At 41.8% G+C, this 54,346-nt stretch carries 56 protein-coding genes, 1 tRNA gene and 3 pseudogenes; 33 read left to right on the top strand and 27 right to left on the bottom strand.

The genetic code is table 11. From position 1 onward, the window contains the following. A partial coding sequence (locus AACQ83_RS16595; RefSeq protein WP_370446037.1) for a transposase occupies positions 1-184 on the top strand: 184 nt, incomplete at its 5' end. A gap of 1,090 nt (positions 185-1,274) precedes the next feature. Here AACQ83_RS16595 and nqrM read toward each other — a convergent pair. The 8 genes from nqrM to AACQ83_RS16635 all read right to left on the bottom strand — a co-directional run bounded on the left by nqrM (position 1,275) and on the right by AACQ83_RS16635 (position 8,593). Continuing rightward, positions 1,275-1,502, bottom strand: coding sequence for a (Na+)-NQR maturation NqrM (nqrM, locus tag AACQ83_RS16600; RefSeq protein ID WP_112878719.1), 228 nt, complete (start codon positions 1,500-1,502; stop codon positions 1,275-1,277). A gap of 13 nt (positions 1,503-1,515) precedes the next feature. Continuing rightward, complete coding sequence (locus AACQ83_RS16605; RefSeq protein ID WP_112878720.1) at positions 1,516-2,544, bottom strand: FAD:protein FMN transferase; 1,029 nt, start codon at positions 2,542-2,544, stop codon at positions 1,516-1,518. A gap of 203 nt (positions 2,545-2,747) precedes the next feature. Beyond that, positions 2,748-3,974 (bottom strand): NADH:ubiquinone reductase (Na(+)-transporting) subunit F, encoded by a 1,227-nt coding sequence (nqrF, locus tag AACQ83_RS16610; RefSeq protein WP_112878721.1) that lies wholly within the window; start codon positions 3,972-3,974, stop codon positions 2,748-2,750. Between the two features lie 15 nt (positions 3,975-3,989). Then, positions 3,990-4,586 carry an NADH:ubiquinone reductase (Na(+)-transporting) subunit E gene (gene nqrE, locus AACQ83_RS16615; protein ID WP_112878722.1) on the bottom strand — a complete coding sequence of 199 codons (597 nt, stop codon included), beginning with the start codon at positions 4,584-4,586 and terminating at the stop codon, positions 3,990-3,992. An 8-nt stretch (positions 4,587-4,594) separates the two neighbouring features. After that, on the bottom strand, positions 4,595-5,224 hold the full coding sequence (locus AACQ83_RS16620; RefSeq protein ID WP_112878723.1) for an NADH:ubiquinone reductase (Na(+)-transporting) subunit D: 630 nt from the start codon (positions 5,222-5,224) through the stop codon (positions 4,595-4,597). Beyond that, on the bottom strand, positions 5,217-6,014 hold the full coding sequence (locus tag AACQ83_RS16625) for a Na(+)-translocating NADH-quinone reductase subunit C (protein ID WP_112878724.1): 798 nt from the start codon (positions 6,012-6,014) through the stop codon (positions 5,217-5,219). Before AACQ83_RS16625 ends, AACQ83_RS16620 begins: the two co-directional genes overlap by 8 nt. Next, positions 6,007-7,245: an NADH:ubiquinone reductase (Na(+)-transporting) subunit B gene (locus tag AACQ83_RS16630; RefSeq protein ID WP_112878725.1), complete on the bottom strand. Its 1,239-nt coding sequence runs from the start codon at positions 7,243-7,245 to the stop codon at positions 6,007-6,009. The genes AACQ83_RS16625 and AACQ83_RS16630 overlap by 8 nt, the downstream gene beginning before the upstream one ends. 4 nt (positions 7,246-7,249) lie before the next feature. Beyond that, complete coding sequence (locus AACQ83_RS16635; RefSeq protein WP_112878726.1) at positions 7,250-8,593, bottom strand: Na(+)-translocating NADH-quinone reductase subunit A; 1,344 nt, start codon at positions 8,591-8,593, stop codon at positions 7,250-7,252. A gap of 419 nt (positions 8,594-9,012) precedes the next feature. Here AACQ83_RS16635 and AACQ83_RS16640 point away from each other — a divergent pair, with 419 nt between their 5' ends. Continuing rightward, complete coding sequence (locus AACQ83_RS16640) at positions 9,013-9,747, top strand: L,D-transpeptidase family protein (protein WP_112878727.1); 735 nt, start codon at positions 9,013-9,015, stop codon at positions 9,745-9,747. Here the strand turns inward: AACQ83_RS16640 and AACQ83_RS16645 are convergent. Both AACQ83_RS16645 and lpcA read right to left on the bottom strand, forming a co-directional pair. Further along, the gene (locus AACQ83_RS16645) at positions 9,718-10,485 is read right to left on the bottom strand and encodes a class II glutamine amidotransferase (protein ID WP_112878728.1); all 768 of its coding nucleotides are present in this window, start codon (positions 10,483-10,485) and stop codon (positions 9,718-9,720) included. The two genes, AACQ83_RS16640 and AACQ83_RS16645, sit on opposite strands and share 30 nt — an antisense overlap. A 24-nt stretch (positions 10,486-10,509) precedes the next feature. Beyond that, positions 10,510-11,091 carry a D-sedoheptulose 7-phosphate isomerase gene (gene lpcA / locus AACQ83_RS16650; RefSeq protein WP_112878729.1) on the bottom strand — a complete coding sequence of 194 codons (582 nt, stop codon included), beginning with the start codon at positions 11,089-11,091 and terminating at the stop codon, positions 10,510-10,512. A gap of 259 nt (positions 11,092-11,350) precedes the next feature. Between lpcA and fadE the strand changes: the two genes are divergently transcribed. From fadE to AACQ83_RS16665, 3 genes are all read left to right on the top strand, one after another. After that, on the top strand, positions 11,351-13,786 hold the full coding sequence (fadE, locus tag AACQ83_RS16655; RefSeq protein ID WP_112878730.1) for an acyl-CoA dehydrogenase FadE: 2,436 nt from the start codon (positions 11,351-11,353) through the stop codon (positions 13,784-13,786). Between the two features lie 347 nt (positions 13,787-14,133). Further along, positions 14,134-15,030 (top strand): LysR family transcriptional regulator, encoded by an 897-nt coding sequence (locus AACQ83_RS16660; RefSeq protein ID WP_112878731.1) that lies wholly within the window; start codon positions 14,134-14,136, stop codon positions 15,028-15,030. Between the two features lie 227 nt (positions 15,031-15,257). Continuing rightward, the gene (locus AACQ83_RS16665) at positions 15,258-15,995 is read left to right on the top strand and encodes a hypothetical protein (RefSeq protein ID WP_192881039.1); all 738 of its coding nucleotides are present in this window, start codon (positions 15,258-15,260) and stop codon (positions 15,993-15,995) included. A 797-nt stretch (positions 15,996-16,792) separates the two neighbouring features. Here the strand turns inward: AACQ83_RS16665 and AACQ83_RS16670 are convergent. Then, positions 16,793-17,545, bottom strand: coding sequence for a hypothetical protein (locus tag AACQ83_RS16670; RefSeq protein ID WP_112878732.1), 753 nt, complete (start codon positions 17,543-17,545; stop codon positions 16,793-16,795). A 73-nt stretch (positions 17,546-17,618) separates the two neighbouring features. Then, positions 17,619-19,231, bottom strand: a pseudogene (locus AACQ83_RS16675) (IS1634 family transposase). A 118-nt stretch (positions 19,232-19,349) separates the two neighbouring features. Here AACQ83_RS16675 and AACQ83_RS16680 point away from each other — a divergent pair. From AACQ83_RS16680 to AACQ83_RS16695, 4 genes are all read left to right on the top strand, one after another. Beyond that, a complete protein-coding gene (locus tag AACQ83_RS16680) occupies positions 19,350-19,697 on the top strand; it encodes a cupin domain-containing protein (protein WP_112878733.1) in 348 nt (115 codons plus the stop codon). A gap of 434 nt (positions 19,698-20,131) precedes the next feature. Further along, on the top strand, positions 20,132-21,013 hold the full coding sequence (locus tag AACQ83_RS16685) for an NAD(P)-dependent oxidoreductase (RefSeq protein ID WP_158537789.1): 882 nt from the start codon (positions 20,132-20,134) through the stop codon (positions 21,011-21,013). Position 21,014: 1 nt separating this feature from the next. Further along, a complete protein-coding gene (locus tag AACQ83_RS16690; protein ID WP_112878735.1) occupies positions 21,015-22,151 on the top strand; it encodes a homocitrate synthase/isopropylmalate synthase family protein in 1,137 nt (378 codons plus the stop codon). A 3-nt stretch (positions 22,152-22,154) separates the two neighbouring features. Then, positions 22,155-22,730, top strand: coding sequence for a cupin domain-containing protein (locus AACQ83_RS16695; protein ID WP_112878736.1), 576 nt, complete (start codon positions 22,155-22,157; stop codon positions 22,728-22,730). 75 nt (positions 22,731-22,805) lie between these two features. Here the strand turns inward: AACQ83_RS16695 and AACQ83_RS16700 are convergent. From AACQ83_RS16700 to lysA, 3 genes and pseudogenes are all read right to left on the bottom strand, one after another. After that, a pseudogene (locus AACQ83_RS16700) lies at positions 22,806-23,580 on the bottom strand (IS982 family transposase). A 116-nt stretch (positions 23,581-23,696) separates the two neighbouring features. Then, positions 23,697-23,897 (bottom strand): annotated as a pseudogene (locus tag AACQ83_RS24690) (hypothetical protein); the annotation flags it as partial. Next, positions 23,806-25,143 carry a diaminopimelate decarboxylase gene (gene lysA, locus AACQ83_RS16705; RefSeq protein ID WP_112878737.1) on the bottom strand — a complete coding sequence of 446 codons (1,338 nt, stop codon included), beginning with the start codon at positions 25,141-25,143 and terminating at the stop codon, positions 23,806-23,808. The gene lysA and the pseudogene AACQ83_RS24690, both read right to left, overlap by 92 nt. Before the next feature lie 124 nt (positions 25,144-25,267). Here lysA and AACQ83_RS16710 point away from each other — a divergent pair, with 124 nt between their 5' ends. Further along, a complete protein-coding gene (locus tag AACQ83_RS16710) occupies positions 25,268-26,203 on the top strand; it encodes a LysR family transcriptional regulator (RefSeq protein ID WP_112878738.1) in 936 nt (311 codons plus the stop codon). Here the strand turns inward: AACQ83_RS16710 and AACQ83_RS16715 are convergent. Then, complete coding sequence (locus AACQ83_RS16715; protein ID WP_112878739.1) at positions 26,186-27,100, bottom strand: LysR family transcriptional regulator; 915 nt, start codon at positions 27,098-27,100, stop codon at positions 26,186-26,188. The genes AACQ83_RS16710 and AACQ83_RS16715 overlap by 18 nt on opposite strands. A 106-nt stretch (positions 27,101-27,206) precedes the next feature. Between AACQ83_RS16715 and AACQ83_RS16720 the strand changes: the two genes are divergently transcribed. Together AACQ83_RS16720 and AACQ83_RS16725 are read left to right on the top strand one after the other, a co-directional pair. Next, positions 27,207-28,091: an MBL fold metallo-hydrolase gene (locus tag AACQ83_RS16720; protein ID WP_112878740.1), complete on the top strand. Its 885-nt coding sequence runs from the start codon at positions 27,207-27,209 to the stop codon at positions 28,089-28,091. A gap of 31 nt (positions 28,092-28,122) precedes the next feature. Further along, a complete protein-coding gene (locus AACQ83_RS16725; protein WP_112878741.1) occupies positions 28,123-28,764 on the top strand; it encodes a DsbA family protein in 642 nt (213 codons plus the stop codon). Between the two features lie 52 nt (positions 28,765-28,816). Here the strand turns inward: AACQ83_RS16725 and AACQ83_RS16730 are convergent, their stop codons facing one another. Further along, complete coding sequence (locus tag AACQ83_RS16730) at positions 28,817-29,473, bottom strand: prepilin peptidase (RefSeq protein ID WP_112878742.1); 657 nt, start codon at positions 29,471-29,473, stop codon at positions 28,817-28,819. 292 nt (positions 29,474-29,765) lie between these two features. Between AACQ83_RS16730 and rsmE the strand changes: the two genes are divergently transcribed. From rsmE to ruvX, 4 genes are all read left to right on the top strand, one after another. Further along, positions 29,766-30,497: a 16S rRNA (uracil(1498)-N(3))-methyltransferase gene (gene rsmE, locus AACQ83_RS16735; protein WP_011145512.1), complete on the top strand. Its 732-nt coding sequence runs from the start codon at positions 29,766-29,768 to the stop codon at positions 30,495-30,497. Positions 30,498-30,506: 9 nt separating this feature from the next. Next, positions 30,507-31,457, top strand: a complete 951-nt coding sequence (gene gshB, locus AACQ83_RS16740) for a glutathione synthase (protein ID WP_112878743.1) — start codon at positions 30,507-30,509, stop codon at positions 31,455-31,457. Positions 31,458-31,566: 109 nt separating this feature from the next. Beyond that, positions 31,567-32,130, top strand: a complete 564-nt coding sequence (locus AACQ83_RS16745; RefSeq protein WP_112878744.1) for a YqgE/AlgH family protein — start codon at positions 31,567-31,569, stop codon at positions 32,128-32,130. Beyond that, positions 32,131-32,550: a Holliday junction resolvase RuvX gene (gene ruvX / locus AACQ83_RS16750; RefSeq protein WP_112878745.1), complete on the top strand. Its 420-nt coding sequence runs from the start codon at positions 32,131-32,133 to the stop codon at positions 32,548-32,550. A 61-nt stretch (positions 32,551-32,611) separates the two neighbouring features. Here the strand turns inward: ruvX and AACQ83_RS16755 are convergent, their stop codons facing one another. Beyond that, complete coding sequence (locus AACQ83_RS16755) at positions 32,612-33,649, bottom strand: type IV pilus twitching motility protein PilT (protein ID WP_112878746.1); 1,038 nt, start codon at positions 33,647-33,649, stop codon at positions 32,612-32,614. A gap of 21 nt (positions 33,650-33,670) precedes the next feature. Here AACQ83_RS16755 and AACQ83_RS16760 point away from each other — a divergent pair, with 21 nt between their 5' ends. The 6 genes from AACQ83_RS16760 to AACQ83_RS16785 all read left to right on the top strand — a co-directional run bounded on the left by AACQ83_RS16760 (position 33,671) and on the right by AACQ83_RS16785 (position 38,771). After that, positions 33,671-34,366 carry a YggS family pyridoxal phosphate-dependent enzyme gene (locus AACQ83_RS16760; protein ID WP_112878747.1) on the top strand — a complete coding sequence of 232 codons (696 nt, stop codon included), beginning with the start codon at positions 33,671-33,673 and terminating at the stop codon, positions 34,364-34,366. A 25-nt stretch (positions 34,367-34,391) separates the two neighbouring features. After that, on the top strand, positions 34,392-35,213 hold the full coding sequence (gene proC, locus AACQ83_RS16765) for a pyrroline-5-carboxylate reductase (RefSeq protein ID WP_112878748.1): 822 nt from the start codon (positions 34,392-34,394) through the stop codon (positions 35,211-35,213). A gap of 18 nt (positions 35,214-35,231) precedes the next feature. Next, positions 35,232-35,780: a YggT family protein gene (locus AACQ83_RS16770; protein WP_112878749.1), complete on the top strand. Its 549-nt coding sequence runs from the start codon at positions 35,232-35,234 to the stop codon at positions 35,778-35,780. A 26-nt stretch (positions 35,781-35,806) separates the two neighbouring features. After that, positions 35,807-36,400: an XTP/dITP diphosphatase gene (locus AACQ83_RS16775; RefSeq protein ID WP_112878750.1), complete on the top strand. Its 594-nt coding sequence runs from the start codon at positions 35,807-35,809 to the stop codon at positions 36,398-36,400. Next, positions 36,393-37,523: a radical SAM family heme chaperone HemW gene (gene hemW / locus AACQ83_RS16780; RefSeq protein WP_112878751.1), complete on the top strand. Its 1,131-nt coding sequence runs from the start codon at positions 36,393-36,395 to the stop codon at positions 37,521-37,523. The genes AACQ83_RS16775 and hemW overlap by 8 nt, the downstream gene beginning before the upstream one ends. A gap of 585 nt (positions 37,524-38,108) precedes the next feature. Further along, on the top strand, positions 38,109-38,771 hold the full coding sequence (locus AACQ83_RS16785) for a hypothetical protein (protein ID WP_112878752.1): 663 nt from the start codon (positions 38,109-38,111) through the stop codon (positions 38,769-38,771). 691 nt (positions 38,772-39,462) lie between these two features. Here AACQ83_RS16785 and AACQ83_RS16790 read toward each other — a convergent pair. The 5 genes from AACQ83_RS16790 to trmB form a co-directional block, all read right to left on the bottom strand. Further along, positions 39,463-40,413 (bottom strand): siderophore ABC transporter substrate-binding protein, encoded by a 951-nt coding sequence (locus AACQ83_RS16790; protein WP_112878753.1) that lies wholly within the window; start codon positions 40,411-40,413, stop codon positions 39,463-39,465. A gap of 117 nt (positions 40,414-40,530) precedes the next feature. Then, positions 40,531-41,253: a YggN family protein gene (locus AACQ83_RS16795; protein WP_112878754.1), complete on the bottom strand. Its 723-nt coding sequence runs from the start codon at positions 41,251-41,253 to the stop codon at positions 40,531-40,533. Positions 41,254-41,281: 28 nt separating this feature from the next. After that, positions 41,282-42,208, bottom strand: coding sequence for a glutaminase B (gene glsB / locus AACQ83_RS16800; protein ID WP_112878755.1), 927 nt, complete (start codon positions 42,206-42,208; stop codon positions 41,282-41,284). 209 nt (positions 42,209-42,417) lie between these two features. Beyond that, positions 42,418-42,744 carry a YggL family protein gene (locus AACQ83_RS16805; RefSeq protein ID WP_112878757.1) on the bottom strand — a complete coding sequence of 109 codons (327 nt, stop codon included), beginning with the start codon at positions 42,742-42,744 and terminating at the stop codon, positions 42,418-42,420. Next, positions 42,744-43,463, bottom strand: a complete 720-nt coding sequence (gene trmB / locus AACQ83_RS16810; RefSeq protein WP_112878758.1) for a tRNA (guanosine(46)-N7)-methyltransferase TrmB — start codon at positions 43,461-43,463, stop codon at positions 42,744-42,746. The genes AACQ83_RS16805 and trmB overlap by 1 nt, the downstream gene beginning before the upstream one ends. A 241-nt stretch (positions 43,464-43,704) precedes the next feature. Between trmB and mutY the strand changes: the two genes are divergently transcribed. The 4 genes from mutY (at position 43,705) to AACQ83_RS16830 (ending at position 46,421) form a co-directional block, all read left to right on the top strand. Continuing rightward, positions 43,705-44,745, top strand: a complete 1,041-nt coding sequence (gene mutY / locus AACQ83_RS16815) for an A/G-specific adenine glycosylase (protein ID WP_112878760.1) — start codon at positions 43,705-43,707, stop codon at positions 44,743-44,745. Positions 44,746-44,775: 30 nt separating this feature from the next. After that, a complete protein-coding gene (locus AACQ83_RS16820) occupies positions 44,776-45,048 on the top strand; it encodes an oxidative damage protection protein (RefSeq protein ID WP_112878761.1) in 273 nt (90 codons plus the stop codon). Between the two features lie 63 nt (positions 45,049-45,111). Beyond that, positions 45,112-46,185, top strand: a complete 1,074-nt coding sequence (mltC, locus tag AACQ83_RS16825; RefSeq protein ID WP_112878762.1) for a membrane-bound lytic murein transglycosylase MltC — start codon at positions 45,112-45,114, stop codon at positions 46,183-46,185. Positions 46,186-46,345: 160 nt separating this feature from the next. Further along, a tRNA-Phe gene (locus AACQ83_RS16830) sits at positions 46,346-46,421 on the top strand. A gap of 386 nt (positions 46,422-46,807) precedes the next feature. On the opposite strand, the gene AACQ83_RS16835 is transcribed toward AACQ83_RS16830, so the two are convergent. The 4 genes from AACQ83_RS16835 to AACQ83_RS16855 form a co-directional block, all read right to left on the bottom strand. Further along, the gene (locus AACQ83_RS16835) at positions 46,808-47,809 is read right to left on the bottom strand and encodes a tyrosine-type recombinase/integrase (RefSeq protein ID WP_112878763.1); all 1,002 of its coding nucleotides are present in this window, start codon (positions 47,807-47,809) and stop codon (positions 46,808-46,810) included. A 78-nt stretch (positions 47,810-47,887) separates the two neighbouring features. After that, positions 47,888-48,910: a helicase/relaxase domain-containing protein gene (locus tag AACQ83_RS16840; RefSeq protein WP_240000839.1), complete on the bottom strand. Its 1,023-nt coding sequence runs from the start codon at positions 48,908-48,910 to the stop codon at positions 47,888-47,890. An 88-nt stretch (positions 48,911-48,998) separates the two neighbouring features. Continuing rightward, a complete protein-coding gene (locus AACQ83_RS16850; protein ID WP_240000840.1) occupies positions 48,999-49,394 on the bottom strand; it encodes a TraI domain-containing protein in 396 nt (131 codons plus the stop codon). 174 nt (positions 49,395-49,568) lie between these two features. Further along, positions 49,569-49,814 (bottom strand): hypothetical protein, encoded by a 246-nt coding sequence (locus AACQ83_RS16855; RefSeq protein ID WP_113048458.1) that lies wholly within the window; start codon positions 49,812-49,814, stop codon positions 49,569-49,571. A gap of 3 nt (positions 49,815-49,817) precedes the next feature. On the opposite strand from AACQ83_RS16855, the gene AACQ83_RS16860 reads away from it, so the two are divergent. The 7 genes from AACQ83_RS16860 (at position 49,818) to AACQ83_RS16890 (ending at position 54,262) form a co-directional block, all read left to right on the top strand. Continuing rightward, positions 49,818-50,840 (top strand): IS3 family transposase, encoded by a 1,023-nt coding sequence (locus AACQ83_RS16860; RefSeq protein ID WP_112878764.1) that lies wholly within the window; start codon positions 49,818-49,820, stop codon positions 50,838-50,840. 192 nt (positions 50,841-51,032) lie between these two features. Continuing rightward, positions 51,033-51,698: a toxin C-terminal domain-containing protein gene (locus tag AACQ83_RS16865; protein ID WP_275658145.1), complete on the top strand. Its 666-nt coding sequence runs from the start codon at positions 51,033-51,035 to the stop codon at positions 51,696-51,698. Positions 51,699-51,701: 3 nt separating this feature from the next. Beyond that, positions 51,702-52,157, top strand: coding sequence for a hypothetical protein (locus AACQ83_RS16870; protein ID WP_112878766.1), 456 nt, complete (start codon positions 51,702-51,704; stop codon positions 52,155-52,157). A 345-nt stretch (positions 52,158-52,502) separates the two neighbouring features. Then, entirely contained in the window at positions 52,503-52,736 is a 234-nt protein-coding gene (locus AACQ83_RS16875) for an IS3 family transposase (protein WP_146748308.1), read from the top strand. Between the two features lie 94 nt (positions 52,737-52,830). Next, complete coding sequence (locus AACQ83_RS24695) at positions 52,831-52,962, top strand: hypothetical protein (protein ID WP_370446069.1); 132 nt, start codon at positions 52,831-52,833, stop codon at positions 52,960-52,962. A gap of 337 nt (positions 52,963-53,299) precedes the next feature. Continuing rightward, positions 53,300-53,626: a transposase domain-containing protein gene (locus AACQ83_RS16885; protein WP_112878768.1), complete on the top strand. Its 327-nt coding sequence runs from the start codon at positions 53,300-53,302 to the stop codon at positions 53,624-53,626. A 9-nt stretch (positions 53,627-53,635) separates the two neighbouring features. Further along, a complete protein-coding gene (locus AACQ83_RS16890; RefSeq protein WP_158537790.1) occupies positions 53,636-54,262 on the top strand; it encodes an IS4 family transposase in 627 nt (208 codons plus the stop codon). Positions 54,263-54,346: the final 84 nt, after the last annotated feature.

Here is a 54,346-nt window from a genome sequence, read left to right on the forward strand (position 1 = left end):
CAATGAGAATATCAATGGGTTAATCAGACAATACTTTCCAAAGGAAACCGATTTTAATGAAATCTCTGATCAGGAAATAAATTTTGTGGTAAACCGATTAAATAATCGCCCCCGAAAAACACGGGGTGGGAAAACACCGAATGAATTATTTAAGGGAATACGAACATGTTTACTTCCAGATTAACGATGTTGCACTTATTATGTGAATCTACCAATTAAAGTTTTATATAAAAGACCAATTTAAATCAATAAATGCACTTTTCAGATAAAGGGTAAATCGCATTTAATCGAAAGCTATTAAACATTAAAAGAGAATTAAAAAGAAAACAGCGAGAAAAAGAATATAATCTAAATAAGTTCATATTAAAGTGTTTTCCCGTCGTTATTTTACGAAGAAAACTATGAAAAAAATAGTAAAACGGTTAATTTGGCAAGATTTAAACCCTAAAAAAAGAGAGATTATCTTAAAAGAACATAAACGGGTATCTTTATATCATTAGACTATTTACTCATTGATTTATACCCGTCATCTTTCAAGTTGCCTCTTTGTTGGCTGCACTCGCTCACCCCGGTCACATAGTTACCTATGCTCCCGGGGATTCTCTCCCTTGCCGTCGCGATCCATCTTGAAATCCATAGGGTATATATAGACCATTGTTATGGAATATACCCGAACTATAACAATTGTCCCAAGGAATATATACGCTTGCCGATGCAGACCCAATTCCTCCGGTTAATGTAATACCTGCCGATAATACCCCAACTGCTAATAATTTCTTAAACATAAAAGTTTATCCTTTAATATTTTAATCCTGTTAATATTAGGGTTTTATTTTATTAAATGGAAAATTATTTTTAAAAAAATATAAAGCCATATGTAATAATGCATGCTAAATCATCATTAACCTATATTACAATTTTAAAATCTTTTTATATTTTTCATTTTAAATTGGAAGTTTAATTTCTTATTTAAAAAAATCCTCGCACAATGTAAATGGCCTCCTGTCGATTAAATAACTTTAAAAGGTACAATTAAATAATCTGAATTTCATATTTATATGAATTCAGGTTGCTCACTTTATTTTAAAACCTATATTAATGGAGTGTGTATTTAAAAAACCCTTCACAGTAAACCGTTTAATGTGAAGGGGATTTTATCAAACTAACATCTCTGTTTTTTATTTTCTTTATCTCAAACTACGTGAAATCTCTCTAAAAGTTCGCTTTGCTCTCAATGAGTATTGAGGAAGGAGTATTACGCAGATTTGTTAAACTCAGATAATTCGATGTTTCTCTAATTGAATCTGCCGCGCAGCTTCACGCGCCATACGTCTCTTACGAGCATCACAAGGTTCCGGGCAGTCACATATTTTCTCTACGCCAATACTGCTTAAACCACCACAGCTCCCTTGTATGCTTTTACGTTTAATCATATAGCCTAACGACATTCCCGCAAAAGCCAGCAGGAAAAAGACGAAGGCTGCAATAAATACTTTCAGCATTTTCTTCCCCTTCTCATTGATTTTTCTGTAAGTATGGCTCAAAGGCTTTATTGTAACGCTCTTCAAAACCATTTTTCGTTTTTATGATCATAAAAACCGGGATACTCAGATTTTCTGCAACTTCCATCCCTTTTTCCGGCCCTAAAACATTCAGTCCAGTAGAAAGGCCATCAGCACTCATACAAGCTGGAGCAATCACTGTAATAGAAACTAAATTATGAGAAATAGGGTTCCCCGTTTTTGGATCAATCGTATGTGAATAACGCACACCATCTTGTTCAAAGTAATTACGGTAATCACCAGAAGTCGCTATCGACATATTCCCAGGCATTATCACTTCCTGAGCATTTTGTGCCATGCCAGTGTCAGATGGCTTTTCAATCGCAATCCGCCACGGCAGATCTTTACCATTATGGCCTGATGTACGGACTTCACCGCCAATATCAACCATATAATCCTTGATATTCTGCGATTCCAGATATTCGGCAACAACATCTACGCCATAACCTTTAGCAATAGATGATAAATCGATATATAGCTCTGGAACAGTTTTAATCAGGTTATTACCTTCTACCACCAGTTTATCAATCCCAGTCCATTCACGGCGTTTTTCCAGTTCACTTGCAGAAGGTGCTTTCGTCACGTGCCCCTCAGGACCAAACCCCCATAAATTAACCAATGGGCCAACCGTCACATCCAAAGCGCCATCCGTCAATTTATTAATGTAGATCGCTTCTTTAACCACTTTGGCTGTCGCAGGCGATACCGGGAATGGCCGATCAATTTGACGGCTTTGATTAAAACGACTCAATTCAGAATCAGGGCGATATGTCGACATCTGGTCGTTAACCTCCTCCAGCAAACGATCAATCTCTTTTTGCAGAGCTTCTGACGAAGGCGCCGACGAACCCGTAACAAATTTAATGGAATAGTAAGTCCCCATTGTTTGCCCATGAATATTTTTCTGCTCCAGACCATCGCATGCCGCCAGCAGCAATACTGCAAATATTAACGCTATCCAGCTACTTATCTTTTTACGCACAGTTAATTACTCTTTCTGAATTGTTAGCGCCCACAAAGTTGTGGGCGCCAGTCATTAAAATCAAACTATACCCGTTATCTTTCAAACTGCCTCTTTGTTGGCTGCGCTCACTCACCCCGGTCACATAGTTTTCTATGCTCCCGGGGATTCGCTCCCTTGCCGTCGCGATGCATCTAAAATCCATAGGGTATATTTATGGCCTATCAGCCACCGAAATCATCCAACATGATGTTTTCATCCTCGACACCAAGATCTTTCAACATTTTGATCACCGCGGCATTCATAACCGGAGGCCCACACATATAGAACTCACAATCTTCTGGAGCCGGATGATCCTTCAAATAATTCTCATACAGAACATTATGGATAAAGCCTGTGTGACCATCCCAGTTATCTTCTGGCAGTGCATCAGATAGAGCTACATTCCAGGTAAAGTTTTCATTTTCAGCCGCTAGCTGATCGAAATCCTCTGTATAGAACATTTCACGTTTAGAACGAGCACCATACCAGAAGCTAATCTTACGTTTGGAATTCAATCGATTAAGCTGATCAAAGATATGAGAACGCATTGGCGCCATACCTGCGCCACCACCGATGAAGATCATTTCCGCATCAGTATCTTTTGCGAAAAATTCACCGAACGGACCAGAAATAGTCACTTTATCACCGGGTTTTAGTGACCAAATATAAGAAGACATAATTCCCGGAGGCGCTTCCGAATTTTTTGGCGGCGGCGTCGCAATACGAACGTTAAGCATGATAATTCCGTGTTCTTCTGGATAGTTTGCCATTGAGTAAGCACGAACTGTTGGCTCTTTCACCTCAGAAACAAAACGGAACAAATTAAATTTATCCCAGTCCTCACGGTATTCTTTCGGCACATCATAATCCTCGTAACGAGCAATATGTGGCTGCGCTTCAATCTGGATATAACCACCTGCACGGAAAGGCACAACTTCCCCATCAGGGATCTTCAATTTTAGCTCTTTAATGAAAGTTGCTTTGTTATCGTTGGAGATAACTTCACATTCCCATTTCTTAACACCGAATATCTCTTCCGGTAACTTAATTTTCAGGTCCTGTTTTACATTGACCTGACAAGCCAGACGACAACCCTCTTTCGCTTCACGTTTACTAATGTGAGAAAGTTCTGTTGGCAGAATGTCGCCACCGCCATCTTTAATCTTTACGCGACACTGACCACAAGAGCCACCACCACCACAAGCAGAAGAGACAAAAATCCCCTGGCTTGACAACATATTTAGCAATTTATCACCGGCAGGAGCGGTAAAGCTCTTTTCCGGATCACCATTAACTTCAACCCTAATATTCCCAGTGTTAACTAACTTTGATTTTGCAAACAAAATCAGCGCCGTCAGTACCAACACAATTAGGGTAAACATCACTACGCCTAAAATTATTATATCCATGAACGCTTCTCGCCCTTATAACTGCACACCAGAGAAGGACATAAAACCCAATGCCATCAAACCCGTAGTGACAAAGGTGATCCCCAATCCTTTCAGCCCTGCCGGAACATCAGCATATTTCATTTTTTCACGGATAGAAGCTAGCAGAACAATCGCCAACATCCAGCCTATACCTGAGCCAAAACCATATACAACGGATTCCGAAAAACTATAATCACGCTGTGCCATGAAAGAGACACCACCAAAAATTGCACAGTTAACGGTAATCAGTGGTAAAAAAATGCCGAGCGCGTTATAGAGTGAAGGGAAATAACGATCAAGGATCATTTCAAGAATCTGCACTAATGCAGCAATCACGCCAATAAATGTAATAAAGTTCAGGAAGCTGAGATCAACCCCTTCAACCAATGCACCGTCACGCAATACCAAGTTATACACCAGGTTATTAGCAGGAACAGAGATCCCTAAAACCACCGTGACGGCAATACCCAGACCAAACGCCGTTGTGACGTTTTTCGATACGGCCAAAAAAGTGCACATACCGAGGAAGAAAGCCAACGCCATATTCTCAATAAAGACGGCGCGGACAAACAGGCTTATAAAATGTTCCATGTTGTCAGTTACTCCTTCTCAACCTGCGCCGGTTTTAACGTCCTCAGACCCCAAATCAGCATACCAATAATGAAAAACGCGCTAGGGGCTAACAGGAACAGACCATTAGGCTGATACCAGCCGCCATTCTGTACCGATTCCATCACGGTAATTCCGAACAGCTTGCCGGAACCAAACAACTCACGCAGAAAACCAACCATTACCAGAATAACACCGTAACCCAGACCATTACCGATACCATCCATAAAGCTCTCGATGGGTGGAGATTTCATCGCATAGGCTTCCGCACGTCCCATCACGATACAGTTAGTAATGATAAGGCCAACAAATACAGACAACTGCTTGGAAATTTCATAAGCATAAGCCTGCAAAATCTGATCTACCACGATAACCAATGATGCAATAATCGCCATCTGGACAATGATTCGCACACTGCCGGGGATGTAATGACGGATCAACGAGATAAAAAAGCTGGAAAAGGCAGTAACCAATGTTACCGCTATTGTCATTACCAACGCCGTTTCCAGCTTGGTTGTTACCGCCAGCGCTGAGCAAATCCCCAGAACCTGCAATGCAATTGGGTTATTATCCAAGAGTGGCCCAAGCAGGACTCGTTTTATTTCTTTACTATCAGCCATCTTTCAACGCTCCTTCGCGTACTTTTTTCAGGAACGGACCAAAACCGTTATCCCCTAACCAGAAATTAAACATATTCTGGACACCGGCAGAGGTCAGAGTCGCACCAGACAAGCCATCAACACCATAAGAGTCATCGGCAGCAGCCCCGCCACGAACAATTTTGATCGCCGGATTGCCTTCATCGTTATACAGTTTTTTACCTATCCACTTTTTACGCCATTGTGGGTTATCCACTTCTCCCCCCAACCCCGGTGTTTCGCCGTGCGAATAATAAGTGATACCACGAGCCGTTTTGCCGTCCACATCAACGGAGATAAAAGCATACATGACAGACCACAGGCCAGAACCATAAATAGGCAGAACGATTTCGCGAGTTTTACCCTGTTCATTTTTCACCAGATAGACCTCGGCCATATTGGCGCGACGGCGAATTTTCGCCAGATCCTTTTCAGGCGGTAATGCAATACTGGTATCATCACTGCGCAACGCATCGTTCAGGTTAAACTTGCCCTGACTGCTTTCAAGCGTTGCCGTCTCCAGATTCAATAACTCGGTTTTAATCCGACTTTTGAACGTTTCTTTAACTTCATCGGCACTCATCTGAGGCTTGAATAACCCCGCAACATCGAGGATATTACGCTGTTTATCCAGCAATTTCTGTTCCTGTTGCTGAGATTTCAGCCCTACCGCAGAACCTGCTACCACAATTGAGCAAACGAGACATAGCACAAAAACAACGATAAATGTTCTGCCGACGCTGTCATTATTTTTGGGTTTATCATTAGCCACGGGCTTTTCTCCGCTTAATATTGGCTTGCACTACCAGATAATCAAACAATGGCGCAAACAGGTTTGCGAACAGAATCGCCAGCATCATACCTTCTGGATATGCCGGGTTAACAACCCTGATCAGAACACACATCACACCAATCAGAATGCCGTACCACCATTTACCTTTATCGGTAAATGAAGCCGATACTGGATCTGTTGCCATAAAGATCATACCAAAAGCAAAACCCCCCAGAACCATATGCCAATACCACGGCATAGCAAACAACGGATTAGTATCTGAACCGATAGCATTAAATAGGTAGGAAGTTGCAACCATACCCAACATCACCCCGGCGACAATCCGCCATGAAGCAATACGGGTAAACAGGATAATTGCACCACCGATGAAAATCATTAGAGTAGACACTTCACCGATAGAGCCAGGAATATTACCAATGAAAGCATCCATCCAGGTAACAGGCTGACCGGTAACGGTATTCACTAATCCCTGACTACCACCAGCCGCCCATTGAGATAACGGGGTCGCCCCAGAGAAACCATCAGCCGCAGTCCATACCAAATCACCTGAAATCTGTGCAGGATAAGCAAAGAATAGAAAAGCACGGCCAGCCAGTGCCGGATTCAGGAAATTACGGCCTGTCCCACCAAAAACCTCTTTCGCAATGACAACACCAAATGTAATACCTAGCGCAGCCTGCCACAAAGGAATAGTAGGTGGAACAATCAACGCAAACAAAATAGAAGTAACAAAAAAACCTTCATTAATTTCATGTTTACGGATAATGGCAAACAGTACTTCCCAGAAGCCGCCAACCACAAATACAACGATATAAATAGGTAAAAAGTAAGTTGCGCCAAGCAACATTTCGCTACACCAGCTAGCGCCTGGCGTCAGTGATGCACCGAAAAACTGAGCAACACGATAGTGCCAATCAGATGCCAGAATTTGCTGTAATTCTGCGCCACTATATAAATGATACAACGCAGGGATCGCCTGCTGACCAACGTTATACATTCCCCAGAACATTGCCGGGAATACGGCCAGCCATACCATGATCATCATACGCTTTAGATCGATGGCATCACGGATATGAGCACGGCCAGAAGTTACGGTACCTGGTGTATAGAAAACCGTTGTTACCGCTTCATACAACGGATAGTATTTTTCTAATTTGCCCCCGGGCTCAAAGTGGTGCTCAATTTTTTCAAAATAGTTTTTCAGGCCCATGAAATCATCCTTCCTGCTCAATCTTAGTCAGCACTTCACGCAGTACCGGACCATATTCATACTTGCCAGGACAGACATAGGTACAAAGCGCTAAGTCTTCCTCATCTAACTCCAGACAACCCAGTGCCTGAGCACTATCGGTATCACCCGCCAGCAGATCCCGCAGTAAATGTGTTGCCATGATATCCAAAGGCATAACACGCTCATAGTTACCGATTGGTACCATAGAACGTTCACCGCCATTCATTGTCGTTGAAAAAGCAAAGCGCTTATTTTTCAGGAAATGACCAATGGTGGTGCGGGTGATGGAAAATTTATCGATACCCGGCATTATCCAACCAAATAGCTCTTTTTCGCGACCTTCACGCAAAACGGAAACCAAAGTGTGGAAACGACCAAGATAGTGATGAACCTCATCTGACTGTGTACCGCACAATACGGAACCTGAAATAATACGGTTTTCACCCTCTTTAAGCTGCTCCTGAGTTAACTCAAGCAGATCAGCTCCTAAGCAAGTACGTATAAGACGTGGTTTTTCAACCTGTGGACCGGCCAGTGCAATGACACGATCAGTATAAAGTGTGCCGGTAGTGAATAATTTACCGATAGCAATCACATCCTGGTATCCCAGGTGCCATACCGTTTTAGTCGCACTGACGGGTTCAATAAAGTGAATGTGAGTTCCAGCTAATCCCGCAGGGTGCGGACCTGAGAACTGATTATAAGTGATTTGTGCATTATTACCGACACTCGGCAAGCTTCCTGCACTATGGCAAACATGGACTTTACCTTCGGTCAGTCTAGTCAGCACATTCAGACCATCAACAAAAGCCTCTTCATCGGTAGCAATAATAACCTGTGGATTTGCAGCCAGAGGCTGAGTATCCATCGCGGTTACAAAAATTGCTTTTGGCGAGGAGCCGGGAGCAGGATTTCGACTGTAAGGACGGGTACGCAGTGCAGTCCATAACCCAGAATCAATCAGATTCTTTTCCACTTGTTCTCGGGATAACTGAGAAAGTTGGGAACGATCATAACGGTCAAAATTAACCTGTTCGTCTCCCGTTATCTCAATCACAATTGACTGCAAAATACGTTGTTCACCACGATTAATCGCCACAACCTGCCCACAGGCTGGGCTGGTGAAAACCACACCTGGATTCTTTTTATCTTCAAAAAGAATCTGGCCCTTCTTAACATGCTCACCTTCCTTCACCAACATAGAAGGACGCATTCCAACATACTCTTCACCCAACAGTGCTACATGGCGAATCGTCGGACCGTCTTCTATTACTTGAGCAGGCGCTCCTGCAATCGGGAGGTCGAGTCCTTTTTTAATTTTAATCATAAGATTTGCACAAGTTTATCAATTAAATCATATGCTACAGATTACCTGGTGGTAATATAGCCACTCTATAAAAAACCCCTTAAGTCACGAATCGTGCCCAGGTTATAGTTCTCCGATAATTGTTACTATTTTTTGTTAATCTCCAGGCGGCAATTTTAACATCTCCCTTCTTAGACTGTCTGACTAATCAAGTGATTTAGTTCAAGCAAACAGGAATAATTTTGGCACTGAATGATTAACCGATCGCAAAAAACGAATGATTATATCACCTTTACCGACAACTGATTGTATTTTAACCTAACAATCACTTTGTAGTGATAAAGTTACCGTCATCATTTTCTATTCACAAAGTCGATGACTCATGGCAATCTTAAGCTAAATTTTTAGTTAGTCCGCTACATCACTATTACGGTAGTCACATGAAAAAAACTGCGGCTTTTCCTGCAATAATATTGTTGTTATTTAGTTCATTCACTCCTGTCTATGCTCAGGATACTTTAGTGCAATTGAAGCAAAATTTCCCTGTGCAGCCTGGCTCTCCTGTCTTTATCCAAATATTCAAAGAAGAGCGGATATTGGAGCTTTATACTAAAAATAGTCATGGAAGCTACCAACTGTCTAAAAGCTACCCCATCTGTAATTACTCTGGCGGCCTTGGTCCCAAAACCACAGAAGGCGACCTGAAAAGCCCGGAAGGTTTCTATCGTGTAAAACCCCATCAACTCAATCCAAATAGTCGATATTACCGATCTATTAATCTCGGTTTTCCAAATGAATACGATAAATTCAGAGGCTATTCCGGCAACTATTTAATGATCCACGGAGAGTGTAAATCTGTCGGTTGTTACGCTATGACTAATGGTTACATAGATGAAATCTACGATTATGTAGAAAGTGCATTATTGCGCGGGCAGTATGAAATTAATATCAGTATTTATCCATTCAGAATGACACCGCAGAATATGTTACGCCACCGTTCATCCTCCTATTACATGTTTTGGCTACAATTACAGCCAGCCTATGAGTATTTTGTAAAAAATCACCGGCCAGCAACGATTAGCGTCATTAACGGCCAATATGTGGTTAATGCTACACCTGAAAAATCGCCACTTTTGCAGCATCAATCACAATATGCGTTCACCAAGATGAAATAGTGCATAGCGACCCGGCTCAATACGATTCCAAGCTTCATTACCCGTTAAAGGTTGAGTAACAATAACAGAAACAACATCATCCGGCTGTGTATGTTGTTGAAAATCAATTTCAATATCCTGATCCAGAAGTTTTGCTTTTCCAAACGGTGCCCGACGGGTAATCCAATAAAGGTTGGTTGAACAATATGCCATCACAAAACGCCCATCCGACAGCAACATATTGAATACGCCTTTTTTGCTGAGTTCATCTGCGAGTGAGGCAATAAAACGAAAAACCTTAGGCCAGTTCGAGGGAGTTCTTGGGTATTTTTGTGAAAGTCGCTGTAAAATCCAGCAAAAAGCATGTTCACTATCCGTTTGTCCAACGGGACGATACTGACCAGTTTCAAGCTGCCGATAGCCCCGAAGTTGCCCATTATGGGCATAAGTCCAGTTGCGTCCCCACATCTCACGAATGAAAGGATGAGTATTTTCCAACGCAACATTACCGCGGTTTGCCTGCCGGATATGAGAAACCACCACTCTAGATTTAATCGGGTACTCTTGTACAAAGCGGGCAACGGGCGAATTGTAACCTGGTTGATGATCTTTAAATGTGCGACAGCCCCGCCCCTCATAAAATGTGATCCCCCAACCATCTTTATGGGGCCCAGTATGACCACCTCGTTGAATCAAGCCACCTAAACTAAAGCAGATATCTGTTGGCACATTTGCACTCATGCCAAGTAACTCACACATTGCCCACCTCTGTAGCCTGTAAAATCAGGCTTTAACCATCTCTTTTTCGATAAGTTGAATCAGGATATGAATAACTTTGATATGAATTTCCTGAATACGATCTGCATAACCAAAATGCGGGACACGAATTTCCACATCAGCGGTTCCTACCATTTTACCGCCATCCTTGCCTGTCAGCGTAATGACTTTCATGCCCTTTAAGCGGGCAGCTTCAACTGCTTTAATAATATTACCGGAATTACCGGAAGTAGAAATACCCAGTAACACATCCCCCTCTTTCCCAACCGCTTCCACATAACGAGAAAAAACAAATTCATACCCGAAATCATTACTGACGCAGGAAAGATGGCTGACATCAGAAATCGCAATCGCTGGATAGCCAGGGCGATTTTCGCGGTAACGGCCTGTCAATTCTTCAGCAAAATGCATCGCATCACAATGCGAACCCCCATTACCGCAGGACAGTACCTTGCCACCCGCTTTAAATGAATCAGCCAGCAATACTGCTGCTTTTTGAATTGCTTCAATATTTGCATCGTCACTTAAAAACTTTGCCAGCGTATCCGCGGCTTCGTTCAATTCACTACGGATCAGGTCTTGATACATAGGCTCCTCACTTCGGTCAGGTAATCTTCAATGTTGTGTCGGATGGCAGTTTACCGGATCAAGAGAATTGAAAGAAGACAACATCACGTTTCTGGAGAATTAATCCGCTCCCGATCACCATGAGTTTGTGAGCTACATTGTAATTAAGATGTAAAGATATTGCTAAAAGCAATTTCCTGGTCTAAAAAGAGAAGAACATCACAACAGGTCCGACCTCTGATGACTTACCTGACCCTGAGATTAACCAGGAGCTTTTATTATGACCACATTGAGTATTGTTCTATTCTTAGTATTGATTGGGATACTTTGCTATCACAAAGTCAATCTCAGTCTTAGCAGCCTACTGCTCCTTGTCTATACCGTCTTGATGGGCGCTATTGATGCATGGAGCTACTGGATGTTGTTACCAATGGCCATTATTCTGTTCCCACTGAATTTTGCGCCAATGCGCCACTCCTTACTTACTGTTCCGGCCTTAAAAGCCTTCCGTAAGGTGATGCCAAGTCTATCTCGCACAGAAAAAGAAGCTCTTGATGCAGGTACTACCTGGTGGGAAGGCGAACTGTTCCGCGGTAAACCCGACTGGAAAAAATTACATGACTATCCAAAGCCTCAGTTAACCGCTGAAGAACAAGCATTTCTGGACGGCCCGGTAGAAGAAGCTTGCCGTATGACTAATGATTTCCAGATAAGCCATGAACTGGCTGATTTACCACCTGAGTTATGGCATTACCTGAAAGAACACCGCTTCTTTGCCATGATCATTAAAAAAGAGTATGGCGGTCTGGAGTTCTCAGCCTATGCTCAAGCACGAGTACTGCAAAAATTAGCAGGTACATCCGGCATTCTAGCAATTACCGTAGGTGTACCTAACTCTCTCGGCCCTGGTGAATTATTACAGCATTATGGCACCGAAGAGCAGAAGAACCACTATCTACCTAGGCTTGCCCGTGGTGAAGAGATCCCATGTTTCGCACTGACCAGCCCGGAAGCTGGCTCTGATGCCGGATCAATCCCAGATACAGGCGTAGTCTGTATGGGAGAATGGCAAGGTGAACAAATTCTCGGTATGCGCCTGACCTGGAACAAACGTTATATCACACTTGCCCCTATCGCTACCGTACTCGGTCTGGCTTTCAAACTGTCTGACCCTGACCATTTATTGGGTGATACAGAAGAATTGGGCATTACCTGTGCATTGATCCCGACCAATGTACCGGGAGTAGAAATTGGTCATCGCCATTTCCCATTAAATATTCCATTCCAGAATGGTCCAACTCGCGGTAAAGATATCTTTGTTCCGATCGACTACATTATTGGTGGGCCAAAAATGGCCGGACAAGGCTGGCGGATGCTGGTTGAGTGTCTGTCTGTTGGCCGCGGTATCACTCTGCCATCAAATGCAACCGGCGGTTTGAAAAGTGTTGCGATGGCGATTGGCGCATACTCTTATATCCGCCGCCAATTCAAAATGCCAATTGGTAAAATGGAAGGGATTGAAGAACCACTAGCACGCATTGCCGGTAACGCCTATTTGATGGATGCCGCTTCAACGCTTGCAACAACCGGTATCATGCTAGGTGAAAAACCCTCTGTGTTATCCGCTATCGTCAAATATCACTGTACTCACCGAGGCCAAAAATCTGTTATTGATGCAATGGATATTGCCGGTGGTAAAGGGATTTGCCTTGGTCCATCCAACTTCCTTGCTCGCGCTTATCAAGGCGCACCTATCGCCATTACCGTTGAAGGCGCCAATATTCTGACCCGAAACATGATTATCTACGGTCAGGGAGCTATCCGCTGCCATCCTTATGTTCTTGATGAAATGGCTGCGGCTGAAAATAACCGTGTTAAAGACTTTGATAAAGCACTGTTTAGCCACCTTGGTCACGTTGCCAGTAACATGTTACGCAGCTTCTGGCTTGGCTTAACCAATGGCCGCACCAGCAGCACACCAGTCAATGATGCAACACGCCGTTACTATCAACAATTAAACCGCCTGAGCGCCAACCTTGCGCTATTATCAGATGTGGCAATGGGGGTATTAGGTGGTAGCCTGAAACGCCGTGAACGTGTCTCCGCCCGGCTTGGGGATGTTCTGAGTCAAACCTATCTGGCTTCCGCGACGTTGAAACGCTATGAAGATGAAGGTCGTCAAAAAGAAGATTTGCCACTAGTTCAGTGGGCAGTTCAAGATAGTTTGTATCAGGCAGAACAAGCAATAGATAATTTACTGAGTAACTTCCCTAATCGTCTGGTCGCCGGCCTGATGCGTGTTATCGTCTTCCCTCTAGGGCGTGTACATTCAGCACCATCTGACCGTCTGGATCACAAACTGGCCCAGATCTTACAACAACCGTCTGCTACCCGTGATCGCATTGGCCGCGGTCAATATCTGACACCAAGCGAGCACAATCCTCACGGATTACTGGAAGAAGCTCTGCACGACATTATTGCCGCAGAACCGATCCATGCCCGCTTGAGTCGCGAAGCAGGTAAACGCCTCGGCTTTACTCGCCTTGATAAACTGGCAGAACGCGCACTCGCGGAACGTAAGATCACGCCAGACGAAGCCGAAATTCTGAAACGTGCTGAAGCAAGCCGCCTGCGTTCTATTAATGTCGATGAGTTTGAACCAGAAGCGCTGGCTGTTCCTGTTCAGGACAAAAAACCAAAAACGAAAGCGGCCTGATACTGACAACTAAAGAATGGATGTCATTACGGGACGATACCTTAGGGTATCGTCCCAAGTTGCCAAGGTAGGATTTCGCTTTGCGCAAAAAAATAGACGCAGTCAAAAATATCCGATATTTCCTTTGAAAGAGTAGATGAAATTTACTCTCTACAGCACCCTACTCACGATACAGACGACAATCCGCTTGTAATGTCACACCAGCACATCCTTCAACATAGCTTTGTCGAGGCTCAGATCGGCAACCAACTGATTCAGTTGCAATAACTGAACAAATGGTTAAACATAATTTTTTATCGTAGTTTATTGATACACTAGATAGTTAAACTCATTCAACAGTGGTGCTTATGGACAAGTTAAGAGCAATCAGCGTCTTCCGGCGTGTTGTAGAACTAGGCAGTTTCAAAGCCGCCGCCCAAGATCTGGGCTTATCCAAGGCAGCTGTCAGTAAAAACATCAATCAGCTTGAAGAGTATCTCAAAAGCCCCCTGATTAACCGAACGACCAGAAACATGCACATAACCGCAAACGGCAGGAATTACTATCATCAGGTGTGCAACATCCTGGATGAGCTTGAGAATGCTGACTTATCGGTTATAGAAACGTCTCACACTCTGACAGGCTCGATAAAAGTCAGTATTCCAATGTCTATGGGGCTAAAGGCATTAAATCCACTGATATGCCAGTTTATGCATACTCACCCTAGTATTTCTGTAGAAGTTGTCATGATTGATAAATATATCGATTTTATTGAGCATGGAATAGATGTTGCGATACGTGGAGGAGGTGAACTGAGCGACTCCAGCCTTCGTTCTAGGAAACTGATAAAAGTCCCCCGAGTCTTATGTGCCTCACCAGCATATATTGAGGCTTCTGAAAAAATACTCATCCCTGAAAATCTCACCTCCCATAACTGTCTTGTCTACAGTTTATCTTCTTCTCCACGACGCTGGATATTTCACAATCAAAATGATGTGAAAGTCGTTGACCTTAAGCCCGGAACCTATGTGGTGAATAACGGGCTTGCACTCAAACAGGCGGCTCTTTCCGGACATGGTGTGATTTTACTGCCTGAATTACTGGTCACTGATGAGCTGCTGTCAGGCAAACTTGCCAGACTACTTCCGGAATGGGAAGCTGACATGCAGGCACTTTATGCCATACAACCCTTTCATAAAGAACACTCTAACAAGACAAGGGCTTTTATCGATTTCCTTATAAATGCACTAGACAAAACCTGCTGAATATCTGAAAAGTGATCGGTGATTTTAAATGGCAAATCTCCGGTTGAAATAAATGCCAGGCCAACCGGTTTTGAAAAGTCATGGTCAAATCAGAGAAGACCCTATAATTGTTTACTATCAGTGCACAATGTTTTCACATAATAGGCGTTTTAATAAACTATCTCTCTCCCTATACTCGGTTCTGCAAATGAACTTATCGGTTACATCAAAATTGAGGAGATGTAGATATGAACAGTTCCGTTACTTCAACATCAGAAAATCTTGTTCTGTCCTATCTTGACGGACGCCAGCCGACCGTTGGCATTGAGAACGTAAACAAGGTCTTATTTTCCATCGGGGTTCGGGTCAGTACAACGCCGATCCCTAAAGAAGCCAGACCTATTCTTGAAGCGTCAAAAACCCGTGCGCTCACGGAAGAAGAGAGCGAGAAGCTGATTTCGCTGTTTCCTTTACACCGAGGAGAACTTCTGGAACAAATCCGACTGGCTGGCCGCCAGCCGGAAGCTCACCGCGGCGGTTTCCTGTCAACGTCGGAAGTCGGTGTTGCACCTTATCCTAAAGTTTACGATATGAAAGCAATTTCGGCTGAAACCAGAAAAACTGTTCTCGAAAAATTCGGTAAACTGCATGTGAACAGCGCTGAAAACGGGATGGGTATTGATGAAGTCATGACAGTTGTGGCTGGCGGACCGTGGACTTGGTTCTTCCGTCTGCCAGATGGCGTGATTACAAAGCTGTCAGTAGGACGTGTGGAAGCTGGCGATCCTGCTTGGCGTCTCAGCTATCCCGGGCTAGGAATGCATGCTGCGTTTCTGGATGCTGAGGATGGATTGATCGTGGCATTTGCCCACGGACCAAAGCATTTCGTTATGCGCTATGACGAACCCAGTGTTGATGGTGCAGAGATGCTGGGCACCAACCCGTGGATTGATTTCAGCGTTGATATCCCGAAATTAGTAAAATAACATCCTAATAACGCTTTATTACATCAACGATAATGAAAAGTCTGGCGGATTAATCCGCCAGAAAAATTATAGGTATTTAAGCGTTAACAGGGCGCGAAAATAGCTTGGAAAAATAACGATATAAATTGATTTTAGCGTTAAATCACATTAATGATATAAAAGGGGAATAGTTTAAATCAAACAGTAAAAAAGAAGTGCTATCGGACGGGTTAAAGCAGTGTAAAGCCTGTTTAAATTGACGAATTTAAGGTATCACGGTTTTGTATAATAAATGCAATATCATAACGCTGAAAGTGACCCAATTCGTATTCTATTAAATCGTTTATTTCGGATTTTGTTATTCAGGTTTTTCATGATTTAATGATTTAATGAAAAAATTCATTCCCTGATTGAAAACATTATTAAAGCCGATGCTTTTTGAAAAATAGATTAGGATATCTTCAAATAATATCCGTTACCTTTATCTCTTAATTTAATAAATTAAAAGATAAAGGCAAGGCTGAGATATTATCAATGAAAGCTGCTTTATATAAACTTATCGTTTTTCACTACCTGACATTATTATTTTTTTGAATTAATCATTGAAAGAAAAATAGTAGAAATAACTATTGAAGAAATTAATAATATTGTAAATCCAGTAATGATTTCTTCAAGACCAACACCTAAGCAAATAGTATAAAAGAGAATAATCATAGTAATAAATACATAAATCCCTGACTGCATACCCAAAGTATAAAGAGAGTTTTTTGAATATAACCCTAGATAAGAGAAAAAAACAGGTTGCATAATTGTATTAGCTAAAAACACCATAATTGTGAATAGAGCATGCCAGAATTTATAATAATCCCAAGTGAACAAAATCCGAGAGAAAATAATTGAATGATATTACCTACCATGATTCTTTTTTTAAAAAGTACGGATTTCATGACTTTCATGATGCCAATTGCACAGGGGAACCATATAATCAGTAGTATGATATACATTTGAACCATATCAATATGTTCAAAATATTTTGTTCGCATTGCTGGCATAATCATTAAAGAGAGGAAAAAACAAACATTGATTATAACCAAACTTGAAAAAGAAAAGAAAACAACTAATTTATTGTCTGTTTTTACAGAATCCTTAATATCATGTTTTTGTTTTTTTGCATTATTATTTTTAAAGCCAGTAAAATAGATAATTGAAGCAATAGAATAAATAAAAGCAGAAAAAAAATCTGCTGATGTACGGGAGTTTAAACCGAAGAAAGAGAAAGTGACTGGGATTATAAATGGCAGGCTTAATAACGCCAGGCTTAAGATAGAAAAATCCTTATTCGTCCTCTTTTCATTTCCTTCGGTTATAAGAATATTTCTTCCCATTATGACAATAAATCCACTTATTACTCCCCATAATATTCTATGTAGAGCATCCAGCCAAACTGAAATAAGTGTTGTTTCTCTTGCAAAGAGAATGCAGTTTATAGTTGCTAAAAATAAGAAGAATCCAAAAATATTTTTTTCAAAAAGAGCAATATTCATTTTTCGAATGAGGAAGGATATTGTCATACACCCCAGAGATAACCCCAATAAATAGGAAAAAACAGGAACATAAGCGTATAGCCGACATTCCGCACCCAATTCAGAAATAAAAAGACTCGTATGGTGGCCCCAATATTTTCAGCAGAGCATTTTGGTACGGTTGCATTCCCGTCACCATCCGGTGTTCTTCAAATTCAAAGGTATTAATACCTTCGAAAGTTAAAAATACCCAACGAGCGGTGGGCAATTGCGTCTGCTGCTGCTTCATATCCGGGTAGAATGCCTTGCTTTGTTTCAGACCCGTGCGAATTTTATGTTCCAGCGCCGCATACACCATTAAGCTACACGTCATCACCATCAATAAGGCTTCGATGCGTTCCGGTTTTTTCAGGTACATGGATGAGGTTAAGAACTCAGGACTTTTTAGGAATCGAAAACCTCGCTCAACTTTCTGCTGGGCTTTGTCATTCGCGAGCAACGCGGCCATATCCAGCGCTTTATCGTCCGTTTCATTGGTCGCCAAAATAAACATCCCCACCTTGAGTCGGGCATACACGACTTTATCCAGTTGACTGTAAGCCCGGCCTGAGAGCCGGTAATGAATCTGAGAGGGTTTATCTTTAGCCGGACGTCCACGCCCTTGATACGTCATGATTTCCTCCACTTGTGGGGCGTCAATACCGATAAACTGGCATTCGGAGCCAAAATCACGCAGGGCGCATAACGCATCTTCCTTGCAGGCAAACCCTTTTTGGCACAATTTTTCAAACGCTTTCAGCTCTTTTTCCGTTGATTTGAGCGTATTTTTCGTAAAAGTCTGCCCTTCACGTTGACGGGCAGCCGCACTACTCACCAGCAACCCGCGTTGAGGGATCCCGCCATAGCAGGATTCAACCCAACATCCAGCATAACCTTCGGTGAAAGGCTGTAGCTGATGGGGATCCACGTTCAAAAGCTGCTGTTTAGCTTCTTTGAGCGTTAACGGCACGCGGGTAATGAAGCGTTGTTTTTGCTTATGCAGTGAAGTTATCGCCTCTTCGCTATAAAGGGCGGCATCGGCGACAAAGTAGCGGCTGTTCTGCGCGGCTTTCAGGCAACGAATATGATGTTTTGTGAATTCTGTGAACGCCCGGGTATCATTGGTATTTCCGCTCATCGCCTGCATGTAAACGGGTATCCCGGCCTGATTTTCACAAATCAGCTCAAGGATAACCTGGTTCAGCTCAGGCCGATGGCCGCGGCTGTACCCCGAACCAGTTCAATACGCTGCGTGTCGTCTTTCAGAGGAGACTTGTACTCGCCATCCACATGGAAACTGGAGATGTCGAGATGCACAGAATGGGGTGTTATGCCCAATTTATCAATGACCTGTTCAGCCAGTATCTGATAGACTTCTGACACGCCGGCCTCATATAAAGCATCCAATGTACGACCCAGCACGTCATCATTCAGATGTCCAGCATCAATACCGGGGCCAATCAAACGTTCAATCGGCTTATGCTGGAAAAAACCGGAAAACATGTGCAGTGTCCGGCTGTGAAACCCCAACCCGTTAAGGATCATCGCAAGAAAAGCCTCGCCATGAGAAACGGTGTGACCCGAATATTTTGGCATGATGGCATCAATGATACGGGGCAATCCGGCTTCATAGCAGAAAGCCGCGATGAGACCAGGGTGATCAAGACGTTTAATGGCAGGTTCTGACTTGAGCATATTCACTTTCCGGCAAATAAAAGTAATAGATCAAAATGGGCGATCGCCGTCAATCTCATGGGAACAATAAATATGTAAAATATGCGTAAGATCACACTATTTTTAAATCAGGAATGAGGTGCGGAATGACGGATATAAGCGTGATGAATATCGTGATGGCTCTCACTATTATACTTATCATCATTTGGTCACCACTCGGACTGATCCGGGTTTAATGGCTTTGCGCTTAGATTTGCACAGTGATGAATCTCAACCTTTGAAATTGAATGAAGGGCATGGTTCAAAAGAGGTAGTGTATGTTACGAAAGGAAAAGTTCGGGTACAGTGGTTGGATGAGAATAACTCACTAAGAGAAGATGTTATGAATGAAGGAGATTCAATATTTATCTTGCCAAATGTATCTCATAGTTTCTCTAATTATGAGAAGGATATTAAATCAGAAATTATTGCCATAAATTATCGATGATAAAGATTGATTTTAGATGTTTCACACAGAAGATGGTTTTTATTTAAATTATATTCCTGTAATTAAAGTTGGTGGTATGCATTGCCACCAACAATAATCTACTTTGGAAGATATATTAATGAAATCATGGGAGAATAGTATTTTTATTTGTTATTAATAATTTATTCTACATGAGGATTTTCAATAATATTTGATATAATGATAGAGATTAAAATTTTATTTATTGTCGTTTTTTATAATTTATTATATAAACGCACATTCTTATGTATTTATAGATATGATGGCTAAAATGGAAAAATAATTTTTATTTTTTTATAAAAACAGGTTGTGAAAATTCACAATTTAGTGGTGCAAATTAAATTTTAGATAGAATTAATTATGACAAGGATAAATAAAATATTTTATCGTTATTAAAATTATAAAGAGTTATGAATATGAATAATATTGGCTTTATTGGATTGGGGCGGTTGGGAAAGGCAATCTGCTCTAAGCTGTTAGAAGAAAATGTTGAATTATATATACACAATAGAAGTTCTAATAAAGCTACTGAACTTATACAGCATGGAGCTATATGGTGTGAAAATATTTCAGAGCTGGCTAGAAATTGCCGTGTGATTTTTATCTGTACAGCAGGAGAAACAGCCATTGAAAAATATCTTATGAATGAAGTAACCGGGCTGATAGCTTTTCTAGAAAAAGGTAGTATTATTATTGATTTAAGTACAATTTCACCTACTAAGGCAATCCAGATTCATAATAAGTTAAGTTGTCATTCATTAAGCTATATTGAATGTCCGGTGTCTGGTGGTAGTGAAGGGGCATTGAATGGTTCATTGTCAGCTATTGTAGCAGGAGATGAGGCAGTTTGGGACATGATCCAACCTTTACTATATTACTTCTGTAAAGAGATTACCTATACGAATAAGTTGGGTGAAGCTCAGCAGCTCAAAATCTTAAACAATATAGCAGAAAGTATAAATTTAGCCGGGGCTTTGGAAGTTATTAAGCTGGGTTTATTGCAGGAAATTGATATTGTGCTTATGCAAAAGGTATTCACAAGTTGTCGAGGATGTTCGGCTTATATGAATGTTGCCCTGAAATATATCATTTCGGGAGAGAAAACTAGTGATGTTAGCTTGGCAATACGTTGTAAAGATTTGCATTTGGCTGAGTCACTTTATCAGAATTTCAATGCGTTTCAGATGATCGATAAAGTGAAATCTTTATTTTTATATACGAAGGAAATCTACGGTGAAGAAAGTGATCAATGTGATTATTTTTCTTTAATTTCAAAAAAACTAAGTGAGATAATTTAATATGGCTTTCTGCGATGACATTATTCTTGAAGATACTACTTTACGAGATGGTGAACAGGCACCTGGTATGGCATTCAATCGTGAGACAAAATTAAAAATTCTGGATGCTTTAATTTATTGTGGTGTTAAATGGATTGAGGCTGGAATTAACGCTATGGGTGGAAGTGAATCTAATACACTCAGGGAAATGCTTGAGCGTGTACAAGGTCAGGATATTCATCTTATTGCTTGGAATAGGGGAATGAAGCAGGATATTTCTGATTCACTGGATCTTGGTTTTACTCATGTTCATATTGGCTTGCCTACCTCCGAGATTCACTTAGTTAACAGTATTAAAAAAAGTAAATCATGGTTGATCAAACAGGCTTGTGATCTTGTTGATTATGCTAAACAGCGAGGAGCGTTTGTATCTATTAGTGCTGAGGATGTAGGACGGTCTGATCTGAATTTTGTTGTTGATTATGCAGGTGAAGTTTATGAGGCTGGGGCTAATAGATTAAGATTATCCGACACAGTCGGTTTACTGACTCCGCAACAATATTATAACGTTGTAAATACAATATCTTCTGCTATACCAATTGATACTCAATGTCATACTCATAATGATTTTGGTTATGCAGTAAGCAATACTATTGAAGGATTACGTGCAGGTGCACGTTATTTCCATACTACAGTTAATGGCATTGGTGAAAGAGCTGGTATGCCTGATATGGCTCAAACAGTGCTTTCACTGAAATTACATTATAATATTGATATAGGGATTAAAACTGAAGCATTGAAAGGTCTCTGTGAGTGTGTATCGAAAGCAACCAAAATACCTCTTTATCCTTGGCAGCCTATTGTTGGTGATAACGTTTTTTCACATGAGTCTGGGATTCATGCTAATGGAACACTAAAAAATAGTGCTTCTTTTGAGCCGTTTTCTCCCGATCTTGTTGCAGGTATTCGAAAAATTATAGTGGGCAAGCACTCAGGTAAAGCATCAATTAAATATGCCCTTGAGAAATTGGATATTAGTTATAAAGAACATGAATTAGCTCCTTTACTTGCGATGGTACGGGAAGTAGCAATAATTAAATCTTCAGGTCTATCCTTTCAGGATGTTGCGGATCTCCATTCTATACTACGTAAAATATGAGCCATGAAAAATCATCTATTTGTTTTCAATCAAGGTGCAATTTCCGCATTATTGAATAGCCACAAGAAGTCTCTGGACAATATACCATTTCTTAATCTTATTCTTAAAGGCGAAATATTTTTCAATGATTTCAATAGCATCAAGGCTTTTGCAAGTTCCATTAGTCTGACAGTGCAAGATATTTTGTCTTTGCTAGATAATTATCCTTATGATCTGGAATCTGGAGTAAAAATTAGTCGCGAAGGAACTCAATTTGAGAGAATAAAAACAAGTGAGGCTGGTGATCTTTATCATTACCGTCATGTAATGAAAACGCTTGCTGACCCTGAGTTAATGGTGCTTAAAACTACCCCACTTTGCAATGATTTGTATAAGATGAAATTGAATACTGGTCATAAGGTCAAAGAAGTTGTTTATGTCCTTCAAGGAGAAGTTGGTGTTTTATGGCTGAATAAGCAGAGAGAACGCCGTAGGGATAGCCTTAAGCAAGGGGATTCCATTTACATTGACTCTTGGGTTCCTCATGCTTTCTACTCAATAGTTAAGGATTCTCATATACTTGCCATTGATTATTTTTAATTTATCGGGCTGGTTTATCCAGCTCGTATGAATTATCTCCAGTATTATGGACATCCTTTATCGTTATAGTTAATCTCAGTTTTGTTTAAGGATAGCTATTTCAAAATTACACAAATTTAAGCTCGGCTTTTTCGGCTGAAAAGTGTAGGCCATTAATCCTGACACGACTTCCAGCAGAAAACCGAGAACACTACGATGTCTTGAGTGTTCTATCTGAGAAATATTTTTCAACTGATCCACAACAGTCTCTATCACAAAATGCTTTCTTAACATCAGTTTATCCCATAGTGATAAAGCGTTGGCTTTCATATTCTTGCGTACATTCGTCACCAATGTCATTCCTTCCGCTGTCAGCTCTTCACACAGTGCTTGTGAAAGATAATTTTTCTCCATATACATACCCACTCAACCCTTTCACTAACTGTTTGACCGGTTGGCAATTATCTGTATTAACCGGGGTCAACTTGATCGCTAAAAGCTCCCCACAATCATTGATAAGCAGGTGAAGTTTAAAGCCATAAAACCAGCCTGTACTGCTTTTTCCTCGACGTGAGAAATGCACACAGGGGGATAAGTGCTCTTTTTTTCAGTGTGAACATTCGGGTATAACTGACTAATTTGGGGAATTCTTTATAGAAATAAAGTGTCACATACTCAAAATAAAAGGATTTAAAATCACTAATGGCTCATGTGGAATAAAATGAGGATCGTCATCACATCACTGAGAGAAAGGGTAAGCGTCGCGGCGATGTTTGAGCAAGCCATTTTCAATTAACTGTTGATGCCAGAGAGGAATAAATTTTTGGCAAAAATCATCGACGCCGCAGTAAAGTTCTTCTAAATTAGACATGTTTGAGGATCTCCACGATTCTGTTTTATTTGACAAAAACTTTGATCGTGCCTCAGGCACTGAATTCCCTTCTTAAGCAAACCTCAGGTTATAATTATAAGGCAGTAGATAATCCGTTATTCCGACATACTTGCCGCTTCCCGTATCAGATGCCAAATCATTGTGCCTGTCTCCGCACCTCGAACATCAAAAACAATAGCGCCCTAAGCAAAGAAATATTGATTCTTAGGCTGTCTGTCTGTTCGCCAGAATCCACTGACCAAAGCCGGATGGTCTCCCCTCAAGGGGATGATATGCAAAAGATACCTCTTCCAACGCTAATAACTCTTCAATCGTTTGGCGACGACGAATTAATTGGGGGCTACCATTAACAAACAGCACCTCAGAGATCAGCGGACGGCTATTGTAATTAGAGGACATTGATGCCCCATAAGCACCAGTGTCATGAAAAACTAAATAGTCGCCAACTTGAACAGGCGGCAACGCTCTTGGCGCAATCCCCCCACCTTCAACCTGTGTAAAGATATCACCGGATTCACATAACGGCCCCGCAACTAATGTTTCCCGCAATGGCAATTGCTCAATCTTACGTCCATCAGCAGGCAAGACTGAGATATGGTGATAACTGCCATACATTACTGGACGCATTAAGTCATTAAACCCCGCATCCACCAGAACATAATTACGGCCCCCCATCTGCTTAACCGCCCTAACTTCCGTCATCAGAATGCCCGATTCCGCTACCAAAAAACGCCCCGGTTCGATTTCTAGCTCAACTTTATGACCTAAATGCTGTTCAATCCTTTTACGGGCATCATCCCACAACCCAAAATAATGAGCGACATTGATTTGCTCATCTCCCTGCCGATAAGGAGTCGACAAACCACCACCAGCTGAAATTGCCTGAATATCTTCACCGCAGAGAATAACCTGTTCAACCATCGCATTACACACACTCGCAAGGTGTTGATAATCAACACCAGAGCCAATATGCATATGTAAACCAAGCAATTTCAATCCATAGTGACGTATTTTTTCAATTGCCTGTGGAAGATCCTGATACCAAATACCATGTTTACTGTTTTCCCCGCCCGTATTCGTCTTCTGGCTATGACCATGGCCGAATCCAGGATTGATCCGCAACCACACCGGGTGCCCTTTTTTATATTGACCAATCTGTTCCAACATATCGATAGAACCCGCATTAACCGGAATATCCAATTCAGTTACTCTTTGCAGCGTCGACACATCGATTAAATCAGCAGTGAAAACGATGTCTGCTATTTCTTGTCCTGGACAAAACCCTGCCCGTAAAGCACGCTCAATTTCTCCTAATGAAACGGCATCAACTTTCACACCATATTCACGCATCAGGCGCAAAATGTGAGTATTAGAACAAGCTTTCTGAGCAAACCTGACTACATCGAACTGACATAACAATTTGATTTTTTGAATAATTGCTTCACTATCGTAAACCCATAGTGGAGTACCATATGCTTCTGGCAGACGGCCCAAACTCTCCGGTATCAGATTAGGACAATTATTGCGGGTAAAAGTGCTCATCAGGGTTTCTCTCACAAAGTCGGCAGATAACCCATTATTGGCAGTAAAAAACAGGAATAAAAATATCCATTTCGTTATAGTCTATTCATCTGTGATATAGAATTATCATTTGAAGGAACAATTTATGTCTTCTTGTTCATGGCGCCATATTGAAATCTTCCATGCGGTAATGACGACAAAAAACCTGACAGAAGCGGCTATTTTATTACAAACATCACAACCAACCGTCAGTCGTGAATTAGCACGATTCGAGCACCTAATAAAATTCAAACTATTTGATCGAGTAAAAGGTCGCCTTCATCCAACAGCACAAGGATTGCGCCTTTTTGAAGAAGTTCAGCGCTCCTATTATGGACTCGAAAGAATAATGAATGCAGCTAACAATATACGTAAATTCCAACATGCTCAGCTTTCCATCGCCTGCCTGCCGGTATTTTCTCAATCACTGTTACCAAAAGTTTGCCACCACTTCACCCGTCAATACCCTGATACTAATTTAACCATCATTCCACAGGAATCACCGCTACTGGAAGAGTGGCTTTCAGCTCAACGCCATGATCTGGGTTTGACAGAACATTTGCAGACACCACCAGGTACACAGAGAGAAACACTGATCACACTGAATGAAATTTGCGTATTGCCCGCCGCTCATCCTCTCAGTCATAAGCCGTTATTAACTCCCGAAGATTTCAGCGAACAAAACTTTATCAGCCTTTCGATAACGGATAGCTACCGGCAGCTCATTGATGGAATATTCGCAGAACACCATATTCGCCGCCGCATGATTATGGAAACTCACAGTGCTGCATCGGTATGTGCAATGGTGCGCGAAGGCATTGGTGTTTCTATTGTCAACCCACTGACTGTACTCGATTATCTGGACAGCCACGGTAAATCTGAAATATGCGCTCGCCCATTTAGTATTAACATTCCTTTTACTGTCAGCCTGATAAAACCCATTCACCGCCCTTCTTCTGCCCCAGTCGATACTTTTATTGAACACCTAAAAACACAAATTGCCCTGTTTCCTCAAAAACTAAAGTCAGCTTTTCAGCATTAGTGCTTGCCAGTACGGAGAAGAAGCAAACCATTGAACCAGAAAATCCAGTAATGCCCTCAGCGTTGCTGGCATATTTTGACGGCTGGCATAAATACCATAAATTCCCATAGCCTGAGGCCGATATTCTGGCAACAACTGAGTCAATTTTCCTGACGCCAAATGCGAAGCAACAGAATAATAGGGTTGCATGGCGATTCCCACACCTTGCAATGTTGCTTCCATTAACACCATCGATTCATTAGCACTCAAAGTACCGCTAACAGGAACAGAATATTTTTCCCCTTGACGTTCAAATAACCAAAGACTTTTGCCAAAGAAATTATAAGTCATACAGTTATGCAAGGCTAAATCAGCAGGCTTTTGCGGGAGAATTTTCCCCATCAAATAGGAAGGAGCAGCACAAACCACAGAATGACATGTCGATAACGGTCTGGCGATCAAATTCGGTTCCAGATTATTCGTGATGCGTAACGCTAAATCTATCCGCTCCTCGACCAAATTTATTGCCTTATTGCTCATTTGCATATCAATAGCTATCTGAGGATAAATCCGCATAAACTCAGGAATCGCCACAGACAATGCGCTCACCGCCAGAGATTGAGAACTGCTTATCCGCAAAAGACCACTCAACTCCTGTGCTGCTACTGGGTGATCAACAGGTATCTCTTGCGCCAATTGCAATAATTTACGACTACGCTGATAAGCGATCTCTCCTGCCGATGTCAGGCTGATCTTTCTCGTTGTACGATGTAACAGACGTACTCCCGCCCATTTTTCCATTTCAGCCAGATATCGGGATACCATTGCTCGCGACATATCTAACCGTTCTGATGCAGCAATCATGCTGCCTTGTTCTACAATTATAGTGAACACTTGCGCAGCAGTAACTCTATCCATCAATTAGCTCGATTTATGCAACAAATAATTGCCAATTATGCGGTTTTTTCATCGAAAAACGCAACTTATTATGAACCTCGTTACACACAACATCAGGAATTCAATTATGACTCGCAAAACAACACTAAATATTGCGCTGGCAGGTATCCTTTCCTTAGGTACCATTTCTCTGGCACAAGCCGTTAACCTAAAACTGGATGTTTTCAATCCAGGTGAAAGAAGCGTATTTCCCGTCTCTTCTGAACTCATCATCGGTGATAGAGAAGTTGTACTGATCGATGCTCAGTTCCAAAAAAATGACGCTGAAGCACTGGCCAGAAGAATTAAGTATACCGGCAAAAAACTGACAACCATCTATATCAGTCAGTCTGATCCTGATTTCTATTTTGGCCTTGATGTACTGACCAAAGCGTTCCCTAACGCAAAAGTCATTGCATCACCAGAAACCATTAAAGAAATCAAAAAGACCAAAGATGGCAAACTGGCCTATTGGGGAGGTGTTCTGAAAGAACAGGCACCCAAAAAAGTCATCGTGCCGCAACCGTTGGAAGGTAACACTTTTACAGTTGACGGTGAGAAGTTAATCGTCGAAGGTCTTGATGGCCCTGCGGCTGACCGTACTTTTATTTGGATACCAAAGTTAAAAGCGGTAGTAGGCGGTGTCACTGTTTCAAGCAACATCCATGTCTGGATGGCAGATACACAGACTAAAGAGTCTCGTAAAAACTGGATGCAGACATTAGATCGCATAAAAGAGCTAAAACCGACAATTGTGGTTCCGGGACATTTCATTGGCAACACACCAATGACATTGGAATCAGTCAAGTTTACGCAAAGATATCTGACTACTTTTGAAAAAGAGCTAGCAAAAGCGAAAGACTCAAAAGCGCTAATCGCCGCAATGGAAAAGCATTATCCAAAACTTGGAGACAAATCCAGCCTCGAACTAAGCGCCAAGGTGCTGAAAGGCGAAATGAAGTGGCCCCAATAAGTGAATTAACCCTTTTGCAGGAATAAGTAATATGCCCAGAATGACTCTGCACTATATCTATGATCCACTATGTGGCTGGTGTTATGGCGTTTCTTCTCTAATACAAGCAGCAAAAGAGGTCGCAAATGTAAAAATTGAATTGCATGGCGGCGGAATGCTGATAGGAGATAACAGACGCCAAATAGACAGCACATGGCGTGATTATGTCCTTAGTCAGGATAAACGGATCGCAAGCCTTACTGGGCAAACTTTCAGTGAGCAATATGTCGCACTGTTAAACGATAAATCACTGATTATGGATTCATTACCACCAATATCAGCCATCCTTGCAGCAGAAAAGTTGGCTGATAAAGGTATCGAAATGTTACTGGCAGTACAAAAAGCGCATTATGTTCGTGGATTAAAAATCAGCGAAACTGAAACGTTATTGAATTTGGCAAATGAATTGCAACTTGATTCAGAGCTGTTCCAGCAACAGCTGACACTGAATAATGAATCAGAAAGTCTCCAACACATTAGGAAAAGCCGTGAACTATTGGCAATCGTTAGCGGCTCAGGCTTCCCTACGTTTATTTTAGAAAATAACAGAAATGAGCTATCTATTATTTCTCTTGATAAATACTTGGGACAACCTAAACGTTGGCAAGATGCGCTGATTCACCATCAGTTTTAATCCCACAGTTTTAACTACTGGCGCCCATACATTTTCAGCTATCGGGCGCCATTCACGATACCCCATTGATTCCCAATAAGTGCATATAGATCATTATGACCGCAGAAATGGCTATATATGGACCAAAAGCAACAGACTCTGGGTAATTTTCTCGTATTCTCCACATCCAAAAGTACCCAATAAGACCAAACAGTGAGGATAAGAGCATTAATAAAGGAATTGCACCAATCCCCAACCAGGCACTAACCGCTGCCATTAACTTAAAATCACCATATCCTAACCCTTCTTTATGACAAATTACTCTAAATAACCAATAGAGAGACCACAAAATCAAATAACCAGCAATCGCACCTGTTACAGCTTGTTCAATAGGCACAAAAGTTTGATTCAAATTCAATAATAACCCTAACCATAAAAGTGGATAATTTATTACGTCTGGCAATAACTTAATTTTTATATCAATAAAAGACAATATAATTAACACCCAAACAAATATCAAAACAACATACAAATGAAAATTCAATGGAAAATAAATCATAAAAAAAGCTGTTATAAACAGCGTCATTAATTCAACCTGAAAATAACCAAAATCTATTTTTTTACATCCATAAATAATTTTAATAAATACACATATCACTTTACTCAAGGTTATTCCGGACACTATTCCAACAAGAATAGCTAAAACAACAATTTTAATATTAAAATCCACTTAATAAAACACCTCCAACTTAATTATACAATGAATGTTTTCACCAAGCAGTAAAAAATAATCACTATATTTTGGCATAAAAATATAATAATAAACACCACTACTTTAAAACAACAAAATAAATATAAAACAGTCAAATAAGATATAAATATGCGAGCAGACTCGCAACATTTATTCAGAGATAACAATCTGCATCGAGATAGCTTGATAATTGGATTAAGCCTCCCTTATCATACCCTCCATTATTTATTGCTTTATGTATAGCTATACCCCGCAGGAAGGAAAGAAAAACATGCGTATACCCCGCGTATATCACCCGGAATTACTCTCATCGAATACTGAAATTTATCTGAGTGATGAGGCGGCTAACCATGTTGGGCGGGTACTCAGAATGAGTCATGGCCAACAGTTACAACTGTTTGATGGTAGCAATCAGATCTTCAACGCTCAGATTACCGAAGCTAGCAAAAAATCTGTCAAAGTACATATCAGCAATAGCGAACTCGCCGATAATGAATCACCACTTAATCTCCATCTGGGGCAAGTCATATCCCGCGGTGAGAAAATGGAATTCACCATTCAAAAATCTGTAGAATTAGGGGTAAATGTTATTACGCCTTTAATTTCTGAACGCTGTGGTGTAAAGCTGGATGGAGAACGGCTGGCTAAAAAACTTCAGCAGTGGCAGAAAATTGCTATTGCTGCCTGTGAGCAATGCTGTCGTAACCGTGTACCTGAAATTCGCCCAGTGATGCAACTTGAGCACTGGTGTGCAGAAAATGATGGCAGTTTAAAATTAAATCTACATCCACGAGCCAGCCAAAGCATCAATACCCTGCCTTTACCTGTAGAAAAAGTGCGTTTACTGATCGGCCCGGAAGGTGGATTATCGATAGATGAAATTGCTATGACAGCTAATTACCAATTTACTGATATCCTATTAGGACCACGGGTACTGAGAACAGAAACGACAGCGCTCACCGCAATTACTGCATTACAAGTGCGTTTCGGCGATTTGGGTTAAGGAGAAAGAATGATCAAACTCGGCATAGTGATGGACCCCATTTCATCCATCAACATCAAGAAAGACACCAGTTTTGCCATGCTATTAGAAGTACAACGTCGCGGCTGGGAACTCCATTATATGGAGATGAGTGATCTCTATCTGCACCAAGGGGAAGCCCGCGCACGTACCCGCTTATTGCAGGTAGAAAACCATCCACAACAATGGTATCAATTCGATAGAGAACAAGATCTGGCACTGGAAACATTGGATGTCATCCTGATGCGCAAAGATCCACCATTTGATACCGAATACATTTACGCCACTTATATTTTGGAACGCGCGGAAGAGAAAGGCACTCTCATTGTCAATAAACCACAAAGCCTACGCGATTGTAACGAAAAACTCTTCACAGCCTGGTTCCCTGATTTAACACCAGATACATTAGTGACTCGCAATGCCGCTCACTTACGTGAATTCCACCAGAAACATGGTGATGTCATCTTTAAACCACTAGATGGTATGGGCGGTGCATCGATATTCCGCCTGAAAAAAGATGACCCAAACGTTGGTGTTATTATTGAAACCCTAACGGAACATGGCAATCGCTTCTGCATGGCGCAGAATTTCTTACCGGCCATAAAAGAAGGTGATAAACGAGTATTAATTATCAATGGCGAACCCGTTCCTTATTGCCTGGCTCGTATCCCTGCCCAAGGAGAAACCCGTGGTAATCTTGCTGCGGGTGGCCGTGGTGAAGCTCGCCCGCTTTCAGAAAGTGACTGGGCTATCGCCAGAGCTGTTGCTCCAACTTTGCAAGAAAAAGGGTTAATCTTTGTTGGTTTGGACATCATTGGTGACAAACTGACTGAAATTAATGTCACCAGTCCAACCTGTGCACGCGAGATAGAAGCCGCTTTCCCTGATATTTCAATCATTGGCATGTTAATGAATGCAATTGAAGAACGATTAGAGAAATAAAAAATTCTTTTTACGAATTTGCCTGTCAAGGTTTGTCATTTATACTTTTAGCCCACATACTGTTGGGCTAAATAATCCTTACATAGCCAGGTTAATTACTAGAAAAAAAATGAATCTACAGCACCATTTTCTTATCGCCATGCCTTCATTATCTGATCCCTATTTCAAACGCTCAGTTGTTTACATATGTGAACACAATGAAAATGGGGCAATGGGATTGGTGATAAATAAACCTATTGAGCAAATCTCCGTTCGGAAAGTTTTACAAAAGCTGAAAATATCACCAGAAGATCGGGATGAAAGTATCAATCTAAACAAGCCTGTTATGACTGGTGGCCCACTTGCTGAAGATCATGGTTTTATATTGCACACACCAAAACCAGGTTTCAATTCAAGTATCAAAATTTCCGATGACACAATGATCACCACCTCCAAAGATGTCCTTGAAACCTTGGGTACACCACGCCAACCAAAACAGATATTGGTCACGTTGGGGTATGCCAGTTGGGAAAAGGGTCAACTTGAAAAAGAGATAATGGAGAATAGCTGGTTAACAACAAACGCTGATCCACACATTATTTTCAACTCACCCATTGCGGACCGCTGGCGTGAAGCCGCATCTTTACTCGGAATCAATATCTATAATATTGCCCCACAGGCGGGACATGCATAGATGAATAACCGTACAATAATGGCCTTCGATTTTGGCACCCGCAGCATCGGCGCAGCCATTGGACAAGAAATCACGGGCACCGCCAGAGCATTAACCTCATTTAAAGCCACAGATGGTATCCCCAATTGGGGGCAAATCGAAAAATTACTTAAAGAGTGGCAACCAGATCTGGTTATCGTTGGTCTTCCCCTCAATATGGATGGCACTGAGCAATTAGTTACAATGCAAGCACGTAAATTTGCAAACCGGCTGCATGGCCGGTTTGGTGTACAAGTTCAACTCCAAGATGAACGCCTGACAACGGTTGAAGCCCGTGCTCATCTGTTCGACCAAGGTGGTTATAAAGCCTTAAATAAAAGCAAAGTAGATGCTACTTCCGCTGTTATTATTCTGGAAAGCTGGTTTGAACAGCGCTATTAATAGCAATTAACTAACAGTAACAGCGATCAATTAACAGCAACCGTATAACCGTCATTCGCGGTTAATTGATAGCGTTCTTTTTGATCTTCCTCTCCGTTTGCTCTGCCAGTAATCCCTGTAATTTACGCTGCTGCCAGCCTTGCTCATAGGTTTGCATCCCGCTGGCAGCGCCCGTCTGCATAAGCGTCGTTATTTGATGATTTTTTCCTTCTCGTATCAGATGGCTCACTGCCTGATTAACTACCAATACTTCATATACAGCAACTCGTCCCCCACCTTGGGCAGAGACTAATTGTTGTGCTATCACAGCTTTCAGGCTGCCTGCTAGCTGGCTACGTACCCACCCTTTTTCTTCAGCGGAGAAAATATCCACCAGCCGGTCAATTGCCTGTACAGCACCTCTGGTATGCAAAGTCGACAATACCAAATGCCCAGTCTCTGCCGCGGTTAACGCCAAGCGTATTGTCTCCTTATCCCGCAACTCACCCAACAGCAATACATCAGGATCTTGCCGGAGAGCCCCTTTTAACGCTTCCTGATAACTAGGAGAATTCAATCCAATTTGCCGCTGTTGTATCAGACAATTGCGACTATAGTGGATAAATTCCACGGGATCTTCCAATGTAATAATGTGCTGACAACAGTGGCTATTCAGCATATCCACAATGGCTGTTAACGTTGTCGACTTCCCACTGCCTGTAGCACCGGTTACCAGGATCAATCCACTCTCTTCCCGCAAAACCATTTCACGGATAATTTCAGGCGCTTTTAGCTGTTCTAGAGTTGAACACTGAGAGTGAATTAAACGCAAAACGGCTGACAACCCGGAGTGCTGACGAAAGATATTGCCTCTCAATCGTTGGCCATTTTCTGTTTCCAACGCAAAATCCACATGTCCACTCGTTAATAGCTGTTGTCGCTGATTTTCTGATAAAAACTGCCTACTCCACTCTTCCAGCAATAGATTATTTACAGATGGCAGTTGAGTTTGCGGACAAAGCACTCCATTTATACGTAATACAGGAACTTGCCCAATACAAAGATGCAGATCTGAAGCATTATGCTTTACACTAAGGGCCACTAGCTTATCCATATTCATTTTTTAATCTCCTGAGTCACCATGAACAATATTGAACAAAATTTACAAGATGTCAGGACCCACATAGCCATTGCCGCACAGAAATGCGAACGCGTTCCAGAAGAAATTACCTTGCTTGCAGTCAGTAAAACCAAACCTGTGGAAGATATCGAAAAAGCAATCGCTGCCGGGCAACGCCAGTTTGGTGAAAATTATGTGCAGGAAGGTGTAGAAAAAATTGCTTATTTTGCAAATTGTAATGATTTGATATGGCACTTTATCGGTCCGTTACAGGCTAATAAAAGCCGTTTGGTGGCAGAAAATTTTAACTGGTGCCATACCATTGACCGCTTAAAAATAGCACAACGCCTGAACGAACAACGTCCGGAGGGAATGGAACCGCTGAATATTCTTATTCAAATAAATATCAGTGATGAACGGAGCAAATCAGGTATTCAACTTGATGAACTATCAACGCTGGCAGCCGAAGTGAACAAACTGCCGAATGTGAGGCTCCGTGGTTTAATGGCAATCCCGGCACCAGAACCTGACTATGAACGTCAATTGGTGGTTTTCAGGAAAATGGAACAAGCCTTCCTTAACCTGAAAACGAAATATCCTCAAATAGATACTCTCTCAATGGGGATGACTGATGATATGGCTGCCGCTATTAATTGTGGTTCCACATTAGTACGAATTGGAACAGCCATTTTCGGTGCACGTCAATATCACAATTAACCATTTCAACGCTACGAGGTATTTAATGGAAAAACGTAAAATTACCTTTATTGGTGCAGGTAATATGGCTCACGCCATCATAGCCGGATTAGTAAAAGGAGGATATCCTGCTGAGTTGATTAATGTCTGCGCACCAAGTGATACTCACCGTGATGCACTAGCAAAAGAGTATGGTATTAACAGTGATAGTGACAATATTCGCTACACACAAGAAGCCGACGCTGTTGTTTTGGCAGTAAAACCGCAAGTGATGGCAGATGTCTGCCAGCCTCTAAAAGAAAACGTAGATTTCAGTAACAAACTGGTTCTGTCTATCGCCTCAGGTATTTCCGTTGCACGTTTTGGTGCTTTATTACAAGGCAAACTCAGTATTGTTCGTATCATGCCAAACACGCCGGCATTAATTGGTCAAGGGGTGAGCGGATTATTCGCATCGGAGCAAGTCAGCCAGTCTGACCGTGATTTCACTCAAGCATTAATGAACAGTGTGGGTAAAACCTACTGGGTAAAAGATGAAAATGGCATCAATGACGTTATCGCCGTAGCAGGCAGTGCACCCGCTTATTTCTTCCTATTTATGGAATCAATGCAACAGGAAGCAGAACGTTTAGGTTTTGATAGCCAAACAGCCCGTGAAATTGTTTTGCAAACGGCAATAGGTTCTGCGGCACTGGCCGCATCAAATGTAGATCTCCCTTTTGCAACCCTGCGTGAACAGGTAACATCTAAAGGCGGTACTACTGCGGAAGCATTACGTATTTTTTATGAAGGCAAATTGCCGGAAACCATATCCAACGCTATGCAGGCGGCTATTCGCCGGGCACAGGAAATGGAAAAACAATTTTAATTTTATCAAGGCTGCTAAATGCAATTTTTAACCTTTATTCTGTTCACAGTTCTGGATTTATACATCGCTGTTTTATTACTTCGTGTATGGATGCAATGGGCTCGTTGTGATTTTTATAATCCATTTGCCCAATTTATTGTGAAAATGACCCAACCGATCGTTCGGCCATTACGCCGAGTTATACCGTCTATTGGTTCTCTCGATACTGCCTCCATTGTTGTCGCTTACGTTCTGGTATTGTTTAAATTGATCATGCAACTTTGGTTCAGTACCGGTGCGGTTGCTTTCCTCACACTTTTCATCCCTATCGGGTTAATTGAATTGCTGACAGCAGCAGGTAAACTGGTATTCTGGTTGGTACTGGCACGTGCTCTACTCAGCTGGATAAGCCAAGGGCGCAATCCGATTGACTATGTTCTGATGCAACTAACAGAGCCATTGATGGCACCTATCCGCCGCATTATGCCAACAATGGGCGGCCTTGATTTTTCAGCAATGATCGTCATTTTGATCCTCTACGCACTGAATTATCTCCGTGCTGATGTTCTTTCATGGCTAATACAGTAAATAAGAATTAAATTGGATTCAAAATAATGCAAAAAGTTGTTCTGGCAACCGGTAACCCCGGAAAAGTTCGTGAACTGGCACAATTACTGGCTGATTTTGGTCTGGATATTGTTGCTCAAACTGAGTTAGGCGTAAATTCAGCCGAAGAGACCGGGCTGACATTTATTGAAAATGCCATTCTTAAAGCCCGCCACGCCGCACAAGTTACCGGCCTGCCCGCAATTGCTGATGATTCTGGTCTATCCGTAGACATCCTTGGCGGCGCTCCGGGTATCTATTCAGCCCGCTATGCAGGTGAAAATGCCACTGACCAGCAAAATTTGGAAAAATTGCTGGATACGATGAAAGATATTCCTGACGATCAACGTCAAGCTCAGTTTAACTGTGTGCTGGTCTATATACTCCATGCAGAAGATCCAACGCCTCTGGTATTTCATGGTCGCTGGCCGGGAGTTATCGCACGTCAACCTGCCGGTAATGGTGGGTTTGGTTATGATCCCATCTTCTACATACCAAAATTAGGCTGTACTGCCGCTGAATTAACGGGTGAACAAAAAAATGCCGTTTCGCATCGTGGTCAGGCACTAAAGATGATGTTGGATACACTACGTAATGCTTAAACTTCCACCACTGAGTCTTTACATCCATATTCCATGGTGTGTACAAAAGTGTCCTTACTGTGATTTCAACTCTCATGCATTGAAAGGTGATGTTCCGCATCAGGAATATGTTGACCATTTATTAGCAGATCTGAAAACGGATCTGCCAATGGTCAACGGACGGGAAATTACCACTATCTTTATTGGTGGTGGAACCCCCAGCCTGCTTAGCTCACAGGCAATGCAACAATTGCTGGATGGCGTTCGTGCTCTCCTACCGGTATCGCCACAAGCTGAAATTACGATGGAAGCCAATCCGGGTACTGTGGAAGCCGACCGTTTCAGCGGTTACCAGCAAGCGGGTATTAACCGAATATCCATTGGCGTGCAGAGTTTCAGCCCGGATAAACTAGTACGTCTTGGCCGTATTCACGGGCCGGATGAAGCCAAACGGGCAGCACGTTTAGCCGCCAGTCTGGAGCTACGCAGTTTTAATCTAGATTTGATGCATGGTTTGCCGAACCAAAGTCTTGATGAAGCGCTGAATGATTTACGTCAGGCAATTGCATTATCACCACCGCATCTTTCATGGTATCAGTTGACTATTGAGCCTAATACCAGCTTTGGTTCTCGTCCTCCCGTTCTGCCCGACGATGACGCTTTATGGGATATCTTTTCACAAGGTCACCAATTGCTGACAGCGGCAGGTTATCAGCAATATGAAACTTCTGCTTATGCCAAGCCAGGCTATCAATGCCAGCACAATCTCAACTACTGGCGTTTTGGGGATTACCTTGGTATTGGCTGTGGCGCTCATGGAAAAATCACATTTGAAGATGGCCGTATTCTGCGCACAGTGAAAACCAAACATCCCCGTGGATATATGCAAGGACGCTATCTGGATAAACAGAATCAAGTAGAAAATGAAGATCGGCCATTTGAATTTTTTATGAACCGATTCCGTTTATTGGAAATGATGCCCAAACAAGATTTCAGTGATTTCACTGGGTTACCTGAGGCTTCAATCCGTTTTCAAATTGAGCAAGCCTTAGCAGCAGGTTATCTCTCTGAAACAGCAACACACTGGCAAATTACACAGAAAGGTAAACTATTCCTAAATTCATTATTGGAACTATTTCTTTAACACAAAAATCGCCTTCGAAAAATTCAACTCCACAAAGATTATCTTTGCATAAAATTGATACCTCCATTGGTTTCGTTTCTATTCATAATACATTTCCCCCGCTGAACTTCAGAGGGGGCTCCATTAGACGGTAGTGACTGATTGTCCAGTGTCGGGTTCCTTTCTGAGGAATGATTACACCCCCAAATTTAAATAATATCTAAGTTACAAATTATCCACAGCATTAATATTGAAATAATAATCCACAATTTAATTTTCAATGATAAAACTCAATATATAGAAAAATAAATCAACAAATATAATATAAAAACAATAATATAAAAATTTATTAATCCACCTACCCTAAAAATATATTTATCCATGTGGATAATAGTTAATATCGACCATCAATAAGAGTATTAATTAAAATCAAATAAAACCACTCTCTACACAAAATTAATTTTTAACATATGTGAATTACGACACAATAATATCATTTAAATTATCTCAAATACGACTATATTTAATTTGTGCTTGGTTGTATTTCTATTGATAGCACGAGCCATTAAAAAATCATTTTTAATTTCACTTTGATTGGGGTAAAAAATGAATATTGAAAATAAAGAAATGTTATATACCTTGTCCAAAGAAGACCTCGCCACAGAACTAACTCCGTATTATCAAGATTTTTATGATCAACTTTCCGATCATCAAAAAGAAAATATTAGCTTTGACATGGTTGTAAATGATGCTTACAAGAGATTGCATTTTAATAATTCAGCTCCAACTAACACTGATGGAAGATTAAAATTAATAGAGTACGCAGGTGTATCTCCATGCACTCTTGCAATTGGCTCAGTTGTCGCAGGTGCTTTTAAACTTGCATTTAAATTCATGGGCATACATGAATCCGAAAGAGAATCAGCCACACAGATATTATTGAAAAAATTAGGTCATGATGCTATACATGAGTTATTGACTATAGTTCATGACCTTAAGAATTCGGATTCTATTACTGATAAATCACAGAATACCTGGTCATTAATTTCTTCAGTTAAGGATGATATAGGCATTTCTGGAATAACTAATTGCTTAAAGGAGTCAATGCATTGGTACGACTGGGTTATTACCGGAATAACTGCAATAGCACAATTAACTATATGGTTTGCTACAGGTGGAGCTGCATTTATTGCAGAAATAGCACTGGCTGGTCCTGCTATAGCCAGATTGGTACTTGACTCTGTAGACGCAGTTAATACTTGTTCATAAAGCGTTTATCTGTAATCTCATTTAATTATCAAGGAACTTATTATTTATTATAAGTTCCTTTCAATATAAATATCATTCTCCATATTATAAACTCGAATAAATCAGACATTCAAATATAAAATAAATAATAATTTCACCTTGTAAATTCAATATGTAAATCACTATTAATATTTTAAAATAATTGTTTTTTCACAGAAAGCAAATTATCATCTGGAAAAATATTTAGATCAATTTAGGTTATTTAAAAATGACCAATATAAATAATTTCTCAGCTTACTTACATATGATATAAATATATTTATTAATAACGAAATTAGTTTTCATACTTATATCATGACACATTAATATTATATTTTATGAATAAAAAAAGCATTATTCCGAATAGAAAACTTTTCTATATTTTTAGTTATTAACGCTGGAAATACGCATAATAAGCTAATTATTCATATACCCGTTATCTTTCAAGTTGCCTCTTTGTTGGCTGCACTCACTCACCCCGGTCACATAGTTATCTATGCTCCCAGGGATTCGCTCCCTTGCCGTCGCGATCCACCTTGAAATCCATAAGGTATAGCTCAGACCAAACCTGACAGTTACTAGCATAAAAAACCGATAACTGTCAGACCAAACCTAAAACAATCCATTGTGGAACTTCAATCACTGTTCAAATTCAAAATGGCGCATGACCTGATTAAAGGGCATCAGCCACCGCATTAACTTGTGCTGACAGACTCTCCAAACCACCGCCAGACAAATACCACAGATCAGACTTCAGATAAGTAATTTTGCCATTCTTGTACGCTGAAGTGGATTTCACTTTATCATCTTCAAACTTCGCTTTATCTAGCTTACCAGCACCAATTGCTTCACTGCGGTCAATAATTAAAATCACATCTGGATTGGCTTGAGCAATCATATCAGAAGTCACTACAACGAATTTGTTTTTATCTTCACCAGCAGGAATAGATAATTCTGCTTTCTGCGCCTTAACCACGTCATACACTACGCTCTGGCTGTTCAGCACTAATTTACCTGCGTTATGAAGTAATACTAAAACTTTTGCACCAGAAGATTTAGCTTTATCCTGAGCTTTAGCAATGGTTTTTTCCAGCTCAACAATCTGCTCTTTTACTTCACTCTGTTTACTAAACAACTCACCTAATAACGTTATGTTACTTTCAACTGAAACCAGATAATTTTTGCTATCAATTCCCAAATTAATTGTCGGTGCTATTTTTGACAGCTTTTCATAGAAAGGAGTTTGACGCCCGCTAATAACGATTAAATCAGGTTTAAGTTGCGCCAGTTTTTCCAGATTTGGCTCTTTCATACCCCCCGCATTTTCTACCCCTTTAGGTAAGCTATTACGGAGATATTCAGGCGTATTACCAGTAGGTAATGCAACAACCCTATCTGATAAACCTAATTTAACTAGTGAATCATAAATACCGAAATCAAATAAAACAACTTTCTGAGGATTCTTTTTGACCTCAGTTTCACCGGAAAGGTGCTTAACTATAACCTTATCATCAGCCTGAGCTGTAACAGCATTTGGTGTAACTACAGCAGATTTCTGACTAAATGCGGAATAACTTGCAACAGCAAATAACGATACCAGAACGACAGGGATTATCTTTTTCATATATCGCACTCCAAGAAAGGATATTTAGTAAACATTTGCATTCTAGGTAGCGAAAAAAATATGTCAATCTAAATAAGAATCAATTTCAAATTGATTCTTATTTGTAATTATTAGCAATTATTTAATAGAATTCAGTAATTCAATTCTTTGTTGTTCAAGGCCACTGACCTTACCACAAACCTCTTTGCCAAAATGCTGGAAATCTTCTTCCTGAACTCGCCATTCAGCTTTCAAATTATTCTGCAATCCACCCAAGCTACCAAGCAGCGATTGTAATGCCTGATTATTATCACCATTCAGGCTAAATTGTTTATTGCCGATCTCATTTATACTGTCCTGTAACACCCCACCAAGACTTTGCTCGATTAAGCTACGGCTATCTTTTTCAACCTGCTTAATCGCTTGATGGTGGAATGCCATACCATCAGAGCGAGTTTCAATAATTCGATTTATTTGCTGATTAAGCCCTGACTCAAGATCAGACAACCGATTACGCACATTGCTATCCTTACCGATAGTCTCTACTACGACTTTATCCAAGGATTTACGGGCCGTTATCAGGTGCCTTCCGGTTTCTTGTTTAATCCAAGGCAAATCCTGCCGCAAAGCCTGCTGATAACGTTGCGCTTTCTGACGCTGTTCTGTATTTAAACTTAAGTTCTTACCATCACGAATTACTGAACCATCAGGTGAAATCTGGAGATTGCCACTTGCCCCCACAACTTGAACTGATTGAGAAGTAATAATAATGTCATTCTGTGGATTTACCTGGCATTCATAGCCTGCCTGAGTCTGAGCAACAAATAGCAAAGATGCAGCGATGATAATTTTGCGTAACATGTTTTCTCCTAAGAAAATCACCTGAGAGTTAAAAAACGGATCGCCCAACACGATCGGCTAACAATTCTAGAGCAGCACAACCGGCCAAAGAGTTCCCCGATCGATCCAATTCCGGTGACCAAACAGTAACTGTAAACTCTCCCGGCACGACACACACGATCCCACCACCAACACCCGATTTTCCTGGCATACCAATCCTAAATGCAAATTCACCAGAACCATCATACATACCACAGGTCATCATCAGTGCATTAATCTGCCGGGCCTGACGAGGACTAAGGATTTGCTGCTCAGAACCTATCGTACTCCCCTGATTCGCCAAATAAATGAAACATTTAGCAAGCTCAATACAGTTCATTTTCAAAGCGCAATAATGAAAATAAGTTTGCAGTACCGCGAGCACATCGTTATCGAAATTACCGAAGGATTTCATCAGATAGGCAATCGCTGCATTGCGGTAAGAATGTTCCATTTCAGAACGGGCAACTTTGCTGTCGTAACAAATATCAGGACAACCAGCAAGTTTGCGCACCACTTCCAGCATACGCTGTTTAGGTGCACTCAATCGCGACTGCAACATGTCACATACAATTAATGCACCCGCGTTAATAAAAGGGTTACGAGGTTTGCCTTTTTCCAGTTCCAACTGAACTAATGAGTTAAATGGCTGACCAGAAGGTTCCTGCCCGACTCGCTGCCAGATCTCTTGTTCCTGATAACGTGTCATAGCTAAAGTCAGACTTAATATTTTAGAAATAGATTGAATCGAAAAACGCTTCTCAGCATCTCCTGCATGAAATATCTGCCCATCGATGGTACAGATAGCTATTGCCAAGTTATCAGCAGGAACTTCCGCCAGTGCAGGAATATAATTTGCCACTTTCCCTTGACCAATCAGGGGACGAACTTGTCGCAAAATATCCGACAATAACGTATTAGAGAACGTTGTACTCACTGACTTTACTCCAGACAGGGGCGCTAATTAATCACCAGGGCCCCTGTTGTGATTCACGCAAGCTATTTTATAGCGATATACCCGTTATCTTTCAAGTTGCCTCTTTGTTGGCTGCGCTCGCTCACTCCGGTCACATAGTTCGCTATGTTCCCGGGGATTCGCTCCCTAGCCATCGTGATGCATCTTGAAATCCATAGGGTATAGATTAATCAATCCCACCAAACATCAAACAATTCAGAGGTCATAACATCTTCCATACCGCGATCTTTCAGCCATTTTTCAACCAATTGGCGGTGTTCTTCTGTACACATACCAATTTTTTGCAAACAGATTAAGCCTTCCCAATTCAGATAACCGCTGGCATCCAATGCTAAGCCATTGGATTCAATCAACTCATCAATAAATGCATCAACAGTGCTATCGATAACATCTACAGGTGTATTAGATGGGAAATTCCACTTAACAGAAAAACCCAACTCTTTAAATTCATCAATATGCATCTTTTTACGCAAACGACGACTGCGGTTTTTAGCCATTACTTAATCCTCTTAAACATTATGTCCCATACGCCATGCCCCAACCGCTGACCGCGCAATTCAAATTTCGTTATCGGGCGTGAAGATGGACGCGGCACATAATCACCATTTTCAGACAAATTAAGGTAATTATCTACGCCATTCATCACTTCCAACATATGTTCAGCATATGGCTGCCAGTCAGTCGCCATATGGAATACGCCCCCCGCTTTCAACTTGCTTTTTATCAGTTCCACAAATGGTGGCTGTACAATCCTGCGTTTATTATGACGTGCTTTATGCCACGGATCCGGAAAGAAAAGCTGTACCATTTCCAAACTATTATCCGGGATCATGTTTTCCAGCACCTCAATCGCATCATGGCACATCACCCGCAAGTTACCGATATTTTCATCTTCAGCGGAAGCCAGACAAGCACCGACTCCAGGTGCATGAACTTCAATTCCAAGAAAGTTTTTCTCGGGATTCTGGCTTGCCATAGTGACAAGTGATGCTCCCATGCCAAAGCCAATTTCCAGCACAATGGGGGCTTCACGCCCAAAAAGTGCCTTCATATCTAGCTTTTCCGCCTGATATTCAACACCCATTTTTGGCCAGAGATCATCAAGTGCTTGTTGCTGACGATTAGTTAACCGGCCTTGACGACGAACAAAACTCCTAACACGGCGCAACGCCCTGCCATTTTCATCAAATTCCGGCGAAATTACGTTATTTATCATGGTATTTCTGTCAGTTTTAAAGACATTTATTCAGGCACTTATGGCTGCTTTACCGGCAAACCACCTAAAGAGAGCGCATTATCCAAAGATGGGCGATTTTAGCAAGTCCAATAGTGACAAGTACAATTTTAATCCCAGATTGCGCAGTGCTGCAAAAACAAAGTTCCGGTTTACAGTGAAGTAACACTATGTTGCAATCCTGTTCACGAAACACTGATATTCCCTAAAGATAATTATCCCAATGATGGAAGCAAAGCAATTCTCCAAAGTGGTACTGGATTGGTACCATAGTTACGGTCGTAAAACCCTGCCCTGGCAACTGGAAAAGACCTCTTACCACGTCTGGCTTTCAGAAGTGATGTTGCAACAAACCCAGGTTGCGACGGTCATTCCCTATTTTCAGCGCTTTATTTCACGTTTTCCCGATGTGACTTTACTTGCCGCAGCCCCCCTTGATGAAGTCCTTCATTTATGGACCGGTCTTGGTTACTACGCCCGCGCTCGTAATTTACATAAAGCAGCACAACAGATTGTGGAGCGGCACCAAGGGAAATTCCCGACAACTTTTGAAGATGTAGTTGCCCTACCCGGTGTTGGTCGTTCAACAGCAGGCGCAATCCTTTCACTTTCTCAAGGTAAACATTTCCCAATTCTTGATGGCAACGTTAAACGGGTATTGGCCCGCTGTTATGCCGTGGAAGGTTGGCCAGGTAAAAAAGAGGTCGAAAGCAGCCTCTGGCAAATCAGCACCAATGTAACCCCGGTACAAGAGGTGGAATATTTTAATCAGGCTATGATGGACTTAGGCGCAATGGTTTGCACTCGCAGCAAACCGAAATGTGAAATCTGCCCATTAAATCAAGGATGTATCGCTTACGCTAACCATAGCTGGACAAAATATCCCGGTAAAAAACCTAAACAGAGCATTCCTGAGAAAACAGCTTATTTCTTGCTGATGCAGAATAATGATTCTGTCTGGCTAGAACAACGCCCACCAACAGGGATCTGGGGGGGCTTGTTTGCGTTTCCTCAGTTTGAGAGCATGGATTTGCTAAACGGCTGGCTAGAACAATCAGGTATTTCTCACGGTAAACATGAACAACTCACCGCATTCCGCCACACATTTAGCCATTTTCATCTAGATATTGTGCCGATAAAAATAAATATCTTATCCTTTACGACCTGCATGGATGAAAATACAGGACTTTGGTATAACTTACAGCAACCCGCAACTGTTGGGCTGGCAGCACCAGTTGAATATCTATTACAACAACTGAGCTGAATCCCATACCCACTATTTTGAGGATTTATTATGAGCAGAACTGTTTTTTGTACTTTCTTACAACGTGAAGCCGAAGGACTGGATTTTCAGCTTTATCCCGGCGAATTGGGCAAACGCATTTTCAATGAAATTTCCAAAGAAGCGTGGGGACAATGGATGAGCAAACAAACCATGTTGATCAATGAGAAAAAACTCAACACTATGAACCCGGAAGATCGCAAATTACTTGAACAGGAAATGAACAAATTCCTGTTCGAAGGTCATGATATTCAAATTGATGGATATACCCCACCAGAAAAATAATATTTAGCTTTCATCAGAGCCACTGGCTCTGATGTTGTATTCAACACCAGATGGCAATGTAAGATGAAAAAACTGTTAGCGTTGTTTGTTATTGCCCCAATTCTTATTTCCTGTACCAGCAACAAAAATAGTGAATACCGCGAAGAATATATAAAAGATACCAATGGTTTTGATATTTTGATGGGCCAGTTTGCTCATAACATTGAGAACATTTGGGGGTTGCATGAAGTATTAATTGCAGGCCCAAAGGATTACGTTAAATATACCGATCAATACCGGACCCGTAGCCATATCAATTTTGAAGCTGGAACGATCACGATTGAGACAATTTCTCCAATTGACCCTACAACCTATTTACGCAAGGCCATTATCACGACCTTATTAATGGGTGATGATCCAGGTTCCGTTGATCTTTATTCTGATACTAACGATATTCAGATCAGTAAAGAACCTTTCCTTTACGGACAAGTTATGGACAATAATGGCCAACCGATTCGTTGGGAATGGCGAGCAACACACTTTGCAGATTATCTGATTGCCAACAAATTACAAAAACGCCAATCCGGTTTACATGTCATTTGGTCTGTCACTATACAACTGGTACCAAACCATTTGGACAAACGTGCTCATAAATATCTGCCACTGATTCGTCAAGCTTCCATTAAATATGGCATAGATGAATCCCTAATTTTGGCAATTATGCAAATAGAATCCAGCTTCAACCCCTATGCAGTCAGCCGTTCTGATGCACTTGGATTGATGCAAGTTGTACAACATACTGCTGGCCGTGATGTCTTTAAAATGAAAGGTAAATCAGGGCAACCAAGCCGTAGTTATCTATTTGATCCAGGAAATAACATCGATGCCGGCACTGCATATTTATCGATATTACAAAACAGTTATCTGGTTGACATCACTAACGCAACATCTCGCCGCTACGCAGTAATAACGGCTTACAACGGTGGTGCCGGTAGTGTATTAAGAGTATTTTCTAGCGATAAGAAAAAAGCGGCTCAAATTATTAATAACATGGCGCCGGGTGACGTTTATGAAACCCTGACAACCAAACATCCATCGGCAGAATCACGTCGCTACCTGATGAAAGTCAATACTGCCCAGAAAAACTACCATCATTAACACATTAAAATATTAAAAAAATAACGGAGAGCAAATTTTCTACTCTCCATTATTATTTTGCTTATATTTCTAGCCAATCGAATAATTTCAAAGCATAAGTCACTATTTTCAAAGAAATCTATTGACGGGTTCTACCGAATACGGTTTAATGCGCCCCGTTGCCCGGATAGCTCAGTCGGTAGAGCAGAGGATTGAAAATCCTCGTGTCGGTGGTTCGATTCCGCCTCCGGGCACCAATTCAAAACGCGTTGGTTGAGAGATAAGAAGACTCAACGAGCGTTCGATATCGGAACCTAAAAGTGCATCGCGTAGTATTATTCAATCATGCAATATTTCGATGTTAATTAAAGGGGTTCTAGATTCAGGATATCTGAGAAATCAAATGTTCTATTTTCGTTCGAGCGCAATATTTACAAGTTCCATTGTAACTGTCAAGCCATCCAAACCAAAATCAACGAATTAATTAACACGATGTTGTATATCGGTTGTTAAGATTTCCCAATTGATCAGAAGAAGGTGAGTTATGGAAGATTGTATCGGTTCAAAATAATTCCCCATCTTGCAACAGGGAATTATTTATGTAGAAAAAGGCAAATTCAGACAACAGCGAGAATATTCTGTTTTATCCGATTAGCATTTCGCCTCTTTCTGGCTCAACATCAATATACAGCATCAACTCACGCTCCAGCGCACGCCCGGCAATATCCAGATTGATATCAATATATTCCATCGTAGTCGTAATACTGCGATGGCCCAGTAATCCGCGTACCATTTGCAAATTACGATCAGGCGCTTTCATCAGTTCAGTTGCCAAAGTATGCCGGAAACGGTGGGGGCCTACATCAAATCCACACTCTTTTGACAAACGACGAAAGAATGACTTTATCGTCTGTAATTGATCAGTTTCATTTCCTCTGTCTGTTTTGGCAGTAAAATAGTTCACACAGAACAGGGGATCACTGGGTTTTGCCCCAGCGGCTTGCGCACGTTCCAGCAAAATCTCCAGCTGCGGATACAACCATTTCACCACCGGCACCTGGTGTTCATAATGGTTCTTACTCCCCTCAGAGCAAAGAATAATCCGGCGCTCATCCAGGTCAATATCTCCAAGCCGGATATGTAATAACTGATTTTGCCGCATCCCGGTATAACGCAACGTATCCAGTACCGTCAGCCAATACCAAGTCGGATATAATGCACAGCAGGCACGATGGTTATCCCCCATCTGTCGCTCCCGCTCTTCGAATTGCCCCATCGTGAGATACAAGGCTGTCAGTTGTTTTTTGGTCAATGTTTTCTTTTTATTCTTGTTCGCATTAACCACCACACCATTAAATGGGTTTTCCGTTTGGGGCAGTATTTTTTCTTCTATCGCAAAATTGAACACCGCCCTCATATGCGCAATCTTACTGTTCCAGGTCACACCTTTCAGTCCGCGCTGATGCAACACATATCTGCGCCACGCCAGGACCTGCTGTCGGGTTACCTGAGCAGGCCGATTGTCGGCACCTGCAAACACCTGGAATGTATTCACCACCTTGCGATAACTCGACTCAGTAGCCGGTCGCAAGATTTTGGCAAAAAAATATTCATCCAGCAGGTTATCCCAAGTCATACTGTCCATCTCTACTTCATCAATTCATCAATTTAGAAACCCATTGCGGGGCGCAGAAAATAACATATTGTTATTAAAGATGCTTTCTCATGAAATCATGAGAAAAGGGCTATCTTCTGGTACAGAACGGTCACGATAAAGCAAAGTGTTTTTGATTAAGTAGCCATGAACACGTTGATAGGAGCCTGTCCGATCAGCCGAATCATAAAGATGACAACAACAAAAACACTTTCCACGACTTACTCGATGTCGTTCCAACCGCTCGAATGCAGTTTGTACCCGTTTCCATTTTTGGCTAACCTCTTTGCCATCCGCCTGCTTCTTTTCACCGAGAAACAGGAAGAAAATGGCAGGCGCACTCACAAACACAAAACCACTGACCAGATGTATCCGGGCTTTTTGCGTATTAATGGTCATCACATTCTGCATTAAGCCAGCGGACAACCAGTCCCAGAATTGCTCTCCAATACAAGATGTCTCAATAGCATTTTCGTTCTGCAATGTTGTCTGAACCGCGTGTTGTGAAGGCCCCGGCGTGTATGGAGGTACGATTTCCGCTTCACTGGTCATAACCTGTTCTGTCACTGTGCCCGCGACATTCATCCCCATTAGTGACAATAACTGTTGCGTGCTCCCATCCGGCGGCATCCCCTTCTCCGGCGTGACGGTCATGACGGTAGAAGAGATCTCATCAACTGGCCTCACGGCTGATGAAACAATTTCAGTCATCGTGTTATCTTCCTGCCGTCTCTGAGAGGGCAGAACACTTTCCATTGCGGTTAATAAAAGCGTAGCAGAAACATCAGGACTTTTTGAGGCAATAATTTGCGGTGATGCAACCGAGACAGAGAATATTGCCGGCGAACCGGCTTGACTCAGGGCTTCTGTGATTATCTGACCTATCGCGTCATCTTCCTTCATCTCACCGGAGAGAATACAAAACAGCGAAGAGAAGGCATCAGGTATAGACGCCAGCCAGGTCAACGCCTTAGCCGGCAACAACCGCCCGGCGAGTACCCCCCGAAATGACAGGCAACCATCGTCTCCACTGGAGTAGTTTTGAACCGGAAACGATACGGCACCTGCGGCACAGCCAACCCAGGATACCAAGGTTGCCCGTCGTCCAGTTCACCGTCAAACTGGGCTAAAACAGGTAAAAAATGAAATAACGCAGCGTAAAACACCACCGTGTTCCATATCACACTTTGTTCTGCCTGCGTCTCAGGGGCCACACCCGGCGGTAACATCTGTCCTTTTGCAGACGTACCGCAAACGCAGTACATTGCAGAGTCACATCAATCAAGCCGCCCTGATGGGCATAAGGTCCCTGTGGTGGTGCCGGAAGTTGTTGCATCAATGCAACACACTCATGTAACGGGGCCAGCCACAGCGCCTGATAATGTGTTTTGGGTAATGTGCTATTGTCCCACAGAGACTGTAAACACTGTCGCCGCCGGGCAGTATCTAACAGCAGCCTGGACTCAGACGGCAAAAAGTAGCCTGCTTTGACCGTTTCTGGGATGGCGGTGGGTTGTGGAAGTGACTTTTTTCCTGTGGATATTCCCGCCAGCAGGATGTTAATTTTTTTCAACACGATTAATCTCCCCTTTTTTCCCGAAACCCTAGTACATCCTCTGACAGGAACAAGGCAAAACTCTTTTCCCGGGAATAAAAATTAATCGATGAAAACCGCACGCAATAATTCAAACGTTTCCAATTCAACCACGGGTAAACGAAGCGTGTCTCCGGTTCTTCTGTTGAAGTTGAATCAGTCATGATAAGTACAAAAGGCAAGAATTTTATTCAATGATGGCTCATGCAAGAAAGGATTAAGGAAATGAGAAGAACGGGCAATTTCTTTGCGCACAAGCTGAATAATCGGTTCGTTAAGCTGGCTAAAGGCGATGCGGTCGTTATTGAGAAAACGCCAGATAGCTTGGGTCGTCGCGAACGTGGTTTTCTGGGCACTGGCGACATCTTTAATTGCGCAGGCGAGCGGGTCTGAAGGAGTCATAGGTTGTTTAACCAACATCTGGTATCGGCGGTTAAGCCGGGCATCAAGCCCGGCGCGAGTAAAACCCGTGCATGTCAGTGCATAGGTATCTCAGTCAGAACGCTTCAGCGCTGGATGGAATCGCCAGACGGGCAGATACTTGCCGATAGCCGTCCCGAAGCCATTCACCGGCTCCCCGCAAATAAATTATCGGAGACTGAGCGTCAGCAGATTATGGATATTTGCAACTCGCCTGAGTTTGCTGGATTGTCACCAAATGTCATTGTTCCCACACTTGCTGATAAAGGAATTTACATCGCTTCAGAAGCAACCTTTTACAGGATACTTAAAGTGAATAAACGACTGACCAGAAGACGTCGGGAAAACCAGTATAAGCGTCCTGACGCATTAAAAGCCGTATCACCCAATCAGGTCTGGAGCTGGGATATCAGTTATTTGCCTTCATGGATCAAAGGTCAACATTTTTATCTTTACATGATTCTGGACATATTTAGCCGGAAAATTGTTGCTGCTGAAGTCTTCCTCAACGAATCAGGAGAACATGCAGCAAATCTACTCCAACGGGCCGTGTGGAGCGAAAAATGCTCAATCCAGAATATCATATTGCATTCAGATAATGGTGGCCCGATGCGCAGCTACACCATGCTGGCTAAGATGTACAGTCTCGGTATCCTCAGTTCCTATTCTCGCCCTAGGGTCAGTAACGATAACCCGTATTCAGAGTCGCTGTTCCGTACGCTGAAATATTGTCCCTGGTGGCCCGAAAATGGATTCAGTAACATTGATGAAGCAAGGAACTGGGTGACTCGTTTCGTCAGCTGGTGCAATTTTGAGCATAAACATAGCGGGATCAAGTATGTCACCCCAGATGAACGTCACCGGGGCATAGATACCCAAATATTATTGAACAGAAAAGCAGTATACCTAGCCGCACATCAACATCATCCGGAGCGCTGGAGTAAAGAGATCCGTAACTGGGAGCCCATACAGGAAGTTTATCTAAATCCGGAAAAAGAAGCGGCATAAACGTAATTTTACTGCATCAGGCGACAACTGCCTTGAAAAACGCCGCAGTTATTTTCAACGAGGCTTGTCAGCGGTCTGAAATCCCAGCCACTGGGCTGGGATTTTCTTCTCTGTTAACTTGTAACTGATAATAATTTCCTTTGTAAACTAATAACAGAAGGTTGTGCAATAGCTGCTCCGTGCCGAGCTAAAGTGGCAGAGAAAGTCCTAGAGATAGGCGTTAAGGCGGGTATAACCGGAGTGGTAGCGAAGGAAATCGCTGATAAGATTTCTTCAGAAGACTTAGATCATTTGATTATGCTTCAAATGATGGGAAATGATGCAATTACAGAGAGTTACCTAAATACACTTCAGGATAAATACACTCAAGTTGCTAATCCAACTGACCTACCAACACATACCGGTAGTGATCAATCCGGTGATATAAGGAAATACCCTAATCATACAGGAGGAAACCAGCAATTAGAGCCGGGCAGTATACCGAACCATACAGGCAATGAGGAAAATCGGTCTGGTGTTGCGCCAAATCATACCGGCAACACAGAAAGTAAGTCGGATACTAGCGGAAATACCACAATTACTCCGATTCCGGAAGAGCCGAATAAAGACGGCTTAGCTTATCTGGCTCTGAAAGGAAAAGAAACCCAAGAAGCAGCAGGAAAATTAGGCTTTGATCGGAGAATAGCTCCTCCTAAAGCACCATTTAACTCACATGGGCAACCTGTATTTTTTGATGGAAAAACCTATATTACTCCCGATGTTGATAGCCATAATGTTACTAATGGCTGGAAAATATTTGACCGTAGAGGTAAGCGAATGGGGACTTACGATAATGATCTGAACAGAGTTAAGGACTAATTGATGTTTGGTATATTTCCCAGTGATGCACCCATCAGAGAAAACAATGAGCTAATTCTGCCTGCAACAATTATTATTGATACATTTACAGAAGCAGTTCACATACCTTTATCTTATTGGAGCTTTGAGGATTACAAACGAAGTTGGCGAGCTTCTCTTGAGGAGGGTATACACAGTAAAAAACCTGTGGCGCTAGCTGTATCAATGTATGAACCTGATTATACAAATTTTATATTTGTTTGGGTCATATATTCCGCAGGTGAGGAAGTTTTCTTGCAAAATAGCATCCTCTTTTTAGATGAGTGTCCAGTTTTTACTCCAGAGAAGATAAATAACTTCATAGAATCGCGTACTACGCACAATGAAGACGGAATAAAAATATCTGAATGGAATACTGATCTAAATAGCATTATAGATTTTTATAACAGTCTTAAAATTAATACAGAATCCCAGTCTTGAGTTAGAGTTTTTACTTTATTCTCCACTAAATTATAGTTGAGAATAACTTTTTGAGCGCAGATCAGATAGAGGATTTTGCGGCGAAAGCCAAAGGCTGTGAAGCGCGTGGCGATTGCAAACAAATCGTGAAAGAAATGGAAGATCTGAGTCTCATAAAGCTCTGGAAGCCTAGGTCAGACGTCTGGAGATGGAGAAAGCCATTTTAAAGCAGACTACCGTGTTGATGAGCAAGATACCCGGCAAGTTTACGCTTTAATCACACGGCTAAGTCGGCGCTGGCCGGTCACTGACCTTTGTCGTCTCTTGAACGTTTCCCGTAGTGCTTATTATGCCGTGAGCCGGAAAGTGATTGATGATAGCCGGCTGAAAATTAAGATGCGGCTCAGGGAACTACACTCGGCCAGCCGTGGGGCGGCGGGGAGTCGCACGTTAATGCACCCACTAAGGAAAGCCGGTATTCCGGTAGGTCGCTGGAAGGTGTGTCATTTGATGAAAAAGTGCGGTCTGATAAATCGACAACCGGGGGGTATCGTTATCGGATTTGCCCTGAGGAGTCGGTGGATTCGTCGAACCGGGTAAGACGTGAATTTCCCCCCCGGGAAACGAATACCCTTTGGTGTGGGATATCAGCTATATCCGCACAGGGAAAGGCTGGAGCTACCTGGCGGTGGTCATGGATTTGTATTCACGTCGTGTTGTCGGTTGGGCGATGTCATCAACGGCAGACGCAGAGCGGGTTTGTCGGGCATTGCGCCATGCACTGAAGATACGCAGGCCATTTGTTTTCCAGCCGCTTGTACCATAAGGCAAACCCGGTTTTATCCCAGTACAGGATTTTGAGCTTATCTCGCTTTTTGTTGCAAAAGAGAAATAACGCTGCCTGAGTCGGAGACAATTGTATTTCAAACTCAACCCAGACCGCCAGTCTGTCGATAGATTTTCTGAAATCGATAAACTAATACAGACGTACCAGATAATCATGCTGACTAATACCCACTCACAAAATGCACAGGCCTATACACCAAAAGAAACTTCTACCGGGCCTCATGCCTAATGCCGATCAGTTAAGAAAATAAATGATCGGTTGACAGATCCTTAAAAGGTTTCACAATCCGGTGTCAAACTTTGATACCAGATTTTTTATGTCACTTCAATTGTTGCTAGATTCAACCATGTCGTTCAGTGAAGAACTTTCTTCTCTTAATAAACTTAGCCATTTTTTAGATAGCGACCTTCTCAAGCAAGCCTTTGAAAAATCTGGTGGAGCAACTGTGCGTAAGCGACGTTTGCCATTAGATTCAGTCATCTGGTCTGTCATTGGAATGGCTTTTTTTCGTCATGAGTCGGTGTGGGATATCGCCAGTAAACTTGATATTTCATTACCGGGTAAAAAGACGTTGGTCGCACCGAGCGCTATTGTACAAGCCCGTCAACGCCTTGGTGTTGATGCAGTAAAAGAAGTATTTTAATTAATTGCAGTGCGTCATTTTAATACACAGCAATTTGAATCCCAGTGTGGTTTAAACCTTCTTGCTGTTGATGGTGCTGTTTTCAGAACACAGGATAACCCTGAGAATAGAAGCGAGTTCGGTTGTGAAAAAAACAAATATGGAGAAAACGATTATCCCTCGGTAAGAATGTGCTGTTTGATAGAGCTTTCAAGTCATCTATTACTTGAGAGTGCCTTTGATTCACGACATGTGGGTGAAATGACTTTAGCCAGTCGCCTTATTGAACGAACCCCTGATTATTCCTTAACCTTATTTGACAGAGGTTACTATTCCTTAGGCCTGTTAAATCAATGGGCGACAACAGGAATAGAGAGGCTCTGGATGATACCGGCAAAGAAGGATTTAAACTATGAAGAGGTCAGAAAGCTGGGCGATAAGGATTGGCTTGTTACCTTACAAACATCCCCACAATCAAGAAAAAAGTTCACTGATTTACCGGATAAAATAACAGCAAGATTAACAAGTTATACGATAGATAAAAAAGAATATCGTGTATTAAGCTCTTTAGTTTCTCAGCAAAAATATTCTTATGATGAACTAGGGGCTGTTGACGTTTTGAGAGGAATTATTGAACAGCATGATGATTGGGTATAATTGCTTTCGCCAAAAACCAACCATGCCTTACCATCATGCCGAGAACCATGTTATCAAAACCCCTATGGAATACGCTAGCTGTAT

The organism is Photorhabdus sp. S10-54, assembly GCF_963878145.1.
In the GTDB taxonomy this organism is placed as follows: Bacteria; Pseudomonadota; Gammaproteobacteria; order Enterobacterales; family Enterobacteriaceae; genus Photorhabdus; species Photorhabdus kayaii.

Bases quoted from the DNA above. Each gene is read 5' to 3' on its own strand.
- AACQ83_RS16660 (WP_112878731.1), top strand. From the start codon at position 14,134: ATGGACAAGTTAAGAGCAATCAGCGTCTTCCGGCGTGTTGTAGAACTA.
- mutY (WP_112878760.1), top strand. From the start codon at position 43,705: ATGATGGAAGCAAAGCAATTCTCCAAAGTGGTACTGGATTGGTACCAT.
- AACQ83_RS16710 (WP_112878738.1), top strand. From the start codon at position 25,268: ATGTCTTCTTGTTCATGGCGCCATATTGAAATCTTCCATGCGGTAATG.
- AACQ83_RS16640 (WP_112878727.1), top strand. From the start codon at position 9,013: ATGAAAAAAACTGCGGCTTTTCCTGCAATAATATTGTTGTTATTTAGT.
- rsmE (WP_011145512.1), top strand. From the start codon at position 29,766: ATGCGTATACCCCGCGTATATCACCCGGAATTACTCTCATCGAATACT.
- AACQ83_RS16630 (WP_112878725.1), bottom strand. From the start codon at position 7,245: ATGGGCCTGAAAAACTATTTTGAAAAAATTGAGCACCACTTTGAGCCC.
- AACQ83_RS16790 (WP_112878753.1), bottom strand. From the start codon at position 40,413: ATGAAAAAGATAATCCCTGTCGTTCTGGTATCGTTATTTGCTGTTGCA.
- AACQ83_RS16795 (WP_112878754.1), bottom strand. From the start codon at position 41,253: ATGTTACGCAAAATTATCATCGCTGCATCTTTGCTATTTGTTGCTCAG.
- AACQ83_RS16835 (WP_112878763.1), bottom strand. From the start codon at position 47,809: ATGGACAGTATGACTTGGGATAACCTGCTGGATGAATATTTTTTTGCC.
- AACQ83_RS16755 (WP_112878746.1), bottom strand. From the start codon at position 33,649: ATGAATATGGATAAGCTAGTGGCCCTTAGTGTAAAGCATAATGCTTCA.
- AACQ83_RS16745 (WP_112878744.1), top strand. From the start codon at position 31,567: ATGAATCTACAGCACCATTTTCTTATCGCCATGCCTTCATTATCTGAT.
- AACQ83_RS16635 (WP_112878726.1), bottom strand. From the start codon at position 8,593: ATGATTAAAATTAAAAAAGGACTCGACCTCCCGATTGCAGGAGCGCCT.
- gshB (WP_112878743.1), top strand. From the start codon at position 30,507: ATGATCAAACTCGGCATAGTGATGGACCCCATTTCATCCATCAACATC.
- AACQ83_RS16720 (WP_112878740.1), top strand. From the start codon at position 27,207: ATGACTCGCAAAACAACACTAAATATTGCGCTGGCAGGTATCCTTTCC.
- AACQ83_RS16770 (WP_112878749.1), top strand. From the start codon at position 35,232: ATGCAATTTTTAACCTTTATTCTGTTCACAGTTCTGGATTTATACATC.
- AACQ83_RS16870 (WP_112878766.1), top strand. From the start codon at position 51,702: ATGTTTGGTATATTTCCCAGTGATGCACCCATCAGAGAAAACAATGAG.
- AACQ83_RS16855 (WP_113048458.1), bottom strand. From the start codon at position 49,814: ATGACTCCTTCAGACCCGCTCGCCTGCGCAATTAAAGATGTCGCCAGT.
- proC (WP_112878748.1), top strand. From the start codon at position 34,392: ATGGAAAAACGTAAAATTACCTTTATTGGTGCAGGTAATATGGCTCAC.
- AACQ83_RS16785 (WP_112878752.1), top strand. From the start codon at position 38,109: ATGAATATTGAAAATAAAGAAATGTTATATACCTTGTCCAAAGAAGAC.
- AACQ83_RS16665 (WP_192881039.1), top strand. From the start codon at position 15,258: ATGAACAGTTCCGTTACTTCAACATCAGAAAATCTTGTTCTGTCCTAT.
- AACQ83_RS16715 (WP_112878739.1), bottom strand. From the start codon at position 27,100: ATGGATAGAGTTACTGCTGCGCAAGTGTTCACTATAATTGTAGAACAA.
- nqrF (WP_112878721.1), bottom strand. From the start codon at position 3,974: ATGGATATAATAATTTTAGGCGTAGTGATGTTTACCCTAATTGTGTTG.
- AACQ83_RS16670 (WP_112878732.1), bottom strand. From the start codon at position 17,545: ATGACAATATCCTTCCTCATTCGAAAAATGAATATTGCTCTTTTTGAA.
- nqrE (WP_112878722.1), bottom strand. From the start codon at position 4,586: ATGGAACATTTTATAAGCCTGTTTGTCCGCGCCGTCTTTATTGAGAAT.
- lpcA (WP_112878729.1), bottom strand. From the start codon at position 11,091: ATGTATCAAGACCTGATCCGTAGTGAATTGAACGAAGCCGCGGATACG.
- AACQ83_RS16690 (WP_112878735.1), top strand. From the start codon at position 21,015: ATGGCTTTCTGCGATGACATTATTCTTGAAGATACTACTTTACGAGAT.
- hemW (WP_112878751.1), top strand. From the start codon at position 36,393: ATGCTTAAACTTCCACCACTGAGTCTTTACATCCATATTCCATGGTGT.
- nqrM (WP_112878719.1), bottom strand. From the start codon at position 1,502: ATGCTGAAAGTATTTATTGCAGCCTTCGTCTTTTTCCTGCTGGCTTTT.
- AACQ83_RS16760 (WP_112878747.1), top strand. From the start codon at position 33,671: ATGAACAATATTGAACAAAATTTACAAGATGTCAGGACCCACATAGCC.
- AACQ83_RS16820 (WP_112878761.1), top strand. From the start codon at position 44,776: ATGAGCAGAACTGTTTTTTGTACTTTCTTACAACGTGAAGCCGAAGGA.
- AACQ83_RS16775 (WP_112878750.1), top strand. From the start codon at position 35,807: ATGCAAAAAGTTGTTCTGGCAACCGGTAACCCCGGAAAAGTTCGTGAA.
- AACQ83_RS16645 (WP_112878728.1), bottom strand. From the start codon at position 10,485: ATGTGTGAGTTACTTGGCATGAGTGCAAATGTGCCAACAGATATCTGC.
- AACQ83_RS16620 (WP_112878723.1), bottom strand. From the start codon at position 5,224: ATGGCTGATAGTAAAGAAATAAAACGAGTCCTGCTTGGGCCACTCTTG.
- fadE (WP_112878730.1), top strand. From the start codon at position 11,351: ATGACCACATTGAGTATTGTTCTATTCTTAGTATTGATTGGGATACTT.
- trmB (WP_112878758.1), bottom strand. From the start codon at position 43,463: ATGATAAATAACGTAATTTCGCCGGAATTTGATGAAAATGGCAGGGCG.
- AACQ83_RS24695 (WP_370446069.1), top strand. From the start codon at position 52,831: ATGGATTTGTATTCACGTCGTGTTGTCGGTTGGGCGATGTCATCAACG.
- AACQ83_RS16685 (WP_158537789.1), top strand. From the start codon at position 20,132: ATGAATAATATTGGCTTTATTGGATTGGGGCGGTTGGGAAAGGCAATC.
- ruvX (WP_112878745.1), top strand. From the start codon at position 32,131: ATGAATAACCGTACAATAATGGCCTTCGATTTTGGCACCCGCAGCATC.
- mltC (WP_112878762.1), top strand. From the start codon at position 45,112: ATGAAAAAACTGTTAGCGTTGTTTGTTATTGCCCCAATTCTTATTTCC.
- AACQ83_RS16695 (WP_112878736.1), top strand. From the start codon at position 22,155: ATGAAAAATCATCTATTTGTTTTCAATCAAGGTGCAATTTCCGCATTA.
- AACQ83_RS16725 (WP_112878741.1), top strand. From the start codon at position 28,123: ATGCCCAGAATGACTCTGCACTATATCTATGATCCACTATGTGGCTGG.
- lysA (WP_112878737.1), bottom strand. From the start codon at position 25,143: ATGAGCACTTTTACCCGCAATAATTGTCCTAATCTGATACCGGAGAGT.
- AACQ83_RS16805 (WP_112878757.1), bottom strand. From the start codon at position 42,744: ATGGCTAAAAACCGCAGTCGTCGTTTGCGTAAAAAGATGCATATTGAT.
- AACQ83_RS16885 (WP_112878768.1), top strand. From the start codon at position 53,300: ATGTCACTTCAATTGTTGCTAGATTCAACCATGTCGTTCAGTGAAGAA.